Annotated in this window: 53 protein-coding genes and 1 tRNA gene (2 of these 54 running past the window's edge); 23 read left to right on the plus strand and 31 right to left on the minus strand. The window is 43.0% G+C overall.

The genetic code is table 11. The features are described from left to right. From ACVBDU_RS14135 to ACVBDU_RS14155, 5 genes are all read right to left on the minus strand, one after another. On the minus strand, positions 1-435 hold the 5' portion of the coding sequence (locus ACVBDU_RS14135; protein WP_447180383.1) for a response regulator. 252 nt of this gene lie to the left of the window's left edge; only the first 435 of its 687 coding nucleotides appear in the window; the start codon lies at positions 433-435; the stop codon falls past the left edge of the window. After that, complete coding sequence (locus tag ACVBDU_RS14140) at positions 432-1,211, minus strand: sensor histidine kinase (RefSeq protein WP_447180384.1); 780 nt, start codon at positions 1,209-1,211, stop codon at positions 432-434. Before ACVBDU_RS14140 ends, ACVBDU_RS14135 begins: the two co-directional genes overlap by 4 nt. Before the next feature lie 610 nt (positions 1,212-1,821). After that, a complete protein-coding gene (locus ACVBDU_RS14145) occupies positions 1,822-2,562 on the minus strand; it encodes a hypothetical protein (RefSeq protein WP_447180385.1) in 741 nt (246 codons plus the stop codon). 235 nt (positions 2,563-2,797) lie between these two features. Beyond that, positions 2,798-2,871: transfer RNA gene (locus tag ACVBDU_RS14150), tRNA-Ala, on the minus strand. A gap of 160 nt (positions 2,872-3,031) precedes the next feature. Further along, complete coding sequence (locus ACVBDU_RS14155) at positions 3,032-4,324, minus strand: aminopeptidase P N-terminal domain-containing protein (protein WP_447180386.1); 1,293 nt, start codon at positions 4,322-4,324, stop codon at positions 3,032-3,034. 237 nt (positions 4,325-4,561) lie between these two features. Here ACVBDU_RS14155 and ACVBDU_RS14160 point away from each other — a divergent pair, with 237 nt between their 5' ends. From ACVBDU_RS14160 to ACVBDU_RS14170, 3 genes are all read left to right on the plus strand, one after another. Continuing rightward, complete coding sequence (locus tag ACVBDU_RS14160; protein WP_447180387.1) at positions 4,562-5,224, plus strand: succinate dehydrogenase cytochrome b subunit; 663 nt, start codon at positions 4,562-4,564, stop codon at positions 5,222-5,224. Positions 5,225-5,233: 9 nt separating this feature from the next. Further along, the gene (locus tag ACVBDU_RS14165; RefSeq protein ID WP_447180388.1) at positions 5,234-7,243 is read left to right on the plus strand and encodes a fumarate reductase/succinate dehydrogenase flavoprotein subunit; all 2,010 of its coding nucleotides are present in this window, start codon (positions 5,234-5,236) and stop codon (positions 7,241-7,243) included. Positions 7,244-7,417: 174 nt separating this feature from the next. Next, positions 7,418-8,161: a succinate dehydrogenase/fumarate reductase iron-sulfur subunit gene (locus tag ACVBDU_RS14170; protein ID WP_447180389.1), complete on the plus strand. Its 744-nt coding sequence runs from the start codon at positions 7,418-7,420 to the stop codon at positions 8,159-8,161. A 184-nt stretch (positions 8,162-8,345) separates the two neighbouring features. Here ACVBDU_RS14170 and ACVBDU_RS14175 read toward each other — a convergent pair whose 3' ends face one another. The 3 genes from ACVBDU_RS14175 to bioA form a co-directional block, all read right to left on the minus strand. Further along, positions 8,346-9,506 carry a beta-ketoacyl synthase N-terminal-like domain-containing protein gene (locus ACVBDU_RS14175; protein WP_447180390.1) on the minus strand — a complete coding sequence of 387 codons (1,161 nt, stop codon included), beginning with the start codon at positions 9,504-9,506 and terminating at the stop codon, positions 8,346-8,348. 22 nt (positions 9,507-9,528) lie between these two features. Further along, positions 9,529-10,125 (minus strand): SET domain-containing protein, encoded by a 597-nt coding sequence (locus tag ACVBDU_RS14180; protein WP_447180391.1) that lies wholly within the window; start codon positions 10,123-10,125, stop codon positions 9,529-9,531. 127 nt (positions 10,126-10,252) lie between these two features. Next, positions 10,253-11,524, minus strand: a complete 1,272-nt coding sequence (gene bioA / locus ACVBDU_RS14185) for an adenosylmethionine--8-amino-7-oxononanoate transaminase (RefSeq protein ID WP_447180392.1) — start codon at positions 11,522-11,524, stop codon at positions 10,253-10,255. 60 nt (positions 11,525-11,584) lie between these two features. Here bioA and ACVBDU_RS14190 point away from each other — a divergent pair, with 60 nt between their 5' ends. After that, positions 11,585-13,081 carry an ArnT family glycosyltransferase gene (locus ACVBDU_RS14190; protein WP_447180393.1) on the plus strand — a complete coding sequence of 499 codons (1,497 nt, stop codon included), beginning with the start codon at positions 11,585-11,587 and terminating at the stop codon, positions 13,079-13,081. Here ACVBDU_RS14190 and bioD read toward each other — a convergent pair. The 3 genes from bioD to ACVBDU_RS14205 are packed head-to-tail and all read right to left on the minus strand — an operon-like array spanning position 13,078 to position 15,259. Next, a complete protein-coding gene (gene bioD / locus ACVBDU_RS14195; protein WP_447180394.1) occupies positions 13,078-13,704 on the minus strand; it encodes a dethiobiotin synthase in 627 nt (208 codons plus the stop codon). The two genes, ACVBDU_RS14190 and bioD, sit on opposite strands and share 4 nt — an antisense overlap. Further along, positions 13,701-14,111: a putative signal transducing protein gene (locus ACVBDU_RS14200; protein ID WP_447180395.1), complete on the minus strand. Its 411-nt coding sequence runs from the start codon at positions 14,109-14,111 to the stop codon at positions 13,701-13,703. The genes bioD and ACVBDU_RS14200 overlap by 4 nt, the downstream gene beginning before the upstream one ends. Beyond that, positions 14,108-15,259 carry an aminotransferase class I/II-fold pyridoxal phosphate-dependent enzyme gene (locus ACVBDU_RS14205; protein WP_447180396.1) on the minus strand — a complete coding sequence of 384 codons (1,152 nt, stop codon included), beginning with the start codon at positions 15,257-15,259 and terminating at the stop codon, positions 14,108-14,110. Before ACVBDU_RS14205 ends, ACVBDU_RS14200 begins: the two co-directional genes overlap by 4 nt. 853 nt (positions 15,260-16,112) lie before the next feature. Between ACVBDU_RS14205 and ACVBDU_RS14210 the strand changes: the two genes are divergently transcribed. The 16 genes from ACVBDU_RS14210 to ACVBDU_RS14285 all read left to right on the plus strand — a co-directional run bounded on the left by ACVBDU_RS14210 (position 16,113) and on the right by ACVBDU_RS14285 (position 34,413). After that, positions 16,113-17,174 carry a helix-turn-helix domain-containing protein gene (locus ACVBDU_RS14210; protein WP_447180397.1) on the plus strand — a complete coding sequence of 354 codons (1,062 nt, stop codon included), beginning with the start codon at positions 16,113-16,115 and terminating at the stop codon, positions 17,172-17,174. Between the two features lie 80 nt (positions 17,175-17,254). Further along, positions 17,255-18,343 (plus strand): serine hydrolase domain-containing protein, encoded by a 1,089-nt coding sequence (locus ACVBDU_RS14215; protein ID WP_447180398.1) that lies wholly within the window; start codon positions 17,255-17,257, stop codon positions 18,341-18,343. 843 nt (positions 18,344-19,186) lie between these two features. Then, the gene (locus tag ACVBDU_RS14220; protein WP_447180399.1) at positions 19,187-19,966 is read left to right on the plus strand and encodes a DUF3108 domain-containing protein; all 780 of its coding nucleotides are present in this window, start codon (positions 19,187-19,189) and stop codon (positions 19,964-19,966) included. A gap of 4 nt (positions 19,967-19,970) precedes the next feature. Then, entirely contained in the window at positions 19,971-20,939 is a 969-nt protein-coding gene (locus ACVBDU_RS14225) for a tryptophan 2,3-dioxygenase family protein (RefSeq protein WP_447180400.1), read from the plus strand. Next, entirely contained in the window at positions 20,939-22,210 is a 1,272-nt protein-coding gene (locus ACVBDU_RS14230; RefSeq protein ID WP_447180401.1) for a M23 family metallopeptidase, read from the plus strand. The genes ACVBDU_RS14225 and ACVBDU_RS14230 overlap by 1 nt, the downstream gene beginning before the upstream one ends. A gap of 107 nt (positions 22,211-22,317) precedes the next feature. Then, positions 22,318-22,626 (plus strand): GIY-YIG nuclease family protein, encoded by a 309-nt coding sequence (locus tag ACVBDU_RS14235; protein WP_447180402.1) that lies wholly within the window; start codon positions 22,318-22,320, stop codon positions 22,624-22,626. Between the two features lie 129 nt (positions 22,627-22,755). Continuing rightward, positions 22,756-24,402, plus strand: a complete 1,647-nt coding sequence (gene pgi, locus ACVBDU_RS14240) for a glucose-6-phosphate isomerase (protein WP_447180403.1) — start codon at positions 22,756-22,758, stop codon at positions 24,400-24,402. Between the two features lie 267 nt (positions 24,403-24,669). Continuing rightward, the gene (locus tag ACVBDU_RS14245) at positions 24,670-27,354 is read left to right on the plus strand and encodes a TonB-dependent receptor (RefSeq protein WP_447180404.1); all 2,685 of its coding nucleotides are present in this window, start codon (positions 24,670-24,672) and stop codon (positions 27,352-27,354) included. A gap of 101 nt (positions 27,355-27,455) precedes the next feature. Beyond that, entirely contained in the window at positions 27,456-28,511 is a 1,056-nt protein-coding gene (locus tag ACVBDU_RS14250) for a lanthionine synthetase LanC family protein (protein WP_447180405.1), read from the plus strand. Between the two features lie 19 nt (positions 28,512-28,530). Then, on the plus strand, positions 28,531-29,277 hold the full coding sequence (locus ACVBDU_RS14255) for a nucleotidyltransferase domain-containing protein (protein WP_447180406.1): 747 nt from the start codon (positions 28,531-28,533) through the stop codon (positions 29,275-29,277). Between the two features lie 59 nt (positions 29,278-29,336). Beyond that, positions 29,337-29,576, plus strand: a complete 240-nt coding sequence (locus ACVBDU_RS14260; RefSeq protein WP_447180407.1) for a class I lanthipeptide — start codon at positions 29,337-29,339, stop codon at positions 29,574-29,576. A 501-nt stretch (positions 29,577-30,077) separates the two neighbouring features. Next, positions 30,078-30,257, plus strand: coding sequence for a hypothetical protein (locus ACVBDU_RS14265; protein ID WP_447180408.1), 180 nt, complete (start codon positions 30,078-30,080; stop codon positions 30,255-30,257). 142 nt (positions 30,258-30,399) lie between these two features. Next, positions 30,400-30,570 (plus strand): hypothetical protein, encoded by a 171-nt coding sequence (locus ACVBDU_RS14270; RefSeq protein WP_447180409.1) that lies wholly within the window; start codon positions 30,400-30,402, stop codon positions 30,568-30,570. A 663-nt stretch (positions 30,571-31,233) separates the two neighbouring features. After that, positions 31,234-31,671: a hypothetical protein gene (locus ACVBDU_RS14275; protein WP_447180410.1), complete on the plus strand. Its 438-nt coding sequence runs from the start codon at positions 31,234-31,236 to the stop codon at positions 31,669-31,671. A gap of 118 nt (positions 31,672-31,789) precedes the next feature. Next, positions 31,790-32,212, plus strand: coding sequence for a Fur family transcriptional regulator (locus ACVBDU_RS14280; RefSeq protein WP_447180411.1), 423 nt, complete (start codon positions 31,790-31,792; stop codon positions 32,210-32,212). Between the two features lie 218 nt (positions 32,213-32,430). Next, entirely contained in the window at positions 32,431-34,413 is a 1,983-nt protein-coding gene (locus ACVBDU_RS14285; protein WP_447180412.1) for a heavy metal translocating P-type ATPase, read from the plus strand. Here ACVBDU_RS14285 and ACVBDU_RS14290 read toward each other — a convergent pair. After that, positions 34,401-34,751 carry an antibiotic biosynthesis monooxygenase family protein gene (locus ACVBDU_RS14290; protein ID WP_447180413.1) on the minus strand — a complete coding sequence of 117 codons (351 nt, stop codon included), beginning with the start codon at positions 34,749-34,751 and terminating at the stop codon, positions 34,401-34,403. The two genes, ACVBDU_RS14285 and ACVBDU_RS14290, sit on opposite strands and share 13 nt — an antisense overlap. Positions 34,752-35,058: 307 nt before the next feature. Continuing rightward, a complete protein-coding gene (locus tag ACVBDU_RS14295) occupies positions 35,059-36,168 on the minus strand; it encodes a cytochrome P450 (protein WP_447180414.1) in 1,110 nt (369 codons plus the stop codon). 120 nt (positions 36,169-36,288) lie between these two features. Here ACVBDU_RS14295 and ACVBDU_RS14300 point away from each other — a divergent pair, with 120 nt between their 5' ends. Next, positions 36,289-36,975, plus strand: a complete 687-nt coding sequence (locus ACVBDU_RS14300; RefSeq protein WP_447180415.1) for an ArsR/SmtB family transcription factor — start codon at positions 36,289-36,291, stop codon at positions 36,973-36,975. 9 nt (positions 36,976-36,984) lie between these two features. On the opposite strand, the gene ACVBDU_RS14305 is transcribed toward ACVBDU_RS14300, so the two are convergent. The 3 genes from ACVBDU_RS14305 to uvrC form a co-directional block, all read right to left on the minus strand. After that, on the minus strand, positions 36,985-39,228 hold the full coding sequence (locus ACVBDU_RS14305) for a patatin-like phospholipase family protein (RefSeq protein ID WP_447180416.1): 2,244 nt from the start codon (positions 39,226-39,228) through the stop codon (positions 36,985-36,987). A gap of 230 nt (positions 39,229-39,458) precedes the next feature. Next, positions 39,459-39,824, minus strand: coding sequence for a four helix bundle protein (locus tag ACVBDU_RS14310; RefSeq protein ID WP_447180417.1), 366 nt, complete (start codon positions 39,822-39,824; stop codon positions 39,459-39,461). A 258-nt stretch (positions 39,825-40,082) separates the two neighbouring features. Then, on the minus strand, positions 40,083-41,870 hold the full coding sequence (gene uvrC / locus ACVBDU_RS14315) for an excinuclease ABC subunit UvrC (protein WP_447180418.1): 1,788 nt from the start codon (positions 41,868-41,870) through the stop codon (positions 40,083-40,085). A 145-nt stretch (positions 41,871-42,015) separates the two neighbouring features. On the opposite strand from uvrC, the gene ACVBDU_RS14320 reads away from it, so the two are divergent. After that, positions 42,016-42,204 (plus strand): hypothetical protein, encoded by a 189-nt coding sequence (locus tag ACVBDU_RS14320; RefSeq protein WP_447180419.1) that lies wholly within the window; start codon positions 42,016-42,018, stop codon positions 42,202-42,204. A gap of 30 nt (positions 42,205-42,234) precedes the next feature. After that, complete coding sequence (locus ACVBDU_RS14325) at positions 42,235-42,801, plus strand: 5-formyltetrahydrofolate cyclo-ligase (RefSeq protein ID WP_447180420.1); 567 nt, start codon at positions 42,235-42,237, stop codon at positions 42,799-42,801. On the opposite strand, the gene ACVBDU_RS14330 is transcribed toward ACVBDU_RS14325, so the two are convergent. The 15 genes from ACVBDU_RS14330 to gdhA all read right to left on the minus strand — a co-directional run. Then, positions 42,786-43,430 carry a lipoprotein signal peptidase gene (locus tag ACVBDU_RS14330; RefSeq protein ID WP_447180528.1) on the minus strand — a complete coding sequence of 215 codons (645 nt, stop codon included), beginning with the start codon at positions 43,428-43,430 and terminating at the stop codon, positions 42,786-42,788. The genes ACVBDU_RS14325 and ACVBDU_RS14330 overlap by 16 nt on opposite strands. A gap of 228 nt (positions 43,431-43,658) precedes the next feature. Further along, positions 43,659-44,045, minus strand: coding sequence for a TraR/DksA family transcriptional regulator (locus ACVBDU_RS14335; RefSeq protein ID WP_447180421.1), 387 nt, complete (start codon positions 44,043-44,045; stop codon positions 43,659-43,661). A gap of 4 nt (positions 44,046-44,049) precedes the next feature. Continuing rightward, entirely contained in the window at positions 44,050-47,448 is a 3,399-nt protein-coding gene (ileS, locus tag ACVBDU_RS14340) for an isoleucine--tRNA ligase (RefSeq protein ID WP_447180422.1), read from the minus strand. Between the two features lie 166 nt (positions 47,449-47,614). Continuing rightward, positions 47,615-48,397: a hypothetical protein gene (locus ACVBDU_RS14345; protein WP_447180423.1), complete on the minus strand. Its 783-nt coding sequence runs from the start codon at positions 48,395-48,397 to the stop codon at positions 47,615-47,617. Between the two features lie 78 nt (positions 48,398-48,475). Next, on the minus strand, positions 48,476-49,195 hold the full coding sequence (recO, locus tag ACVBDU_RS14350; protein ID WP_447180424.1) for a DNA repair protein RecO: 720 nt from the start codon (positions 49,193-49,195) through the stop codon (positions 48,476-48,478). Between the two features lie 446 nt (positions 49,196-49,641). Then, positions 49,642-51,807 (minus strand): peptidase domain-containing ABC transporter, encoded by a 2,166-nt coding sequence (locus ACVBDU_RS14355; protein WP_447180425.1) that lies wholly within the window; start codon positions 51,805-51,807, stop codon positions 49,642-49,644. 418 nt (positions 51,808-52,225) lie between these two features. After that, the gene (locus ACVBDU_RS14360) at positions 52,226-52,438 is read right to left on the minus strand and encodes a hypothetical protein (protein ID WP_447180426.1); all 213 of its coding nucleotides are present in this window, start codon (positions 52,436-52,438) and stop codon (positions 52,226-52,228) included. Positions 52,439-52,723: 285 nt separating this feature from the next. Then, positions 52,724-52,918 (minus strand): hypothetical protein, encoded by a 195-nt coding sequence (locus ACVBDU_RS14365; protein WP_447180427.1) that lies wholly within the window; start codon positions 52,916-52,918, stop codon positions 52,724-52,726. A 224-nt stretch (positions 52,919-53,142) separates the two neighbouring features. Beyond that, a complete protein-coding gene (locus ACVBDU_RS14370; RefSeq protein WP_447180428.1) occupies positions 53,143-53,337 on the minus strand; it encodes a bacteriocin in 195 nt (64 codons plus the stop codon). Positions 53,338-53,452: 115 nt separating this feature from the next. Continuing rightward, positions 53,453-53,647 (minus strand): hypothetical protein, encoded by a 195-nt coding sequence (locus tag ACVBDU_RS14375; RefSeq protein ID WP_447180429.1) that lies wholly within the window; start codon positions 53,645-53,647, stop codon positions 53,453-53,455. Positions 53,648-53,838: 191 nt separating this feature from the next. Continuing rightward, the gene (locus ACVBDU_RS14380; protein WP_447176011.1) at positions 53,839-54,033 is read right to left on the minus strand and encodes a hypothetical protein; all 195 of its coding nucleotides are present in this window, start codon (positions 54,031-54,033) and stop codon (positions 53,839-53,841) included. 270 nt (positions 54,034-54,303) lie between these two features. Next, positions 54,304-54,510, minus strand: coding sequence for a hypothetical protein (locus tag ACVBDU_RS14385; RefSeq protein WP_447180430.1), 207 nt, complete (start codon positions 54,508-54,510; stop codon positions 54,304-54,306). A gap of 93 nt (positions 54,511-54,603) precedes the next feature. Further along, on the minus strand, positions 54,604-54,936 hold the full coding sequence (locus ACVBDU_RS14390) for an HTH domain-containing protein (RefSeq protein WP_447180431.1): 333 nt from the start codon (positions 54,934-54,936) through the stop codon (positions 54,604-54,606). A gap of 57 nt (positions 54,937-54,993) precedes the next feature. Further along, positions 54,994-56,151 carry an HlyD family secretion protein gene (locus tag ACVBDU_RS14395; RefSeq protein WP_447180432.1) on the minus strand — a complete coding sequence of 386 codons (1,158 nt, stop codon included), beginning with the start codon at positions 56,149-56,151 and terminating at the stop codon, positions 54,994-54,996. Positions 56,152-56,490: 339 nt separating this feature from the next. Further along, positions 56,491-57,671, minus strand: the 3' portion of a protein-coding gene (gene gdhA, locus ACVBDU_RS14400) for an NADP-specific glutamate dehydrogenase (RefSeq protein ID WP_447180433.1). 163 nt of this gene lie beyond the right edge of the window; 1,181 of the gene's 1,344 nt are visible here — the last part of the coding sequence; the start codon falls outside the window, past its right edge; the stop codon is at positions 56,491-56,493.

Raw genomic sequence — 57,671 nt, forward strand, 5'->3', positions numbered from 1 at the left:
TTTGACATAATCCACAAGCATCCGGTGATCTTTCTGGCTAAAAAAAACACCGGTTCTGTGAACGGCAATTATGGCTTCAAGAAGCTGGTCCCTGTCGGAGGATTTTGGTATAAAGGCAGAAACCCCCAGTTTGATCATGTGTCCGAACATCGTATTCCTATAGTGCGAAGAAAGAACTATAATTTTTAAATCGGGATATTTCTGTTTTAATATTTTTACCAGGTCAAACCCGTTCATGGGCTTCATCTGAATATCAATAAGCGCTATTTCCGGGAAATTCTCAGGAGAAATCTCTGATAATTCTGTCAAAAATTTACCTCCTTCATCTGCCGTCATAACGATAGATATTTCCTTCAGGCCCGATAATAACAGGTTTAATCCTTCCAGAAACAAAGATTCATCGTCCACAAGGGCAATTTTAATCGGCGTATTCATGGTTTAGGAATTACAATAATTAACCGGCATCCGTTATTTTCTCTGCTTTTCCATTTATAAAAGGCGTTCAGGGCTTTTATTCGTAATGCTATATTCCTGAGGCCCATTCCTTTTCCCGGGGAATCCACTTTAAAACCTGTTCCGTTATCGGAAAGGACAACACATAATTGGTTTGCCGAATCTCTGAGATGGATCAGCATTTGCGTAGCTTTCGAATGTTTTATAACATTACTTGTGAACTCCTGAATTATCCTGCAAAGTTGTAATTCAAATGCAACATCTTTTTTGGTGTATTCATGCTTCAGTACGAATTGAACAGGCAAAGAAAATTTTATATTGGCTATCAGTTCTTCTATAGTAAGTACAAGCCCGAATCGTTCCAGATTTACCGGATATAAAGAATGAGAAATATTTCTTGTGATGTCTATCAATTGATGTATCTGATGACCGATAATTCCTTTGGAACGCTCACTATTCCAGGTATCGGGATTATTAAGCCATACAGATAATACGTTCAACCTATTACTGACATCGTCATGCAGCAATATTGCAATACGTTCTCTTTCACTTTCCTGGGCTTTGACCTGTTGTCTTAAAATATTCTTTTGATGTTTGATTTCCTGTTCGTGCTGTAAATTTTTCTCATTGATTATTTTTTGAATAAAGGCTCTGTACATCAGTAATGAAAAAGCAATGATCATGATTAAAACAATGATCATAATGACCAGGTAGCTGGTATTTACGCTTATTTCTTTAGCTGCCAAAAGGTATAACATGATGCACCATATAGAATTGATGATAGCACATTGTTCATTCCCCAAACAATAGATGCGTTTTGTGAATTCAGGTCCGTCAGTTGATATAACAATAAAAACAGGAATAACGAAACGGTATAATACAGGAACAGCCCCCCGTAAATAATCAAAAAGCTATTTTCTTTTTTAAATTCCTTTAATCCCCTGATCAAAGAATAGGCGGCAAAACATGCTATGAATAAATGTGAAAATACTTTTCCATAACCTTCTCCTGCTTTTTGGGAATGATACCATAAAAATGCTGCCTCAATAAAGATAAGAAGAGCGATTAATCCGATGGAAACGTACCATTTATACGAAAGTTTTTGTCCTGAAATAAACATACTCATCAGTAAAAAAAATTCACCTCCTACGTAAAACGGATATATGAAACCAGTGTTTCGTATATAGGTCAGGATCAATATTTTTGTCAGCAACTCTATGCAAACAATAAAACCTAAATAATACAAATACCTCCTGCCTGTTTTATGCAGCGCATAATATCCGGAGCACCCGATTACAAATGAAATGATTAACAGGCAATTAGACAGAATGAGGGTGCCATAATAAAAATCCATTCTACTGTATTCGATTAACTGAAGACATCTGCATCAGGTTCTTCTCTGCAAAATGGAGGGCAGGGTTGCGACCAATCCATAGTATTACTGGTCATTTCAGTTTCGTACATATCCGCCATGGAACTCATGGATTGGGTTTGCACGGAGGTATTATTTACAGAGACGAAAATCAAAACGGGTATCAGCCTGTTATATATACTTGAATCCTTAAACGCAAAAAGACATATAACTTTATTATAATCATTGTCTCCGTTAATTAAATCGACAAACGGAATGGTGAATGTATTGAATATCCTTTTTCCTTTATAATCGGTACATTCGTGATAAAACCAATCCAGACAACTATTTTTCCAAAGTTCAACTTCTTTAAGAGAGACACCTTCGGGAATGGTAGGTTCGTTATAAACAGATGATTCTATCTCATTGTATACGGATTTAATTTCAAGATCTTTAGACAGCGTGGTTCTTTTAACCGATACGGTTTCTTTTTTTTCCGAGAGGACCAGTTCCTTATCCAGGGGCTTCAAAGGAATTGCCAGATAAGAGGGAAGAGGGACTTCCTTTCCGTCTTTATCCAGTGGTACAACGATTAAAACAAATTGTTTGTCATGTATTCCGGCATACGTGTAAAAATGCTTGTTTTTATTATGTTCGGTTACCCAGTCACAGGCTGTACGGTTAAAGTGGAATACTGAGGTCGGACTAATTAAATGTTCTATTTCAGAATAATTGGTTTTTGTGCTTTTCCAAGCCATAACAGCTTGTTTGCATTCGTTTTTTTTTAAAAGTGGGTTCATTCTTGTTGTATTGGATTTGGGGTTATAATACTATTTGTCCATATACATCAAAAATACACTTTTTTTTCGAAGCATTCTTCAATCCGGGAAGAAAGCCTGGCTAAAACTATCTTAATCTTTTGTTTTTTAAAAAATACCGTGCCTGAAATAAAAAAGCACTTACAAAACAATTGTAAGTGCTTGATTTACTTAGTGGAGAAGATGGGACTCGAACCCACGACCTTTTGACTGCCAGTCAAACGCTCTAGCCAGCTGAGCTACATCCCCATAATGTCATCGGTTCGGGCAAAATAACCGCCTTTCCCGTTTCAGGGGGCAATATTACGCATTTTTTTTATTACACCGCAAAAAAATAATCTCTTTTTCATTTCGCAAAAAAGGCTGGCATCACAGCCAGCCTTGTCGTCATCTACAGGTATAAAGCCTGTTATTTATTCATATAATCCTCTATTTCCTCTACTTCCAAAGGGATATCTTTCATCAGGTTTATCGGGTCACCGTGCTCCTGTATTACCATATCATCCTCCAGGCGGATTCCCATTTTTTCCCCCGGTATGTAAATTCCCGGCTCCACCGTAAATACCATATTCGCGGTCATCGGTGTTTTCAACGCGCCGTAATCGTGCGTATCCAGTCCCATGTGGTGCGATGTTCCGTGCATAAAATATTTTTTATATGCAGGCCAGTCCGGGTTTTCGTTTTGCACATCGGCTTTGTCCAGTAATCCCAGGCCCAGTAATTCGGAAGTCATTATCTTTCCTACTTCTTTGTGATATTCGGCCCACATCGTTCCCGGGACCAGCATTTTCGTAGCTTCTTTTTTCACCCGTAACACGGCGTTATACACCTCTTTCTGCCTGTCGGTAAAACGTCCGTTCACAGGAATGGTACGGGTCATATCACTGGAATAGTTGGCGTATTCCGCTCCGACATCCATGAGCAGCATGTCCCCGTCCTTACACTGCTGGTTGTTCTCTATATAATGCAGCACGCAGGCACTGAACCCGGAACCTACTATGGGCGTATATGCAAATCCCCTGGAACGGTTTCGTAAAAACTCGTGCATGTACTCCGCCTCAATCTCGTATTCCCACACCCCTGGTTTTACAAACCCCAGTACACGTTTAAAACCCTTTTCGGTAATGGTACAGGCCTGTTGAATCAAAGCTATTTCCTGCGGCTCTTTTACTCCCCTTATATTCTGGAGTATCGGGTTGCTTTTTTCCCATTTGTGCGCCGGGAACTTTTCTTTACACCATTTTATAAAACGATCTTCCCTCGTCTGTGTCTCCACAGCCTGTCGATAGTGTTCGTTCGTATTGAAATACACCGTTTCGGCTTCGGTCATAATACCAAAAAATACCTTGTCAAACTCTTCAAGCCAGTACACCGTCTTTATACCGCTCACCTCATAGGCTTTTTCTTTGTCCAGTTTTGCACCTTCCCATATGGCTATATGCTCATTCGTTTCCCGCACAAAGAGTATCTCTCTGTGCTTTACATCGGTCGCGTCCGGAAAGAGCACCAGTATGCTTTCTTCCTGGTCCACGCCGCTCAGGTAAAAAATATCCCTTGCCTGTTGAAAGGGCATCGTACTGTCCGCCCCCACAGGATATACATCATTACTATTGAAAACCGCTATACTTCCGGGCTTCATTTTTGCGGTAAACTTAGCTCGGTTTTTCACAAACAGGTTCCTGTCTATAGGGTCGTATTTCATAATGGAATAACTTTTTTGAAGATTGTATTGTCCGGCACTATCGCCGCAAAACAAAAGTATAAATTTGCCCAGGAACTCCACATTTTATTCTCTTAAAGTTTAAAATGTAACACTTCGGGTTACAAAACCCAAACACCTTCTTTATATTCATTCTAAATTCTCGTGAAAACAAGACCCAAAGTTTTGCCAAAATCTTCTTCCGCAGTATTTTTGTCAGGTTAAAAAACTACTAAACCGATGAGTGGAATTATAAAATCTTCCATTGCCAGAAAAGTATCCATGGGTCTTTCTGCGCTTTTTCTATTAATTTTCCTTTTACAACACTTTCTCATTAACTTCAGTTCGGTTCTCAGTGCTGATATGTTTAATGAGCTCTCCCACTTCATGGGAACCAACCCCCTGATTCAATTTGTGATGCAGCCCGTTCTTATTTTCGGTGTTGTATTTCACTTTGTTATGGGTTTCATCCTCGAAATACGGAACAAAAGCGCGAGAGATGTGAAATACGTACAATACCAAGGCAGCGCCAATTCTTCCTGGATGTCCAGGAACATGATATACAGCGGCATTGTGATCCTCGCTTTCCTCGGGCTTCACTTTTACGATTTCTGGTTTCCGGAAATAGTACACAAATATGTTCATGCCCTTCCGGAAGACCCGCACAGGTATTTCGGGGAACTCGTGGTGAAATTCCACGATCCGATAAGAGTAGCACTGTATTGCCTGGCTTTTGTTTTCCTGGCACTACACCTTTTACACGGGTTCAGTTCTTCTTTCCAATCTGTTGGATTTAACAACAAATACACCCCCGCTGTCAAAAAAATTGGAAAAGCTTATGCAATACTTATTCCTCTGGGATTTATATTCATAGCGCTTTTTCACTATTTCAATTCACTATAATTCGCAATTATGGCTACTTTAGATTCCAAAACACCACAAGGCTCTTTAGCAGATAAGTGGACCAATTATAAAAACAATATCCGGCTGGTAAACCCTGCCAACAAACGCAAGATAGATGTTATTATCGTAGGTACGGGCCTTGCCGGCGGATCGGCAGCGGCAACCCTGGCCGAATTGGGATATAATGTAAAGGCATTTTGCTACCAGGACTCTCCACGCCGGGCACACTCTATCGCCGCCCAGGGTGGTATTAACGCCGCCAAGAATTACCAGGGTGACGGGGATTCCGTATACCGGTTATTTTACGATACTATAAAAGGAGGCGACTACCGTTCGCGCGAAGCCAACGTATATCGTCTTGCGGAAGTTTCCGCAAATATCATAGACCAATGTGTGGCCCAGGGCGTTCCTTTTGCGCGTGACTATGGCGGACTCCTGGACAACCGTTCTTTCGGTGGCGTTCTCGTGTCCCGTACTTTTTACGCGAAAGGACAGACAGGTCAGCAATTATTACTGGGAGCATACTCTGCCATGAACCGGCAGATCGCCAAAGGTAAGATCACCATGTACAACCGTCACGAAATGCTCGACGTAGTTGTTGTAGACGGTAAAGCAAGGGGTATCATAGCCCGAAACCTCATCACCGGGGAGATCGAAAGACATTCGGCACATGCGGTTGTCATTGCTTCGGGAGGGTACGGAAACGTATTTTTCCTCTCTACCAATGCCATGGGCTCTAATGCCACCGCAGCCTGGAAAATACACAAACGGGGGGCTTACTTTGCCAATCCCTGCTACACGCAGATACACCCTACCTGCATACCCGTTCACGGAGACCAGCAGTCCAAACTGACCCTGATGTCCGAATCGCTTCGTAACGACGGGCGTATATGGGTGCCTAAAAAGCTGGAAGATGCCAAAGCGGTACGCGAAGGAAAACTCAAACCCACCGATATCGCCGAAGAAGACAGGGATTACTACCTGGAAAGACGTTATCCTTCTTTCGGTAATCTCGTTCCGAGGGACGTTGCTTCCAGGGCTGCCAAAGAACGTTGCGATGCCGGCTTCGGAATAATAAACAACAGCACCAACGAAGGAGTGTTCCTGGATTTCTCTTCCGCTATAGAACGATACGGAAAAGAACAGGCGCACATACAAGGTATCCACAATCCTTCCAAAGAAAAGATCCTCCAGCTCGGTGAGGAAGTAGTAGCTTCCAAATACGGAAACCTCTTTGATATGTACCAACAGATCACTGATGATAATCCGTACAAAACACCGATGAAGATATACCCTGCCGTACACTATACCATGGGAGGTATATGGGTAGATTATAACCTGATGACTACCGTACCGGGACTTTACGCCATAGGAGAAGCCAATTTCTCCGATCACGGGGCAAACCGCCTGGGGGCCTCTGCGCTTATGCAGGGACTTGCCGACGGATACTTCGTGTTACCATACACTATAGGAGATTACCTCGCCGATGATATCCGTACCGGTCCGATCCCTACGGATACCCCGGAATTTGATGCGGCAGAAAAGAATGTCACTGACAGTATCGAACAACTTATCCATAACAACGGTAAACACTCCGTAGATTATTTCCATAAAAAGCTGGGACTTATTATGTGGAACAAAGTGGGAATGGCCAGGAATGCCAAAGGACTTTCCGAAGCTATCCACGAAATCGCCGAGCTCCGGGAACAATTCTGGAAAGAAGTAAAAGTGCCGGGAACGGCAAACGAATTCAACCAGGAGCTGGAAAAAGCAGGCCGTGTCGCAGATTTCCTCGAACTCGGAGAATTATTTGCAAGGGATGCCCTGGAAAGAAACGAATCATGTGGCGGACACTACAGGGAAGAATATCAAACCGAAGAAGGAGAAGCCAGGAGAGATGACGAAAACTATACTTATGCAGCCGCATGGGAATATACGGGAAAACCGTCCGAAGCCATCCTTCACAAAGAAGACCTCAAGTTCGATAACGTGGAACTAAAGACCCGTTCCTACAAGTAGAGACGCCATGCATGGCGTCTCCACAATAAAGGAGATATAGTGTCTCCGAAACAAAGGAGACATCGGGTCTCCGAAATAAAAAGACACACAGTAGTGTACCTCAAACCGGGAACCTTAAGGTTCCGAAACGAGACCACTGGTCTCAACACAGTATAACGCATAACGAAATAACAAATGAATCTCACACTAAAAATATGGCGCCAGAAAAACGCGGATGCGAAAGGCGGCATGGACACATACAAAGTAGAGAACATTTCACCGGATAGCTCTTTCCTGGAAATGCTGGATATTCTCAATGACCAGTTGATAAATGAAGGAAAAGAGCCCGTAGCTTTCGACCATGACTGTCGCGAGGGTATTTGTGGTATGTGCTCTCTGCAGATCAACGGACAACCTCATGGTCCCGGCAGAGGGATTACTACCTGCCAGTTGCACATGCGTAAATTCAAGGACGGAGACACCATTTACATAGAACCTTTCCGCGCGAAAGCTTTCCCGGTGATCAAGGACCTGGTTGTAGACCGGACTTCTTTTGACAGGATACAACACGCCGGAGGGTATATTTCCGTCAATACCTCCGGAAACACCCAGGATGCCAATGCCATTCCGGTAGAAAAGCACAATGCCGATAAAGCCTTTGATGCGGCAACCTGTATAGGATGCGGCGCCTGTGTGGCTGCCTGTAAAAACGCCAGCGCCATGCTCTTTACCTCGGCGAAAGTATCGCAGTTCGCTTTACTCCCCCAGGGACGCGTAGAAGCAACGGAACGCGTGCTGAACATGGTAAAACAAATGGACCTCGAAGGCTTTGGAAACTGCTCCAACACCGGAGCGTGCGAAATAGAATGCCCTAAAGGTATTTCCCTCGAAAATATTGCCAGAATGAACCGGGAATACCTTAAAGCAAGCGTAAAATAAAAAGGATAAAATTTCTTTATATACTTCGGGACAGGTTTTTTCACCTGTCCCCTTTTTTTGTCCGGGGCAAACGCATTATATAGGAGAGGTAATTGGCAATCCGTAAGTGGTAACTGCAACCTGGAACTTGTAACTTGGAATTTTAAACGTTGCCACTATACGTTTACCCTGTTTTTTGTCGCGGTTATTTGTCCGCAAGAAGTACACTTACCGCATTACCTCCGAAACCTACGGCATTCACCATCACCCTGCGTATCTTTTCCGGCGCTTTCTGTGCCATCCCAAACGGCACGGCGATAAACTCCGATTTCCGCATCATTAACACACCGAGCTCCAGGCTGAGCATTCCCGAAGCACCGAAACTGTGCCCCACCTTCCATTTATTTGTGGTTAATGCAGGCATATCCTCCCCGAATACCTTGCGGATAGCGTTGTATTCCGATGAATCCCCTTTTATAGTGCCCGGTGCATGCATGACGATAACATCCACTTCTTCCGGAGCCACCTGTCCCAGGGCCATACGCATGGATTGTTGAAAACAGTCCGCATCTGTGGAGATCGACGTATTATGCCGGAGCACTTCCGTGGCATACCCTACGCCCTCTATCAAAGCCAGGGCATTTTCTTTTCTGCCGTCTTCCAGGCAGGCCACTGCAGCACCTTCTCCCAACACCATGGTATTGACATTTTTATCCATATCCAGGGCACGGCACGGATATCCGTCCAACGCTTCCCTGGCGTAAACCTTCAGGGCTTTCATCTGGGCAATAGTAAACGGCGTTAACGGCGCTTCACTCCCCCCGGTAAGAAATTTATCCGCCATCCCGCTGCGTATCCAGGCAACGCCGTTTAACAGGGCATGTAGAGCCGTAGAACAAGTGATGGAATGGGATATTTGCGGGCCGTTGGTCTGCAGATCGTGCCCTACCCAGGAAGAGATATTCCCCAATGTAGTCGTAGGAGAGGCAAGTGTACCAGCCTTACCCCGTTCCAAAAAATCCTTGTGATATTCTTCAAACAAACCTGTAGCCCCCCGGGAAGATCCTATATTGATGCCAAATTCAGCACCTTTCCCCCAACCGGCCTGCTTTACCGCCTTCCTCGAAGCACAAAGCGCATAAAGGACAGAATTATCCAGGTTCTTATATTTTATATCCGCGTTCCGCACTTTTGCAACCTCTTGCGTTGCCCTTTGCGAAAGCGCGGATATAAATGCTTTATCAAACCCGAAATCTCTTTCTGCAATAAGGTGATCCGGTTTCAGGTAACTCTCCCATACGGAAGCAGGGTCCGTACCCAGAGAAGAAATAGAAGATATTGCCGTTATGGATATTGGTCTTTGCAAAACTTTTTGCCTGCAAAGGTAATCAATTATCCTCCCCTTCCCGGAAGTAACAGGACAATATGGATTCCAACGCTTCTTCTCCTTTATTTATATCCTGTATCTTTTGCAGGATGCCTTCCGGTAGTATTTCGCGCAGCGGCTGTTCCACGTTCATAATGTGGGCAAAAGCTTCGGCAATTGACCTGTCCCACTTCTTGTGATATTTCAGAAGGTCGTCCGGATAAACTATACGTCTCCTGGTACCTTCGTGAACGGCGCGAAAGGGACGGGATATGTTCAGGTAACCGTAATCATCGGTCAATTGCTCTCCCGGATAAATATCCCTTATGGCAATCTCAAAGTCATAAGGGGTGGTAAGGCAGTTACTTCGAAAACTGTGATTAACATACTTCGCATGGTCCCAGCAAAGCACATGGTCTCCCCTGTTGTTCCGGAAGGTGTAAATATCGAGAATGTTCTTGTAAAAATCGCTCATGGCATCGATCTGAGCGGAAGAGAGCACAATGTCCAGCTTATCCTGGACCCAGGTAATTGTTCCCTTGGGGATCAATTTTGTAGCCACAACGCCGTAACCCATTTCGTCCGAAATGAATTGCAGCTCGGTATGCGGGTGAATCATCTATAATATACATATCATACTACGAATGTATATTATTTTTCGATTCGATGTACCGGTGTACCTGAAATTTTTATATCCTTCTTTTAGTCCCCGATCCTGCCTTTAACATACACTATCCGGCACGCCCTCACAATACCTCATCCAGGGCACGCTCTATGGTCTCGTATATCTTTTCCAGCTGTTCATCCGTAACAATATACGGGGCAAGAATGTAGATGGTGCTTCCCAACGGACGCAAAAAGACACCGTTATCCATAAAAAAGCGAAACAGCCTGTCCCGGAGATTACCATAACGCTCCATTTGCACACGGAGGTCCATGGCATAAATAACGCCGAGCTGCCTGGTGGATGCTACTTTGGGATGTTCGCGTATCTTTTCGTCAAATTTCCGGTGCGCGCCGATTACCCTTTTTATATTTTGTTGCATTTCTTCCGACCGGAGGAGTTCCATACCGGCAAGAGCAACAGAACAGGCCACTGGATTTGCAGAATAGGTATGGCCGTGAAAGAGCCCTTTGGAAATATCATCGCTGTAAAAAGCATCATACACAGCCTGTGTACAACTTGTAATAGCCATTGGCAGCATTCCTGCCGTAAGGGCCTTGGACATGCTCATCACATCGGGCAGGTTCTCCATATATTCGGAAGCAAAATTTCTGCCGGTCTTGCCGAAACCTGTCATCACCTCATCAGCTATGGTAATCACATCGTTTTCCTTACAAATAGCGATCAGGTTGTTCAGTCCATCCGCATCGTGCATTTTCATGGCTGCCGCTCCCTGTACCAACGGTTCGTATATAAAGCCGGCCACATTTCCTTTGCCGACGATTTCTTTTAATCTATCCGCCACTTCCGTATTGTTCTCTCCATCCGGTACGGGAATACGCTCTACGGTAAGGAAAAAATCCTCGAACGGACCATTATAGACGGATAAGCCGGAAACAGACATCGCCCCGAACGTATCGCCGTGAAATCCTTCTTCGAAAGCCACCAGGACATTTTTCTTTTTCCCGCGGTTAAAATGATACTGTAATGCCATCTTTATAGCTACATCGGATGCGGTGGAACCGTTATCGGAAAAAAACAGTTTTTGCTGATTATCGGGCAATATATCCATCAGTGCTTCCGACAGTTCCACGGCCGCACCGTGTGTAAAACCGCTGAATACCACGTGGTCGAGCCGCTGCATCTGTTCATGGGCCTTCCGGACAATATAATCGTTACAGTGGCCATACATACAGGTATACCAGGAAGCAATACCGTCTATGTATTCCCGGCCTTCTTCATCGTACAAAACGGCTTCTTTGGCCCGGGTTATTGCTATCGCCTCCGGATGTAATTTATGCTGTGTCAGGGGGTGCCAAAGGTGTTTTTTATCGCGTTCTGAAATATTTGTCATGAAGAGTCGTTATTTATATTACCTTGCAAAGATCAGAATTGTAGCTAAACCTGACTAACATTGAACCTATTAAAACACGGGATTAACATAAATTATTCCCCGTTAAAACTGTATCAGATCTTCCTGATTTTCCTGGGAGTAGCTTTGTTTATTCGTTTTCCCTTTTTTTTCCGGGATTATATAGACCGGGACGAGAGCACTTTTATTCTGATGGGGCAAGCCTGGACGGATGGGCACCTGCCTTATACCCACCTCTGGGACCTGAAGCCCCCGGCTGCATTTCTCTTCTTCGCTGTAATTATTAAGATCTTCGGAAAAAGTTTTATTGCCATACGCCTTGCAGGCACAATAGCTATAGCCATCTCTTCACTTTACCTATTTAAGATCGGCGACCGCCTGTCCGGGAGAAAAGTGGGGTTCTGGTGCGGCATGCTGTATATCTTTTTATCCAGCCTGTTCGGAAATCTGCAGGGGGTGATGACAGAGCACCTTTCTATGCTATTTTCCATTCCCGGGTTCTGGTTCCTTATCAAAGCCACAAAAAACAGGCATATTTTCCTGGCCGGTTTTCTGTTCGGTATTGCAGCCATGATAAAACTCAACCTGGCCTATCCCATATTGTTTACGGGGCTTGGGCTTATGTTTTTCGAATTCCGGTCCAAAAGCATCTACGCCGCCATAAAAAGCGGTTTTATATACGGGGCGGGTGTTGCCATTCCCGTATTGCTTACGGTTATACCCTACTATGCCGATGGCCTTTCCCTCATATGGTGGGAATCCGTTATACTGGCGCCGCTGCATTACGACACTCCGGATCCCACGAATAATATTAAAGCCTTCACCGACCTGTTGCCTTTTATCGGTATTGCCGCACTCCTGATCTTTGTCAACCACAGAAAAAAATGTTTCCCGAAATTATGCCGGAACTATACCTATATTTTGCTTGCACTTGCGGGAACAATGATCTCTTTTATACAATCGGGCGAAATGAACGGTCATTACCTCATTCAGCTTTATCCCTTTTTAATCCTGCCCCTGGCAGTGATTATAAGCCACATCCATTGGTTCGGGAAAATAGCTTATACCCCGTTTGCTGCCGCCATAGTACTACTTATACAGTTCGAACCCATTAAGGAGTATTGTTTTCTGGGAGACCGTGTCCTTGACGGAAAATCTCTTTACAACGGTGAGGGTATAGAAGTTCCGGAATATCTCCGGGCCAACATAGGAGATGTACAGTCTATCTTTTTCCTCGAAAACCATATAGGTTACTGGCTTGTTGACGAACAGCCCCCCACCAAATCCGTTACCCATCCCTCTAACCTCGACCGCGAACAGCTATACCAGTTTTACGACAATCCGAGAAAAAACAGTGTGGAAGAACTGCAGTATATATGCTCGGTCATCAACCCGCAGATCATTGTAACGGAAAGAGGAAAAATACCTTTTATGAAAGACAATACTCCGGATAATATTTACTTTAAAAATATCCTGGCCAAAAATTACCGGTTTTTAAAGAGAATAGGAGAAGCCGAGATATACCAGCGAATACCCTAAAGTGCACGCAATACGGGAGAAAACAGTTCCGCATATTTTTTTACCACTGCCTTGTCAAAAAACACCTCTTCGGATATTCTTCCCAGGATACGTACTTTTCCCATCTCTTCTATAATACTTTCCGTAGACGGATTTTCATCACCACTGATGATTATCCCTCCTATCTGCTTTCCTCTTTGCTTCAAGGCCTCTATGGTCAGAAGTGTGTGATTTATACTCCCCAGATAGTTACGCGACACGATCAGCACCTTATAATCCGGCTTTATCAGATCCGCAATAGTTTCCGTATTGTTCAGTGGCACCAGCAAACCTCCCGCCCCTTCTATGACCAGGTCTCCGGTAACTTCCGGTTCTGTTACTTTGGCAGCTTCTATACGGACCTCATCAATCTCCGCCGCCGCATGGGGGCTCATAGGTGTTTTTAACGCATAACTATTGGGATGTATTTTGGTTTTCGGATTGGATATAAGCCTTCCTATCTTATGGGAATCCGAATCGTGGAGATCACCGGACTGTACAGGCTTCCAGTAATCGGCTTCCAGGGCTTCCGTAACTATTGCAGAAACAATGGTTTTTCCAACTTCCGTGGAAATGCCGGTGATAAAGAATTTCGAATAGGTCATACATTAAATTTTTTCTTACACACTTCACAGCGGTATTCATATTTTACGTAAAAAGGAAGAGCGCCGAACAAAAAGCCAAACAGGAAAGATATAAAGGATTTAAAATCGGTAACATTAGTAAAATACTCTACTTTATCACTGTTGCAATTAGGACACTGAATAGTATTGCCTTCATCATCCAGGGAATATTTACGGATCATTTTTAATATCCGCAAGGCTTTGTCCCTGTCTTCCCCGCGTACTTTTAATTTCACTCCCCCGATAGCATTACTGATGAGAGGATCTACATCGATGGTGTGATGGTCCGCCATAACAACTTCTACACCTTCGGCTTCCAGCCTGCCTTTGATTACCAGTGCCTCTGACGAGTATTGAAATGTGGCTACGGTTATAAACGTATCTCTCATAGCACAAAAGTAGCCAACAACTTCAACACCTCCGAAATTTCCTCTTTCGTATTATAGTTGTGCAAACAAAAACGCAGCCGTTCCTGCCCGGCGGGAACTGTCGGAGAAAGGATAGCCCTGACGTCAAAACCTTTTTCAACCAGATGTAAAGCAATGTTTTTAACCTTTTCATTTCCGGGGATAACACAACAATGTATTGCAGAATCGCTGGGGACAAAAAAAGTATCCACCCCCAGGTCGTGCAGTACGGATTTGAAAAAGGATATATTTTCACGGAGGGCTTCTCCCGGATATGAGCCGGATAACACACCATAGGCAGCCTGGATAGTAGCCACGGAATGCGCAGGCAATGCCGTAGTGTAAATCAGGCTTCGGGCAAAATTCACCAGGTAACTCTTTAGTTTGGCAGACCCCAGAACAGCCGCTCCGTGACATCCCATAGCTTTACCGAAAGTAACTATCCTTGCAAAAACACGGTCTTCCAGGCCGAGTTCCTGTACCAGTCCTTCACCCTTATCACCAAAAACACCTATCGCATGCGCCTCATCTACTACAAGATATACGGAATATCTCCCGGCCAGGTCGGCCATAGCACGAAGATCGGGCGAATCTCCGTCCATAGAGAACACCGATTCCGTAACTACGTAAATATGCCCTTCCCTTTTACCGCTATTATCCCGGACCCTTAACAACTTTTTCTCCAGGTCTTCCACATCATTATGCCGGAATTTGTATGCATCGGCAAGCCCTGTTTGTATTCCGTCCCGGATACTGGCATGTATCCATTCGTCATAAAACACCACATCTCCCCTTTGCGGGACACTGGAAAAAAACCCCGTATTGGCATCATAGCCCGAATTAAAAACCAATGCCGCTTCCGAACGATGAAAGCCGGCCATCATTTTTTCGGTTTCCGGGTAAAGATCGTGATTCCCGGTCAATAATCGCGATCCCGTAGCCCCGTTCCGAACATCACCTCTCCTGTTCAGGATACGGCCGGCTTCCTGAAAAACCGTCTTCGATGCCGACAAGCCCAGGTAATCATTGGAAGAAAAATCTACCGCGGCAATGGGCCCGGGAAGCTTTCGCAAGGCATTTTTTTCTTCCCTGCTTTGCAGTTTCCTCTCTAATTTCTTCGGAAATTCCATAAGAACCAAAGGTAAAAAAAACCGGCAAGCCCCGGACGGTAAATTATATATTCAAAAACCGGCAAAAAAACACATGGTTTATAGTGTTTTTAACCGGGTTTATTTTATTTTTGTAGAGTAACACCCTCTCCCGGAAATGAGGAACGAGCACAAAACGGGACCGAACGGGAAGTCACTACAACGTTTTCGTAACTCAAGCTTACGTAAACCCAGCATTGACAGGGCATAACAACCTATCAACAACAATCGGTTTTCTTTGCAAACTAGCTAAAGTTCCTTAACAAAAAATATTGTTTTCCCCCGCTTTGCGTTAAAGTTTCTTAAAAGCATTTCCAAATGCAGATTTCTGCCATATCTTTGTATCATCAAAAGGGGTGGTGCCCTTTTGTAACTTTAAGTAAAGTTTTCATAATTTAAAGTTTTGGTTGGTTAATTAAGAGGCCCGGAATTTCCGGGCCTCTTGTTTTTGTGTATGGTTGAAAGTTTGTTAGTTGGTAGTTTTGGAGTTGCCGGGTTACTTCGAGTTTAGGAAACACACAACTTCTACTCCGGAAAACATCCGTGAATTCGTGGCTAAAAAACAACCGACAAATACAATTTCTTTCGCATTCCAACGAAATAACGGATCAGGCCCAAAACTTAGGGACAGGCAAAAATACGGGGCAATCCATATGAAAAATGGTCCTCGTGTATTTACTGGTAAAAACCCCGTAATCTTTCTATCTTAGCAAGACGTCAGAAGGACCCTCCGGAGAATAATGACTCTGTGCTGTTTTGTGTATTACACACGCTTTAGAATATGGATATAAACTTCACCATCTTCCTTTCAATTAAATTAGGTATAGCTGTTTTCTTGACATTCCTTACAGTAGTAATGACCGAGAAGTATAATAAAACGGCAAACAAATGGCTAGCTGCTTTTGTATTCGGGCTTTGCCTTCTTTCTCTCTCCGATCTGATCCGGCAATCCGAAGCCTCTCTCCCGGGAATCAAAAAAATAATCTCAGTTGATTTGATTATTTTTATGCTACCGCCTGCCCTGTATCTGGCCATCATTAGTTTTATTCAACCGACTAAAAAATTTAAGCTGAAAGATTCCATGTTTTTTTTGCCCTTTATGATCGATTTGCTGACTAAACTCCGGTTTATCGTATTTCATCAATCCGGGGATTTAACGCCTCAGTATCTGGACAAAGCATATTTCTCATCAGGTTGGTACAAAACCCTTTTTTTAATCTTTTCCTGCTGTTTTCTGGCAGCTTCTATTTTCGGTTTAAGGCGTCATCAAAAAAGAATTAAAGAATTAAGCTCCAACGTTCAACGGATCGATCTCAAATGGCTTTATTACCTCTTGTCGGCCATGCCCCTTCTTTTGCTGACATCCTACATTTTTAATTTCAGCAATATGGACTGGCTGATAAATTTAGCCGACTTAGTTCAGGTCGGAGTGCTGTTCTATATGGGATATCATATAATACTGCAAAAAGAAATATTTCCCTATACCATTGCCGAATTAAGCAACATCGAAAAAATAATCGGAACAAAGAATACGTCTGCTCCCTCCCAGTTAACAGAAGCACAGGTAAAAGAAAAGATATTGACATTTTTACAGTACCATAAACCCTACCTGGAGAATGATCTTACACTAACAAAATTAGCTGCCCGATTAGGATTTAAAAGTCATTATCTCTCCTATTTCCTCAACAATCATTTAAACAAGAATTTCTATTCTCTCATAAATGAATTCAGAGTTGAGGAAAGCAAGAACATTCTCAGAGACACAAGTAAATCACATCTCAACATGCTCGGTGTAGCCTTCGAATCCGGATTTAACTCCAAAACAGCTTTTAACACTACTTTCCGGAAGATGACGGGTATAACTCCTTCAGAATTCAGGAAAAATCATAAGAACTAAGGTGTTCGCCTGGATAGATCGGAACATTTTTAGCCGGGCACTGAAATACCTTGCGCCTTCAATTCTAAAAACTCTTAAGGATGAAAAGCAAGTTATTTTTTTTCGTATTCAGTGTATTTCTCATTTCTTGTACGGATGATCCGTCCATTCCTGACGACAATGCCCGGTTATCCCGGCAGCTGTCGCGCTTGTTCGAAGCTGAGGAGGCCGATGGTTTTTACGGAAGTGTATACATTCAAAAAGAAGGTACCGTATTGTTAGAAAGGGGGTTCGGAATACAAAATCAGGACCCGGATATTCTAAATAAGACCCATACCATTTTTGATATAGGCTCTTTGACCAAACAATTTACGGCGTCTGCGATCTTAAAACTTGAAATGGATGGCTTTTTGCATATAGAAAATACGCTCAAGGATTATTTCCCGGAAGTGCCTGATGATAAAAAAGATATTACTATTCATCAATTGCTTACCCATACCGCAGGTTTTCGGGAAGGGATCGGGGATGATTACGATATCATAGATGCAGATGATTTTATTGACCTGGCCTTTGCCAGTCCCTTGATCAATAATCCAGGAACTATTTATGCCTATTCTAATGTAGGTTATAGTATTTTGGGAATTATTATTGAAAAAGTATCCCACTACACTTATGAAAATTACCTGAGAGAACAATTATGGATACCGGCCGGGATGAAAGAAACGGGTTATATATTACCGGATTTTAAGAACGATCGGATGGCTATGGGCTTTATGGGTAATGAGCCCGTCGGATTTCCAAATACTCCCGGCCTTTGGGCAGATGACGGACCCGGATGGCACCTCAGGGCTAATGGTGGTGTTTTATCTTCTGTCCCGGATATGCAAAAATGGGATAAAGCCTTAAATGGAGAAACAGTTTTAAGCCTTGAAGCAAAGGAAAAATTGTTCTTTCCTTATGTTGCGGAAGATCCGGAGGGGAGTTCTTTTTACGGTTATGGATGGACAGTTTCCGAAGCACCCACAAAAAACCCGGTGTACTGGCATGATGGCGGCAATGATGTGTTTTATGCTATTATGTTCAGGATGCCCGAAGACAAACTGACCGTTATCTTAATGTCCAACAGAGCATCTTCTTTTGATGAAGCTGTCATTGAAGAAGTGATGGAACTGATCTATAATTCATTTTAAATTACATTTATTTGCTCGCACGCATATAAGAAAACTCCGGGCTGATCCTTAACAGAGGACGTTATCTTCTGTAGGAGATTAATCCAACATATATTTGACAATCTTAGATACTTAAGAGCGTGTTTTAAACTGATTTCCATCGGCTAAAATCCTCATTTTAGCTTCAATCAAACCAGTTTAAACATGCTCTAAAAGAAATAACACCCGACTTTCTCCATTTATCAAATTCTTCAACTCCTGTAAAAATGGTTCGAAAATTGTTCTGCCAAGCGACTTCAAAGGATTTCTCCGGGAAATCCCTTTTTGTTGAAATCCAAAAACAACTCCATCCCATTTCCGCAAAACCACAAAAAACATCCGTGCATCCGTGGCCAAAAAATCCACTCACCGACTATGAACTCCCAAACTCCACAACTAAAAAACAAGATTCCGCCCCACTTCTGCCATACTACCAAAAAAACATCCGTGAATTCGTGGCTAAAAAATCCACTCACCAACTATGAACTCCCAAACTCCACAACTAAAAAACAAGATTCCGCCCCACTTCCGCCATACTACCAAAAAAACATCCGTGAATTCGTGGCTAAAAAATCCACTCACCAACTATGAACTCCCAAACTCCACAACTAAAAAACAAGATTCCGCCCCACTCCCGCCATACTACCAAAAAAACATCCGTGAATTCGTGGCTAAAAAAGTTCCCTCCCATCCACTCTCAAATGCTAAAATTCCAAAACTTTTGTTCCCTATCCGCAATTTTTTCAATTCCATCCTGTTTTATAAACAACTCCTTTCGGCTGGGTAACCACAATTTATTATTTTTACAATATATTTTTAGCAGTGATGAAAAAAATTGTCTTAACCTCTATACTTTTTTGCTTTTTTGCAAACCTCCATGCCCAAAACGGAAATGCCTTTACTTCCGGAGAATGGCTTCAGTTTCGTGTGCACTACGGTATTTTCAATGCCAGTTACGCCACCATGGAACTCAAAGAAACCAGTCTTAACGGAAAACCAGTCTTTCACGTTGTCGGTCAAGGCCGGACTACGGGACTGGCAAGGCTATTTTTCAGAGTAGATGATAATTACGAAAGTTATTTTGATAAAAAAGACGGCAGGCCATACAAGTTTATCCGGCAAATAGACGAAGGCGGTTACACCAAGAACATGGAGATCAACTTCGACTATAGCAGTAACCAGGCCGTGGTTGACAATAAAAAACATAAAAAGACTACGACAATAGACATACACCGGGATATTCAGGACCTTCTCTCTGCCATATACTACCTCCGGAACCATTACAAAACCGAAAATCTCACCGAAGGCGACGAAACAGAACTGGATTTGTTATTTGATGACGATAAGACCTTTAAATTTAAGCTTAAGTTCTTGGGAAAAGAGGTATTAAAGACTAAATTTGGCAAAATTTCCTGTACAAAGTTCCGACCTTATGTACAGGCAGGAAGGGTCTTTAAAGAAAAGGGTAGTTTAACCTTGTGGGTTTCGGACGACGAAAACAAACTCCCCATGCGGATAAAGGCAGATTTGCGGGTAGGTTCCATAAAAGCGGACCTCGAAGCCTTCCGGGGGTTAAAACACCAGTTCAAAGTAGTAGTAGATTAATAAAATGGACATAAAACCGGAGATTGCCGAAAGAATACATCAGTTAGAAGACAAATACCGGAATTCCGGCCAGAACCTGGGCGCCTACCTTGACGGCCTGCTGCACCAACGCTACCTGACCTATTGGGATTATATCCAACTGGACACCCTGCTCAGCCTTCAGATACCACGAACCCACTTCCCCGATGAAGAGATCTTCATCATGTACCACCAGATCACCGAACTGTATTTCAAACTTATCATCCACGAACAAAAACAGATCATAGACGATAAGCTACAGAACGCAGCATTTTTTACACAAAAAATAGGACGGATAAATCGCTACTTCAAAGCGCTTATCACCTCCTTCGAAGTAATGATCAACGGTATGGAGCGCGAGCAGTTTCTGCAATATCGCATGTCCCTTTTACCCGCAAGCGGATTCCAGTCCGCGCAGTACCGGATGATAGAAATTTATGCCACCCCACTGGAAAACCTGGTCCATCATTCCGTAAGAAGCAACTTTTCTTCCAAAACATCGCTTGATACGCTTTATGAAAACATTTATTGGAAAAAAGGCGCTACGGATAATACTACCGGAGAAAAAACACTTACACTGAAACAATTCGAATACCGCTACACCCCGAGGTTTATGCGTATTGCCAATGAAGTAAAGAACGCCACCATATACCACAAATACCTGCAACTACCTGAAAAAGAGAAGGAAAACCCCGATCTTATAGAAGCTATGAAAGCCCTGGACACCAATGCCAATGTAAACTGGCCGCTCATGCACCTGGGGTCCGCTTACCGGTATCTGAAGAAGGATAACAGCACTATAGATGCCTCGGGCGGAACAAATTGGAAAGATTATTTACCTCCAAGTTTTCAAAAAGTCATCTTTTTTCCTGAAATTTGGAACGAAGAGGAAAAAAAGGAATGGGGAAAAGAATGGGTAGAACACATGTTTAATCCGGAAAACACAAAAAATTAATGTTCAAAAAGGTACTTTTAGTTGCGCTGGCCATTACCGTCGTGGCATGCAAAAAAGAAAAAGAAGAGGGGAATGCTGGAGAAACAGCGAAGAGGGAAGTGATCAAACCTATTGAAATAAAGGAGTTCGGTTTCAATCTCCACAATTACGTAGTTCGCCGGGATACCGTTAAGTCGGGCGACAGCTTCGGGGAAATACTCGCCAAAAACAATTTAGACTATGCCAAAGTCTACAAAATAGCAGAAATAGCCAAAGATACCTTCGACGTTGTTCGCGGCCTGCGCGTGGGAAAACCCTATACCCTGCTCTGCAGCAAAGATTCCCTACAGACTCCGGAATGCTTTATCTACCAGCCCAACAGCGTAGATTATGTAGTGATCCGGTTTGCAGACTCCATCCAGGCTTATAAAGAGAAAAAACCGGTAACTACCATAGAACGGGAGGCTTCCGGGGTTATAACCAGTTCCCTTTCCGAAGCCATTATGGCAAAAAATATGGATTACCAGGTGGTTTACGACCTCTCCAATATCTATGCCTGGACGGTGGATTTCTTCCGTCTGCAACGGGGAGACCGCTTTAAGGTTATCTACGAAGAAAAATATATTGACGATACCATATACGCGGGAATAGGAAATATTAAAGCAGCGTATTTCGAACACAACAACAAACCTTTTTATTCCTTTAAATTCCAGACGGATTCCGTAAACGGAATAAGTGATTTTTACGATGAAGAAGCGAACACCCTGCGCCGGGCTTTCCTGAAAGCTCCGCTGGAATACAGCAGGATATCTTCCCGCTACACCGCACGGCGCTTCCACCCTGTTCAGAAACGATGGAAAGCGCACCTGGGAACCGATTATGCGGCGCCACACGGCACCCCTATCAAAGCAACGGCAAATGGTACCGTAACCAAATCCGGGTACACCTCCGGGAACGGAAATTATGTAAAAATACGTCACAACAGCACCTACGAAACCCAATACCTCCACATGTCCAAACGCGCCGCTAAGGTAGGACAGCATGTAATGCAGGGACAGGTTATCGGTTACGTAGGAAGCACCGGACTGGCTACCGGCCCGCATGTCTGCTATCGCTTCTGGAAAAACGGACAGCAGGTAGACCCCTACAAACAGGACCTCCCGTCTGCCGAACCTATCAGAGAAGAACTCAAAGAAGGATACCTGGCATACATAAAACCCCTGCAATTGCGACTGGACAGCATACTGTTCGACGACGAGCAGGAGGAATTCATTACTTCTGCGGAGGAGTGATGAGAATAAAGACCCGGAGAGTAAAGGACTTTTCTTCTATTCAGGAGATTCCTCCTGCCGTCGGAATGACACTATTGATTTGATCTAATAAATAGAATTCATCGTTGGTGAAACCTATACGAAGTCATAATTACTATGTATACATTCTGACAAACAGAAAAAGAACGGTTCTTTATATCGGAGTCACCAATAATCTAAAAAAACGGCTTTATTACCACAGAAATCCGGATACTAATAGTAAAGCCTTTACAGCAAGATACAGATGTTTTTATTTGATCTATTGGGAACATTTCGGATCTATTATCAAAGCTATAAAAAGAGAAAAGGAGTTGAAAGGATGGCGGAGGGAGAAAAAAGAAAACCTAATTAATACATTCAATCCTGAATGGAAGTTCTTAAATGACAAAATTGATTAAAATATCACCGCAAAAATACTCCCCCCGTCATTCTGAGCGAAGCGAAGAACCTCCACACTAGCCGAAAAGTATTTTTCGGCAATATGGCTTTAATGAAAGTAAAATAACTAATAACAACACATATAAATAATGCCACTACAAAAAACAAACCCCACACAAACCGAAGCATGGAAAAAACTTGCGAATCACTTCCGGAAGGTCGGGAATGCGGAAATGAAAGGTTATTTTAACGAAGACCCGGAAAGAGCTTCCGGATTTACCGTGCAATGGAATGATTTTTATGTGGATTACTCCAAGAACCGGATCACGGAAGAGACCATGGACCTGCTTTTTTCCCTTGCGGAAGAAGTACAATTAAAAGACGCCGTGCAAAAATATTTTTCCGGCGACCTCATCAATGAAACCGAACAAAGAGCAGTGCTCCACACCGCCCTTCGTGCCGGGAAAGATCAGGAGATCACCGTAGATGGCGTGAATGTGATCCCCGAAGTTTTTGCGGTCAAAGAGAAGATCAAAACCTTTTCGGAAAGTATTATTTCCGGGGAGAAAAAAGGATATACCGGCAAAGCGTTTACCGATGTGGTAAATATTGGCATCGGGGGTTCCGATCTCGGTCCGGCTATGGTTACCGAATCATTGAAATTCTACAAAAATCACCTCAACGTACATTTTGTAAGTAATGTAGACGGGGACCACGTATATGAAACCCTCAAAAACCTGGACCCGGAAACCACACTCTTTGTCATTGTTTCCAAAACGTTCACTACCCAGGAAACACTGAGCAATGCTACCACGATTAAAAACTGGTTTTTAAAACATGCCGGACAGGAAGATGTAGCCAAACATTTTGTCGCGGTTTCCACCAACCTGCTCAAAATTGCCGAATTCGGCATAGCCGATGAAAATGTATTCCCGATGTGGGATTGGGTCGGAGGGCGTTTTTCCCTTTGGAGCGCCGTAGGTTTATCCATTGCCCTAGCCGTAGGTTATGACAATTTCGATAAGTTACTGAAGGGAGCACAGGCTATGGACGACCACTTTAAAACCGCAGACCTTAAAGATAATATTCCCGTAATACTGGCCCTTATAGGCACCTGGTATAACAATTTTTTCGATGCGGAAAGCGAAGCCATCATACCTTACACCCAATACCTGAGCCGTTTTTCTGCTTACCTGCAGCAAGGTATTATGGAAAGTAATGGCAAAAGTGTGGACAGAGCAGGTAACCGGGTAGATTACCAGACGGGTACCATTATCTGGGGAGAACCGGGCACCAACTCACAGCACGCATTCTTCCAGCTTATCCACCAGGGCACCAAACTTATTCCCGCGGACTTTATCGGTTTTGTACATTCCCTGCACGGGGACAAAGACCATCACGATAAGCTTATGGCCAACTTCTTTGCACAAACCGAGGCCCTGCTCCAGGGTAAAACGGAAGAAGACGTTATGGCCGAACTCAAAGCCAGAAATACCGGTGAAGAAGAAATAAGCAAATTACTCCCATTTAAAGTATTCGAAGGGAACAAACCTACCAATACCATCCTCGTAGACAAACTAACCCCGGAAAGTCTGGGCGCGCTTATCGCTATGTACGAGCATAAAATATTCGTACAGGGTGTTATCTGGAATATTTTCAGTTATGACCAATGGGGTGTGGAATTGGGCAAGCAGCTTGCAAACAATATATTAAAGGACATCCAAAGTCCGGAAATAGCCAGGCACGATAGTTCCACTACAAATTTACTGGAGTATTTCAAGAAAAAAGCTCAGTAACGAAATAGTCTTCATAAACAACACAAACCCCGGATTATCCACGGATAGCCGGGGTTTCGTACTTCATGCGAAATCCTTTTTCCCAAATTAATGTTAATAAATACGTGTAAAAATTAAATAGCTGAAAACCAAGAGGACAGGTTTTATGGCTATTTTTGTTTTAAAAAGTTAAAGGATCGCATTGTTAAAACATTTAACATTTACTTAATGTTGGATAATTTTATAAATGTCAATTTTGCACAGCTAAATCAAATTTAATTAACACAGATGAAGACAATTTACAATGGGTTTTTCACAGTGGTTTTTGCCCTGATTGCAACTACCGCTTTTGCGCAGGGTGTTATTACGGGTACCGTAATTGACACCGAACTGAACGAACCGCTACCCGGGGCCAATGTTGTCGTAAAAGGCACGACCACCGGAGTATCCACAGATTTTGACGGAAAATTCCGGATCGAAGTACCGCAGAGCAGCGGTACGCTGGTCGTTTCTTACATTGGTTTTGTGAAGAAAGAGGTTAGGTTTACTTCTACGGGGGATATCGGGAACATTTCCCTGCAGGCAGATGCTGAAGAACTGGAAGGTGTTGTTGTTGTAGGTAGTGGGGTAATTGACCTGGCAATTGGAAGACAAACTCCTGTTGCTGTTAGTACTATTACAGCAAAAGGAATAAAGAAAACGGGGGGAAATGAAGAATTTCCTACCCTATTGAGGAAAATGCCTTCCGTTTATGCCAACACACAAGGAGGTGGTTATGGTGATTCAGAAGTAAGGGTAAGAGGATTTGACCAAAGTAATACCGCTGTTTTGATAAACGGGCAACCAGTAAATGGAATGGAAGATGGCAACATGTACTGGAGTAACTGGCAAGGTGTAAAAGACATTGCTACCGCAGTTCAGGTACAGAGAGGTTTGGGGGCTTCAAAACTTGCTATTTCTTCTGTTGGAGGTACTGTCAATATTGTTACTCAAAGTTATAATGACGAAGAAGGCGGTTATGTTTCACAGGAATTGGGGAACGGTAATTACACTAAATCAACAGCTTATTATGCTACGGGAGCTAACGATAAAGGGTGGTCTTCAACTTATATGCTTTCTTACTGGCATGGTGATGGTTATTTCTTCAAAGAAACCGAAGGTGAAGGACTTACCTATTTCTTTTCCGTAGGCTATAAACCTTCTGATAAACACGCATTCAACTTTCTTATTACTGGCGCACCCCAAAAACACGATCAAGCCTATCAAAACAGTATTGGAGATGCTCTAAGATATGGTAAAGACTATAACAGTAACTGGGGCTACAGAAATGGGAACCCATACAATGAAAGGGTTAATTTTTATCATAAACCAGTTATTAACTTTAACTGGGATTGGAATATAAGCGATCGTTCCACGCTTTCAACAGTAGCCTATGCTTCTATCGGTAGTGGCGGTGGGACAGGCCCGATGGGATTCTATGCAAACAAAACTAATGAAGAGGGATTAATTAATTTTGATGATATTATTGCCCATAATGAGTCTCTTCCAACAACAAATATTGGTGGCGAGAACCAAATTATTGGAGATCATCCGGATCTTGATGAAGACTTAGGCAATGGGTATATAACCAGAGCTTCTATGAATAATCACTATTGGGTAGGTACTGTATCCAATTTTAATCATAAGATAAATGATAATTTTGAGTTTAATGTAGGAGTTGATTACCGTTTTTATCATGGTGATCACTATCGCCAAGTTGTAGATTTTATGGGTCTCGATGGATGGTATGAAGGAGGTAATGCTTCTATTCCTCAAGGTCAAATCGTGTATAAAAGACAAAAAATAAGCTTATTCGGCCCAACCTTAAACAAAGTTCGAAATGATCAACAAATAGATTACAGTAACTCAGAAGATATTGCATACGTTGGTGGATTTGGTCAGTTTGAATACAAAACCGATAAGTTTTCCGCTTTTATACAAGGTTCTATATCTAGTCAATCGCACGTTCGATACGATTATTTCGCATACAGTATATTGGAAGGTCAGGAATCTGAAAAAGTGACTAACAGTGGTTACAATATTAAAGGAGGACTTAATTACAATATAAATGATCAGCATAATGTATTCTTTAATGCCGGTCATTATTCAAGACAACCTTTCCATGACAATATATTTTTAACATTTACTAATGAAATAAATCCTTTAACCGACAACGAAAAGATTACTAGTTTTGAAATCGGTTATGGTTTTAGAAATTCCAATCTTAATGTAAATCTCAATGGTTATTATACGAAATGGGGAAATAGGACACGAACAGAATCTCTACGTCTTGATCTGAATGAAGACAATATTGATGAAGACTATTTTGCTAATTTTACTGGATTGGAGCAAACACATATAGGACTTGAACTTGACTTCCTCTACAGGCCTATTAATGCTGTATCCATTACTGGATTTGCTTCTGTTGGTAACTGGAAGTTCACGGATAATCCCACACAAAATGTGTTTTTACAGGACGATCTTTCCATTGTTCCCGAATTGTCCGACACTGAGTCTTATATCAATGACAAAAAAGTAGGAAGGGCTCCACAAACTTCTTTCAATCTTGGTGTTCAATATAATATTCTGGAAAATCTGTCAGTAGATGCAGATTGGTTCTATTATGGCGATCTATATGCAGACTATGATCCTCTTTCATTTACAGATCCCGACACAGATAACGACATACTTAAATTACCTACCTATGATATTTTTAGACTAGGCGCCTCCTACACCTTACCTTTAGAAGGAAGAAAGTCCATTGATTTTAGAGCCAACGTAGATAATCTCTTTAATGAAGTATATCTGGCAAGTATGGATACAAACAGATCTGTTGAGGAAGGATCTCAAGTTTATAAAGGAATTAATACTTCTAACAGAGCAACCTTTGGTTTGGACAGGCAATGGAATATCAGCGTAAGGTTTAATTTCTAATATACTATCCATCCCACCATATTAATAAAACCCCACCTCCCGGTGGGGTTTTTTGCTTTTTTAAACAAGAAATAATCCCTATTTTTAGCCAAACAACTTCTATGAGTTCTAATCTCCGCATAATCACAGAAGCCCTCATAAACACCAATCCGGACAAAAAAGACATCTCCCTCGCCACCGGAAACTCCGGCAGAATACTATTTCTGGCCACCTATTATATACAAACCCGGGATGAAACCTGCCAAGAAAAGATAGAGGAACTCCTGGAAGAAAATTTTGAGACATTAAACAGAGAACCTGCCTCTACATCATTCCACAATGGTTTAGCCGGCTATGGCTGGTTATTGCAACACCTGGCAGAAAACCATTTACTCGATCCTGATGACCTTATAGATATATTAGCACAATTTGATGATGTTATCACGGGGGAAATCCATCAAAAAATCAGTACTTTAAAAGATCTCACCACCTTTAACACGGAAATTTTTCAAACATGCCATTATCTTTTTCAAAGATTGAAAAAATCCGGGAACATAAAATCACTTTTGACAGAAGTAGTAAACAATTTGGAAAACATGATCTCCGCTTTTCTTAAGACTGAACATCTCTCCTTTCAATGGCCTACAATTCCGGAAATCATTCTATTCCTCAGCAAGTGTATACGTGCCGGTATTCAAAAAAAGAAAAGCAAAGAACTTATAGAACTATTGCTGAATAACATCTCACTTTCCGTCCCGGAATTTATAGATAAGAACACCTTTTTCCCTGCAAAAAACACCGGGAACAACCGTATCATAAGCCTGGACCTGAACATGGCCTGTGCTCTCTGGGAAGCGGGAAAAACATGTGATAATACCCATTGGACAAGGCTTGCATACATTATACTTAAATATAATGCTTATAATAAAGATAAAAATCACAATTTTTTTTATAAAAAAGGGATTGCGGAAGACAACTGGGCTATAGCCTACCTATATCAATATTTTTATAAAAAAACCGGTTTTAAACTCTTTGAAAAAAACAGTAGTTTCTGGTTAGAAACCAAACTCCTTCCCACCATAAACTCCAAATACAGTACATTAGGCATGCAAAACGGGCTGTCGGGCATTGGGTTAGCACTAATGCCTGTAGAAGAAAAACTAATCGGAATACTCTAACAGTAAAACAACAATACCTATGGACCCCGAAATCTTACAATATATTTTATCTGAGTGGAGCACGGATAAAGAATGTCTGGGTATTTTACTGTGCGGTAGCTACGCATATGGTATGCAAACCGAATACTCGGATATTGATCTCCGAATAATCTATAACAACTATAGCATCAAGGCAGGAAAAGCAGGAGTTAAAACTTTTAGAGGAAAAACCCTTTTTTTCAGGGAGGACACAGAGCACGTTTTTTATAGTACTATGCATTCCGGTATACGCTACACCAATCGGTTTCAGGCAAGAAACTTTGCGTTAGGCAGAATACTTTATGAAAAAGACACCACTTTGCAATACCTGAAAAAAGAAGCCCAGTTTCTGATGCAAAAAAAATTCCCAGATATTAATGTGGACAGGCTTCAATATTTATTATACCATATCTGGTATAATTGCGACAAGGTGCTTTTCTTACCTGAAAATGACCCTTTTTTTCAAATAAATTATTATAGTTCTCTTTTCGAAATTTTTAAAAACTATTCTGAAATAATCCGAACCGAAATAATATCCGAACATAAACTTTCTTCATTTCTGTTTTCTTCCAAATTCCGTAAAAACTATTGTATAGAAAATTTTCCGGATAAGGAATTTATAAATTTATGGATAAAGGCTCTCAACACTATAGATAAGAACTACTATAAAACTATTTATAATTACATCGTTAAGCAATACCCAGAAACAAATCTTCAAAACTTTAGAATATCTATGATTAACAATTAAATAACCTTCAAATAAAATATATTTCTTATCTTGTAGGAACAATCTTAAATAATCTTATCATGAAGAAAAAAATCAAAAAACTATCACTAAACAAAAAGACTATATCAAGTCTAAATCTTCGAGTACAAAATCAAATCATGGGTGGTGCTATTACGGAAGGATGTCCTAATACACATCAAATGTCCTGTGACGATTGCCCCACAGATAAATCTGCTTGCTCAGAATGTGATCCCGGAGGTGGTGGAAATGGCCCTACTGATTATGTATGTCCAACTGGGCTTTATGTATGTGGCACCTAAATTAAAATCAACATTCACATATTTCGTAAACTTAGAATTTAATTTTTAATTCACCGTGTTCCAGCCAGTTTATAATTGGCTGGAATTTGCCTAGTATAAGTAAATTCATGCGCTTTGTGAAGATCCTAAAACTTCGCAACCTAAACCTTCAATTAAAGAAAAAACGAAAAATACCTCTCTGAGGTATATCCCGACTTTTCACCCACCTTGCTTCATTTATTATCGTAAAGACCTGGTAAATCAAAAAGGCTGCAGGTTAGTTATAAAAAACATGGTTTAACGCTACGAAACATAGTATTGGCCGCCCCTCGGAGAGGGGCTTGACGTATTAGCCTTTCATGGATAAAAGGTTGCGAAGTCAGAGACATTCGCCGAACCCCGATCCGAATAGTCGTTCGAAGAAATCTTAAAAGATGCGAAAAAAGACTGACCACTGGAAAGGAAACCATCAGCGATAACAACGGAATCCATAATAAGCAAAGCCTTTCAGCATCTATATCCATGGCAAAACCAAACCTGTTGCCCCCGATTAATGCCCGGAAAACGGCCATTAAAGCAATCCCTTTGACACCGGAAGTAGTTGGTTTAGCGGCTAAAGGGAATGGTTTAGCCGCTAAACAGGTTGCTTTTGATGTCATACCCAACTGCTTTGACGGTAAACCGGACTACGTTAACCGCTAACCAGGTTACTTCTGATGTCATACCCAACTACTTCAGCGGCGAACCGGGTTACGTTGACCGCTAACGGGTTTGCTTCCGATGTCATACCCAACTACTTTGACGGTAAACCGGGTTACGTTGACCGCTAATGGGTTTGCTTCCGATGTCATACCCAACTGCTTTGACGGTAAACCGGGTTACGTTAACCGCTAACCGGGTTGCTTCTGATGTCATACCCAACTACTTTGACGGTAAACCGGGTTACGTTGACCGCTCAAGGGAATGGGTTTACCGTGCCATGAACCCCTTTAACGGTAAAAGGGAAAGGGAATGAATGCGTAAGCAATTAGGTTAGCGGTCAACCTGGTTGCTTATGAATGCGTACGTAAACACAAAAGCGGCGAACTTAATCAAGTCCGCCGCTAACCGGGTTACTTTAGCGGCTAACCCAACCCGGTTCCGTGTATACGCATTCCCTTAAATGGCCCTATTCGGGCTTGCCGGGGAATAAAACCCCCAGTAGTTTCCGCCACCGGAAATGCTTCCGGATGACCCGGGTAAGGACGATAAATGCCAGGATCCCTATGACGATTAACCGCCAGATGGCGCCGATGGTCCCGGTACGTTCTAAGGCCTTGACCTTGTACTGCTCTACCTCCCGGATATGGCTGCTATCGCACAGGCTGTGCTTTTCCTGTAAGGTATTGCAGGTAATGCCTGTTCAACCATGCATCGTAAACAGTTACGTCCCTCGTAGATCTTCATCTTTTCGATCTTCTCCCCCTGAAGCCCGGACCGGGGCCCACAGGCATGATAGCCACCCATATTGACCCGACACATAATTCCTCGTTACCCGGACAGGTTTTTCAATAAAAAAATGCAAAAAGAGAAAAGCTACCGAACCCCGAATCTACGTTAAAAGACCGCACTTCACGGATATCAAACTATCCACTCTCCCCAAAATTCACTACTTTTGGTAAAACTTAAAAACTAAAACATGGGGATCATTCAAACCTTACATTCGTACTGGGCTTACCTTACCCTGATCATGCTCATTATTGCTGTTATTAACGCTATTGTCGGTTATTTCAGCAGTAAACCTTTTATCATCGGGAAGGACCTTCGTATCAGTCTTTTTGCCCTTATATTTACGCACATCCAATTGCTGCTGGGCATTGTCCTTTACTTTGTTTCCGATCGTTTCTCCCTCTGGTCCGAACTGGGGGCAGGCGGTGTCATGAAAAATGACCTGGCCAGGTTATTGCTCGTGGAACACCCTTTTACCAATATACTCGCCATTATAATGATAACCATAGGCTGGTCCAAGCACAAAAAAGTGGAAAGTGCCAAGGGAAAATTCGGTAAAATAGCCTTTTTCTATACCATAGGCCTTATTCTCCTGCTGAGCAGAATTCCCTGGTCGCAGTGGATGTAAATAATGATAGCCGAAGTGTGTCGATAATGAAATAGTGGTCTTAGAAAGATAATCCTCTCCCCCTCCAGGGGGAGATGTCGCAGGCAGAGGGGGTGTCCCCAGGCAAAAACCAAATACTATGCTAAACACATTGATATCCTGCATAGAAGACAAAGGCGTACGGGCCACCCCGGTGCGGATACTTACCCTGGAACAGTTCTGCAAGGATTCCAATGCCAAAAGCCTTACGGAGTTACAGATACTTCTCGACACCGTAGACAAAGCCACCATATACCGCACCCTGAAAACTTTTGAGAAACACGGCATCCTCCACGCCATAGATACGAACGGGGATGCCGTAAAATACGCGTTGTGCAGCCCGTTTTGCCTTGCGAAAGAACACACGCATACCCATCCTCATTTTGTATGTGAAAAATGCGGTGCTACCCACTGCCTTAACAAAACCAAAGTATCTCTGAACAACTTTCCTTCCGATCACACTTTCGAGAGCATGGCGGTTATCCTGAAAGGACTTTGTCCCTCCTGTAAACCTTCGCACTAAATTCCTTATCCGGACTACACGACTTCAACTCCGGGTCATATGTTCCGGGCACCAGGTGAAAAACCGTAAAATATTCCAACACAAGCGTCGGAGCATTTCAAATATCACTTAATGTCCGAACTTTGCAACCCGGTTACACAAGATTACCCGTAATTTTATCCCATAACATTCAATACGTGCCGGGACCAAAGACATTTCCGGCATATAAACACAATTTTATGGAGTCACACACGCACAATAGCGGATGCAATCATGATCACAACCACGGCGGTATCTTCGGTAAGAATACCGAACTGGTCTTTTCCCTGCTCTGCGGCGCCCTTTTGCTTACAGGTTTTCTTCTTAATAAACTTACCGGTTTGCGCGGGTATGAACTATACCTGTATATCCCGGCATATTTCTTCGGAGGGTTCTACGCGACTAAAGAAGCCTTTGAAAAGATACGCAAAAGAGAATTCGAAATAGATTTTCTGATGCTCGTAGCAGCCATAGGTGCGGCCATCCTGGACAAATGGGCGGAAGGAGCATTGTTGTTATTCCTTTTCAGTCTCGGCCATTCGCTGGAACACTACGCTATGAACAAGGCCAGGAATTCCATTAAGGCCCTGGGTAATCTCAGCCCTAAAACCGCCCTGGTAAAAAGAAACGGAAAGAACGAGGAAATCCCCGTGGAAGATCTCAACATCGGGGATATCATACTCGTCAAACCCAACAGCAAGATCTCGGCAGACGGTGTTATTATAAAAGGAAAAAGCAGTGTGGACCAGTCTCCCATTACCGGCGAAAGTATCCCGGTGGACAAAATTCCCGTGGAAAATGCGGAAGGACTATCCGATTTCAGCGCCGTGCCGGACGGGAGCAAAGCTTTTACGGGTACTATCAACGGCAACAGTGCTCTGGAAGTCAGAGTCCTTAAACTGTCCAAAGACTCCACCCTTTCCAGGCTTGTGGCCCTCGTTAGCCAGGCCGAAGCCAAGCAGTCCCCTACCCAGCAGTTCACCAAAAAATTCGAGAGGATATTTGTTCCGTCTATTATACTACTGGTTTTAGCCTTGTGTTTTGCCTGCCTGGTCATAGACGAACCTTTTTCAGCCAGTTTTTACCGTGCCATGACCGTTTTGGTAGCAGCCAGTCCCTGCGCCCTCGCTATTTCCACACCAAGCGCTGTTTTAAGCGGCGTTGCCCGTGCGGCGCAGGCGGGAGTGCTGATCAAAGGAGGAAAAGCTTTGGAGAACCTGGGCAGCCTTTCGGCAATAGCATTCGATAAAACCGGGACCCTGACAAAAGGAGAGCCGAGACTTACCAATGCTATTCCTTTTGACGGAATTTCCGAAGAAGCATTCCTGAACTGTGTCCTTGCGGTAGAGCGCCAAAGCGACCATCCGCTGGCTAAAGCCATTACCAAAGATATTTCCGGAATGTTGCAAAACTCCCGGACAAACAAAGAAGCAACAGATATCGAAGCGCTCCAGGGAAGGGGAATTAAGGCCACCTACGAAGGTGAAACCGTGTATATCGGTAACCCTGCTCTTTTTGAGGAAGACCTGAAAGATATCCTGCCCGATACGGTAAAAAGCAAGGTTTCGGACTTTCAGCAGCAAGGGCACACTACCATGCTGGCCAAAAAAGGTAATACCTTTCTCGGAGTACTGACTTTAATGGATACACCCAGGGAATCTGCCAAAACCACCTTACAGGCATTGAAAGATATAGGAATTCGCCGTATGGTAATGCTTACCGGTGACAATCAGAAAGTGGCCGACGCCATTGCAGAACAAACCGGGCTTACGGATGCTTATGGCGACCTGCTGCCCGAAGATAAGGTAGAAGCCATACGAAAACTAAGAGAAAAAGAAACACAGATCGCCATGGTCGGGGACGGTGTCAACGATGCACCCGCAATGGCCAACAGTACCGTTGGTATTGCCATGGGAGCCGCAGGATCGGACGTTGCCCTGGAAACGGCAGACATTGCGCTTATGGATGACAAACTGGAAAAACTCCCCTTTGTCATAGGACTCAGCAGGAAATCCAGGCAAATCATTCGGCAGAACCTGTTTATCAGCCTGGGAATCGTATTATTCCTGATCCCCTCCGCCATTATCGGCTTTACCGGGATAGGCCCTACGGTAGCTATACACGAAGGTTCTACCCTGATCGTTGTCATCAACGCCCTCCGGTTACTCGCCTACAAGCGTTGATGTAACTTTTTGCTGTCTTCGGGTGCCTGATTGCGTGAAAACATGCCGTAATCCCGGCTTACCTCAGCCACCCGGAGCCTGTAATCCCGGAAAACATAAGCTCTTCCCTTCTTTTGGGCTCCTCTATGCATTTCTAACGTACGCCACGACTTGACCGACTTCTCATCTTCCCAGAAGGAAAGGGAAAGTAGTTTTTCCGGCTGTGTCAGGCTCTGAAACCGCTCCACGGAAATAAATCCGGGAGCCTTCTCCAGTTCTTCCCGTAACCCGGCTGCTATATCCAGGTAATCCTGTTTATTCTCCGGCGATAATTCCACTTCAAAAATTACGGCAATCATTCTGTTCTTTTTTAAGGTTAACAAAACTAAACCCTTATCAGACTTGAAGTCCATGGGTTTTGATAAGCAATCATCCTGCCCGTCCGGCGGGGAATTTGCGCTTTAGTTATTGGTTATTAAGTTATTGGTTATTAAGTTATTGAGTTATTTAGGCGATACCCATAAACTGAATAACTCAGTAACCTAATAACCCGACTGGTCTTTTATGAAAAAATCACAATGGACTGATCTTTAACTAAAATAAAAATCTGACCCTTAATTCGCATTAATAACTTCAACTATTTTTGAGACCAATCAAACAATCCCTCTATTCCGAAAGTTTCAATATCACCCGCTCCGGAATCCTGGCATGGTACAACGGAGCATAGGTTATATCTTCCGACAATTCCATAGTTTTAAAACGGGAAGTCATATAGTCCAGCATGTCCGTTGCCAGGCTTATGGAAAAGTGATCGGCAGGACAAAAATGGATACCAGAACTAAATGCCAGGTAATCTCCGTTATTTTCCCGGCCGGGATCAAAAGTTTCCGCACGCACGAATACCGCGGTATCCCGGTTCGCCGATGCCAGCACTAACAAAAGTTCATCGCCTTCTCTAAGATGATATCCGCCAATTTCCATATCTGCCGACAATATTCTCCTGGTATGATGAAAAACAGGCATATACCGCAGTGTCTCTATCACCAGTTTTCGAAAATGGTCCTTGCTGTCCTTTTCGGGAATATCTTTCCGGCAGAGGAATTGTATAAGTACATGGTTCAAAAGCCCCCACATGGCGTCATAGCATTGTATACAAAGCCCTATCAGGTTAGAAACATATACGTCGGTATCTGCCATTCCCGGATTCCTGTTCCGCAGGTGTTTTTCAATGGACGGATACAGCCTTTGGGAAACGGTATTCCATTGTTCTACATCTTCACGTGTCATGGCAGTTGTCATATATTTTTTAATTATTGTGATGTTTGACAGTATAAAGTCTATATCCCTCTTCCCGAATCGCAAGCTTTTTAACAATACGGTTATCGGCAATACTTTCGCCACTGTCTCTGTCCAGTTCACGCTTTCGTTATGGATACCGGCCAGCAATCCGTCCATAATTCCTTTTACATCCACAGGTTCCGTTAGCCTGACAAGATGCATTACCGCTTCTTTCCTGTTTTGGTGTTGCGGGGGATTGCTCCTCCTGGCCAGGTTCTCCCGGATAATCCGGGTATACCTGTTGCACGCTCTTTCCGCACCGGAATGCGATAATGGTATTTTTGCCCTGCTGTTTTGCAGGACATAAAGGCAATCTTTATAGCCGTATATAGCCCATACTCCGTTTATTTCATCGCGATACACGGGGGTTTTACTTCGCATCTTTTCATACATCGAAAAAGGGTCTTCCTCTTCGGATTGTAAAAAACAGGTGTTCATTTCTTTTTTTAGTTTTGAAATTATTCCGGGTACAAGATTACACCATTCCGTCCCGGGATATTTCACCCGGAAATGAAATGTAAAATATTCTTCTGCCGTAGCTTTGTATAAAAACAGGAAATGACCTTTGAAGATCGCTATAAAAAAATAACTTCCCTGTTGGGAGAACCGGTACGGGCCGTGATGCTTTGGCATTTACTGGACGGCAGGGCCTATACTGCGGGAGAACTGGCTGTTTGTGCGGACACCACACCACAGTCGGCCAGCAATCACCTCCAGAAGCTCTTATCGGCGGAACTCCTGGCGGTGGAAAAACAGGGAAGGCACCGGTATTACAGGCTCGCCACACCCGAGGTGGCTTATGTTATAGAGTCTATAGCCAACCTGGTACCTCCTGAAGAGCCAAAAGACCGCAAGGAGCAGCCTGCGGTCTCCGGGCCCAAATACGCAAGGACCTGTTATGACCACCTCGCGGGAAAGGCAGGGGTAATGATAACGGAAGCTATGATAACTAACGGTATACTGGTTTTGGAAAATGACATTTTTACCGTCTCCGATATCGGGAAAACATGGTTTTACGGATTGGATATCGATGTGGACAGCCTTCGTTTAAAGAAGCGTTCTTTCGCAAGGCCGTGCCTGGACTGGAGTGAACGGAAACATCATCTTGCCGGAGCTTTAGGCGCGGCTTTCCTGGACCGGATGATCTCCTCGCAATGGATACGGAAAAAACAAAATTCCAGGGAAGTTATCATCTCCTCCTCCGGACGGCAAAAATTACATGAATTACTAAAGATAAACCTGTAATCCTTTTTATCAGAACCAGAACCCGAGATTAAAAAACCAGATGCCCTTGCCTCTCTCCGGAGACCAGGAGTACTTCAGTTCTAAGGGGCCTACAAAGGTTTCCAAGCCATAGCCCACAGCGTACCCTGTATAGGTCGGAGCCTGAAACCAGTCACCGCGTTCAAAAATGTCGTCCCCGGAATTGGCAAAATTGGCCGTAAAGTTCAAATGGTTTTTACGCATAAATTCGTAATCGAGCGTAGCAGTGGCCTTCACATAACTGTTCCCCCCGAAGCTGATAAAATCATACCCCAGGAAAGGAGTAAAATTATTGATCAGGTTATTCCCGTAGCCTCCCAGTATATATTCCAGGGATTCCACCCCGGTCTCCCCCAAGGTAGAGCCCGCTTCTGTTGAAAGGTTCAATGCTATATTACGGAAAAAAACAGGAGTGGCCATCCCGGCTTTGGCCTTAAGCATGGAAAACTCCGTAAATGTATTGTTGTAATCGGAAGACGCAAAGTAAAAATGATAATCCGCATCAAAATACAATCCCTTTTTGGGAAAATGACGGTTGTCATACGTATCCAGTTTCATAAAACCGTATACACTGTAATGATCGCTGTCCTCAAACGTAGCCTTTCTGCTGTCTCCCTGCGATATGGTTTCCGATTCTATTCGCAATCGCTTGTGTTCCACCCCGGCACCTACGGAAAATTCTTCCCGGAAAACGGTCTGCAGGTAGATCTGGTTGGTGAGATCCGACAATTTGGCCCCTATCCGGTTCAGGCCGTCAACAACAGGAGGTTGCTGTTCGGATTCTTCCAGAAAATCCACACTGATATCCGTGGTAAATCTGTTGTATGACGATTTTACACCGAAACTCCAGTAAAACCCCTTGTCCAGATAATACTCCAGGTTATACCGGAGATTATCTCCCAATACAACATCCAGGGACAATACGTCATCGTCCAGGAGAAATTGCTTTTTGGTAATGTTTAACAATACCGCACTTTTGTATAAACCATCGTAATGCAGTCCGAAACGCAGGAGCATCGTCCTTTTATTTTCCTGGAGTCTCATAAGCATATTATACTTATCTTCTTCCTCCTTATCTTTCATAAACCTGTAGCGTATACTCTCAAAGTTGTTGGTTGCCGACAAATTTGCCAGTCCCTGGTCCAGTTTTAAAAAAGAAACTTTTCCCGATGTGGTAAAACGCAGTTTCCCCTTGATATATGCCCTGGAATACTTGTCATTCCCTTCCAGGGTTAAACCGCTTATATCAATGCTGTCCACTTCTTTTACATAATGTTCGGCCCTTGGTCCGGATGTCTGCCGGGCTGCAAGTTCCCGGAGTTCCTGCATCTTCTCCCTTGCTGCCGTCTCCCCCTTAGCGATAATGGCTTGTCCCCGGTCAAAGGACACTACAGAAAAACCTTTTATCTCCGGTTTTATATAAACATCCGTTTCCCCCGACTTTATCTTCATATCGTTCACGGTACGGTAGTTATTGATCTGCATCAGAATATCGGTCGCCGCACTGAGTTCATCCCTCTCCGCCAGTGCGTCCTGCACATCAATCCCTATAATTTTCTCCGCACCGAGGGCTTTTACCCCGTTAATAGGGTAATTATTGACTACTCCCCCGTCTATGAGCACATTTCCTTCTATTTCCACCGGATTAAACAGGGAAGGGAACGATCCGCTGGCCAGGATGGCCTCCGGCAGATATCCTTTGTTCAACACTATAGGTTCTCCCGTTTCCACATTGGTTGCGATACAAAAAAACGGAATGGGAAGTTTACTGAAATCTTCGACATCGTTTACGGGATAAAGAAGTTTTACCAACAGGTTGTATATATTCTGGCCCCGTGACAAGGCCCTGGGAAAAGATATTTTGAAATTGTCAAAAGGAAGTGTCAGTGCATAGCGCTCGGAGTTTTCCTTTTCATAAAAGGTACGGGCGGATCGCGGCACATTATCCTGTATAAGTTCGTTGAAATCCACTACCTGAAAAATAGAATCGAGTTGTTTTGCCGAATACCCCGAGGCATATAAAGCACCTATTATTGCCCCCATGCTGGTACCCCCGATATAATCAATACGCACCCCGGCCTCCTCGATGACCTTAAGGGCACCTATATGTGCAAGTCCCTTGGCACCTCCCCCGCTCAGAACCAGTCCCACTTTTACGTCTTCCGAATCCGTGTCCTGCGTATAACCGGACCAGGCGGTCATACATAACAGAAAGAGGAGTACATGCTTTTTCATTCTTGTATATTTTTAAACCTAAACCCTTTTTTTAATGATGAATGATGAATTTCGAATAATGAACACCAAAAGTAACGGCATCATTGGCTATTCTGAGATCCGTCACTTCCTTTACCTCATTCCAATATCGAATCCCGAATGATAAATTACCAACCCCAAAGTTAAAAACCATTTCTTTATTCCGCATTCCGCGATTCGATATCCATTCCAATTGAATAAACGGAATTTTCTTATTTGTTACCTTTTTCTGATGTTTTAATACTTGTGACAAATATGGCCACCAATTCGTTATTTTCTCCTAAAAGTATATTTAACATCTCTATATCAGCAATTAATTTTGCTCCTTTCTGTATTTTTAAATTTATTAGTGACTCCCTCAGTTCTTTAAGACAAACTTTCATTTTATGTAAAAAATCTCTCTTAGATTCAGCACTTTGGGCCTCTCCATAATTTAATGCTACAGATGTGGTGGATCGAATTAATTGCCTTGACAGATGCTGTAATGCAAACCCGCCCTCAAGCTTTCCACATGCCAGAATAATATCTACTGAAAACCGGATTAATCTTTCTTCCAGGTCGTACTTATACCTTTCCATGTAACAAAGATTTAAAAATTGAATAATGAATATGTTAAACTAAAAAACCTTTTAAAACATCACTTCATCGTTCATTATTCATCATTCTACAGTTCTACATTCCGCTCTTTCTTAAATAACGAATTTCCAATACTGAACCGGCAACCCCGAAGTTAAAACCCCCTTTTAAAATATTACTCCATCATTCGCCATTCCCCGGTTCTGTTACTTCGATCTTCATCTCATAATATACGCAAAAAACCTCATCACAGATATCCTTCAATGAAAATAATCATAAACCTTCTTTGCTTTCACCTGCCCGATCACTTTTGATATATCGTTCAGTTCCGCCTCTTTTATCCGTTTCACCGAACGGAATTCTTTCAGTAATTCTTCGGCTGTTTTATGCCCCACTCCTTCAATGTTCGTAAGCTCGCTCTCTATTGCGGCATTGCTTCTTTTATTTCTGTGGAACGTTATACCGAAACGGTGTGCTTCATTCCGGAGATGCTGTATCACCTTAAGGGTTTCCGATTTTTTATCCAGGTAAAGCGGTATGGAGTCTCCAGGGTAATATATTTCCTCGAGCCGTTTGGCAATACCCACTATGGCAATTTTACCCCGGAGTCCCAGAACTTCGAGACTTTTTAATGCGGAAGACAGCTGTCCCTTCCCTCCGTCTATAACGATAAGTTGCGGCAGGGATTGTCCTTCTTCCAAAAGTCTTTTATACCTTCGGAATACCACTTCTTCCATAGAAGCGAAATCATCCGGCCCCTCCACGGTTTTGATATTAAAATGCCGGTAGTCCTTTTTACTGGGCTTACCATCTTTGAAAACGACACAGGCTGCAACGGGGTTGGTTCCCTGTATATTGGAATTGTCAAAACACTCAATATGCCTCGGTTCCTGTTTTAAACGAAGGTCTCGTTTCATCTGTTCCATAATGCGGTTTACATGCCTGTCCGGGTCGGTGATCTTTACCTGTTTAAACCGCTCCTGCCTGTAAAACCGGGCATTTCTTTCAGACAATTCCATCAGTCTTTTTTTGTCTCCGAGTTTGGGTATAGTGACTTTGACCTGATCTGAAGTTTTTACGGCAAACGGAACATAAATTTCACCGGACCTCGAATGAAAACGCTGTCGCAATTCCGTAATGGCAAGTTCCAGTAATTCTTTATCCGACTCTTCCAGTTTCTTTTTCATTTCTATGGTATGCGCCCGGATAATAGAACCGTAAGATAACTGTAAAAAATTGACATAGCCATAACTATCGTCCGAAACTATGGAAAACACATCCACATTACTGATTTTCGGGTTCACTATGGTCGATTTGGCCTGGTAATTTTCCAGCACCTCTATTTTCTCCTTAATCTTCTGGGCTTCCTCAAACTGCATTTCATCTGCACAGGACTTCATCCGGGCTCTAAAACTTTGCAGGGAATCTTTAAAATTACCTTTGAGTATCTCTCTAATGGCCCTGATCTGCGCATCGTATTCGCCGATGGATTGCAGGCCTTCACAGGGACCTTTACAATTCCCGAGGTGATATTCCAGGCATACCTTGTATTTTCCGGCATTTATTTTATCTGCGGAAAGGTCGTAATTACATGTACGCAACGGATACAGCCCCTTGATAAGCTCCAACAGGGTCCGGATGGTTTTCATACTGGTATACGGGCCAAAATACTCGGAACCGTCCTTTATGATCCTTCGCGTAGTAAAAATCCGGGGGAAACGTTCTTTTTTGATGCAGATCCACGGATAGGACTTATCGTCCTTCAGCAAAACATTGTATCTCGGCTGATATTTCTTGATGAGATTGTTTTCCAGGAGCAGGGCATCGGTCTCCGTCGGAACGACAATATGCTTAATATCCGCAATTTTCTTAACAAGTACTCTTGTTTTGCCGTATTCGTGATTTTTGTGAAAGTAGGAAGAAACCCTTTTTTTCAGTTTTATGGCCTTTCCTACATATAATATCTTTCCGTCCTTGTCATAAAACTGATACACCCCGGGACTGTCCGGAAGTGTCTGGAGTAGTATTTCTACAGAAGTAGTGCTCATATAGCGAAATTAGTAATTTTATACGTTACTTTTTGTGGATCCGCTCACCTACTTTACCCTGTTTTCTTTCCCGGAAAAAAAGATGGCATGATTTTTAAGGTATATTTGTATATACTAAAAATGTTTATCTCTAAAATAAAGAATTATGAAAAACTTAAAATTCATATTCGTACTTTTCCTCATGGCTGCATTTATTACTTCCTGTAGTGTACACAGGGTACATACCAATGCCAAAGGAGACATTCCTCCCGGACAAATGAAAAAGATAACCGGTGAAAAAAGCGCCAAGAAATACGCACCGGGACAACAAAAAAAGCAACAGAACTACCGTTAACCGGTAAATTTTAGTACATCAAAAAGTTTCATGGACAAAAAGGAACTAAGAATAAAATACAAAGGCCTGCGCAGGCAGATGACGGATGCAGCCGCCGAAGATAAAAGCCTGGGTATAGCCAATAAAATATTATCCTTACCTATCTGGAAAGGCACATATTATCACATTTTTCTTCCTATCGAAAAACACCGGGAAATAGACACTTCTTTTATACTGAGTATTCTCCAGGGAAAAGATAAGGAGATCGTATTGCCTAAAAGTAATTTCGAAGACGGCTCTATGATCCACTACCTGCTTACGGACAATACGGTAATAAAAAAGAACGTATATGATATTCCCGAACCTGTAGACGGGCTGGAAGTGCCTCCCGGAAAAATAGACGTGGTATTTGTACCGCTTCTCGCTTTTGACACCAAAGGCAACCGTGTAGGCTATGGCAAAGGGTTTTACGACCGTTTTTTATCCTCATGCCGGAAAGATACTATAAAGATAGGCCTGTCCTTTTTTGAGGCGGAAGAACACATTACGGAACTCCTGGAAAGCGATATAAAACTGGATTATTGTGTCACCCCGGAGACCATCTATACGTTTTCCTGAGCGGGCTCTTCCTCTTTTTTGGGAAATGCCTGTTTATGGAATACCAAAAGGGCCACAACACCTATAAAAATGGCCGAATCCGCGAGGTTAAATACCGGTTCGAAGAAACGGAAAGTCTTTCCTCCCAGGAAAGGGACCCAATCGGGCCAGGTAGTATCAATCATCGGAAAATAAAGCATGTCTACCACCTTGCCGTGAAAAAGTTTACCATAAGGTTCGGCCGCAAAAAGGGTAGCCACCTGGTTATGGCTCTCGTTGAAAACCAAACCGTAAAAGACAGAGTCCACAATATTACCGAGTGCACCTGCAAAAATAAGGGCTATGGAAATTATTAAAATCCGGGGGCTGTTTTTCTTCACCGCATCGTACAGCCAGTAACCGATACCACAAATGGCAAACAGGCGAAATACGGTAAGCGCTATCTTTCCAACCTCATCCGAGATAAACGGAATGATATCACTCAGTTTTGTGCCCCAGGCCGCTCCTTCATTTTCAATAAACAATATCTTGAACCAACTGAAAACGGTTACCGATTCTCCCAGGATAAAATGGGTTTTGATATAAATCTTGCTGATCTGATCAATAAGGACGACCAGGAAGATTATTAGTGCAGCTTTTTTTAAAGACATGATACCTTTTGCAAATATGTCCGCCACGAGCGGATTTTATATGTCATTTTTCTTTTTCTCCTTCACTCAAAGGCCAAAAATACAAATATTTCCCTTTCGGCAACTATGTCCTTTGTTTAAAAGAAAACCCGCCGGACACGTAAAATCGGCAGGTTTTTGTATTGTATATCGTCATAAAAACAATCCGGACACCCGTTAAGGCATACCTTACGCATTCCCGGAAGCTTCTTAACTCTTTTGCATGTTTTTAGCCTCAATACTCAATGTAGCATGGGGTACGAGCTTCAAACGCTCTTTACTGATAAGTTTACCGGTTACACGACAAATACCATAGGTCTTGTTCTCTATACGAACCAGTGCGTTTTTGAGGTCCCTGATAAACTTCTCCTGGCGGATAGCAAGCTGCGTATTGGCCTCTTTGCTCATGGTTTCGGAACCTTCTTCGAAAGCTTTGAATGTAGGAGAGGTATCGTCCGTACCATTGTTACCGTCATTCATATATGCACTTCTAATCAGGTCCAGGTCCTTTTTGGCTTTGTCAATTTTTCCTTCTATCAATATCCTGAACTCATCCAGTTCTTTATCGGAATATCTTACCTTTACATCTGTACTCATAGCGTTAATGTTTTTGAATAAACAATTTGGTATTCACATCATCAAAAGCAACTTCCGTACCGTTTTCCATATGTTCTTCAAAATCGAGTTCTGCCGTTAGGGTTTCTGTCTTGATATAATCCAAATTACTCGTTACAGCCTGTTCTACAAAACCATCTTTCTGAAGCTTCACATCTATTTTGTCCGTTACATCAAACCCGGAGTCTTTTCGAAGGTTCTGTATCCTGTTCACCAGTTCTCTTGCTACTCCTTCCCTTCGAAGGTCCTCGGTAATGGTAACATCCAGAGCTACGGTAAGCCCTTCCGATACTGCTACTAACCATCCTTCTATATCCTGTGAAGAAATCTCCACTTCATCGCTAACTAAAGTAATGCTTTTTCCGTTAATTTCCACCTCAATAAGGCCATTTTGCTCGATTTTTTTAATATCTTCCTGCGTAAACTCCTGTATTTTACTGGAAACCAACCTCATATCCTTACCAAATCGCGGTCCTAATTTCTTAAAATTAGGTTTCACCTGTTTTACCAGCACTCCGGAAGCATCATCCAGCAGCTCTATCTCCTTGACATTCACTTCCGATTTTATAAGATCGGCCACGGCAAGAATCTCTTCCCTGCTTTGTTCGTCCAGCACCGGGATCATTATTTTCTGCAACGGCTGGCGTACCCGGATACTTTCCTTTTTACGCAGTGACAGTACCAGGGAAGATATGGTTTGTGCCTTCTCCATTTTGTGTTCCAGCGATTTGTCGACACATTTCCCTTCATACACCGGAAAATCGGCCAGGTGCACGCTTTCCGTATTCCCTTTTCCGGTCACTGCCGTGAGGTCCCTGTAAAGCCTGTCCATATAGAAAGGCGCTATGGGAGCCCCGAGCCTGGCAATCACTTCCAGGCAGGTATATAACGTCTGGTATGCCGAAATCTTATCTTTGCCGTAATCCCCTTTCCAGAAACGTCTCCTGCTCAGGCGTACGAACCAGTTGCTCAGGTATTCCTGTGTAAAGTCCGAAATGGCCCTCGCTGCCCTGGTAGGTTCATAATCGGCATAAAAACTGTCTACCTTAAGGATAAGTGTGTTCAGTTCCGATAGAATCCAACGGTCTATTTCCGGACGTTCTTCCAATGGTATATCGGCTTCCGAATAAGTAAAATTATCTATGTTGGCATAGAGACCGAAGAAAGAATAGGTATTGTACAGGGTTCCGAAAAACTTACGTCGTACCTCCGCTATCCCTTCCAGGTCAAATTTCAGGTTATCCCACGGGTTGGCATTACTGATCATATACCAGCGGGTAGCATCCGGACCGTATTCTTTAAGTGTCACAAAGGGGTCCGCGGCATTGCCGAGGCGTTTGGACATTTTTTGCCCGTTCTTATCCAGTACCAGTCCGTTGGAAACTACATTCTTATAGGCCACGGAATCGAAAACCATAGTCCCTATGGCGTGCAGGGTATAGAACCATCCCCTGGTCTGGTCTACTCCTTCTGCTATATAATCGGCCGGGAAAGCTTCTCCACTATCTATTTTTTCTTTATTTTCAAACGGGTAATGCCATTGGGCGTATGGCATGGAACCGCTGTCGAACCAAACATCGATCAGGTCAGATTCGCGCTTCATGGGTTTTCCGGAAGGCGATACCAGGACAATACGGTCTACTACATTTTTGTGCAGGTCTATCTTCTCATAGTTCTCCTCGCTCATATCTCCGGCAACAAAGCCGGCAAATATGTCTTTCTCCATAACCCCGGCCGTAACCGCTTTGGCTATTTCGGTTTTCAATTCTTCTACGGAGCCTATGACGATCTCTTCCTTACCGTCTTCTGTCCGCCATATGGGCAGCGGTATTCCCCAGAAACGGGAACGGGAAAGATTCCAGTCGTTGGCATTCTGCAGCCAGTTACCAAAACGTCCTTCACCGGTAGCCTTGGGTTTCCAGTTTATGGTAGTGTTCAGGTCGTACATCCGTTCTTTTACCTCGGTCACCTTTATAAACCAGGAATCCAGCGGGTAATACAATACGGGCTTGTCCGTCCTCCAGCAATGCGGATAACTGTGCACGTATTTTTCCACTTTAAAAGCCTTGTTCTCTTCTTTCAGCTTTATGGCTATCTCCACGTCCACGGATTTCTCCGGCGCCTTGTCATCATCGTAATATTCGTTTTTCACGTATTTACCTCCTACTTCCGGCAATTCCTTGCGGAAACGTCCCTGGAGGTCTACAAGCGGAACAGGATTGTTATTATCGTCCAGTACCAGCATAGGCGGTACTTCCGGGGAAGCTTCTTTCGCTACCCTGGCATCATCCGCACCGAAAGTAGGCGCGGTATGTACGATACCCGTACCGTCTTCGGTGGTTACAAAGTCTCCCGGAATCACCCGGAAAGCATTCTCCGGATGCTGATATGGCAACGCATACGGCAACAACTGTTCGTACTTTATACCTACGAGGTCCGTTCCTTTGCATTCGGTCTGTACACGAAACGGTATTTTTTTCTTATCGGAGGTATAGGTGTCAAAATCCTCCTCGCTTTCCGTCTCGTAATACTTACCGGAAAATATGCTTCCTACCAGGTTTTTGGCCAAAACTACATGTATGGGCTCAAAAGTATATTGGTTAAATGTTTTCACCAGCACATATTCGATCTTCGCCCCTACGGTAAGCGCGGTGTTGGACGGTAATGTCCATGGGGTTGTCGTCCAGGCCAGCAAATGGACATCACCATATCCGCGAAGAACTTCGGGCAGCGTATCCTGTTTTGCCCTGAACTGGGCTACAACCGTAGTGTCCGTAACATCCCGGTAACATCCGGGCTGGTTGAGTTCGTGAGAGCTCAGCCCCGTTCCCGCCTTGGGGGAGTAAGGCTGTATCGTATAGCCTTTGTAGATCAGGCCCTTGTCGTATATTTGCTTGAGCAACCACCATACGCTTTCCATGTATTTGGATTTATAGGTGATGTACGGATTATCCATATCCACCCAATAACCCATTTTGCGGGTGAGGTCGTTCCAGATACCGGTATACCGCATAACCGCTTGCTTACAGGCCTGGTTATATTCTTCTACCGATATCTTTTTGCCGATGTCCTCTTTGGTTATTCCGAGTTCTTTTTCCACGCCAAGTTCTACCGGAAGTCCGTGTGTATCCCACCCGGCCTTACGCTTTACCTGGTAACCTTTCTGGGTCTTATAGCGACAAAAAATGTCCTTGATAGCACGTGCCATCACGTGGTGTATTCCCGGTAGCCCATTGGCTGAGGGCGGCCCTTCGTAAAACACGAAAGGTTTACATCCTTCCCGTAATGTTATACTCTTTTCAAAAACACTGTTTTCCTCCCAATAGTTCAGGATTTCTTCTGCCAGTCCGGACAGTTCAAGACCTTTATACTCGGTAAATTTCATTATTTGTTCTCCTTATCTCTTTTAAGATTGCGAAATTAATCATTTTCAACGAATTGTAAAGGTGGTAAGCCTGGAAAATCGGCGGGTTCGTTGCGAAAGCAGGTCATGGCAAACTTCCATGCTCCGGAACCCCGGCTATTTAAGCCGATTATGTATTTATTCTTTTTCAGTCGTCAAAACCGGGACGATGAAATTCCCGTACGTCAGGGAATTCTTTCAGGATACCTTTCTTTATTTTTTCCAGCAAGACCAGGAGATGTAATATCTCGTCTTCGTGTTGTTCAAAACGCGACAAAAGTACCGTCCAGGCAAAAGCGGATCTTTCCGTGCCTATAAGCGCCACTTTTGCCGAACCGTTAGCATCGTTCTGAACGGGATCGTCATCTTCATCGGGAAACTTTACATATTGCAGGGCACGCATGATCTTTATATGGACCTGAAAGCTGTACCAGTGAATTACCTCAACGGCTTCGGAAACTTCGAGCAGTGATTCTTTCGCTTTCCCTTCTGTAAGCCCCAACCTGGCATTTTTTAGAAATTCATCCTTTACGCCTTCCAGTTGTTTTTCATTTTTCCTCAGCCATTTTTCGCTTTCTTCCGCATACTTTTTACCCTGTACGGACAGATCGTGTTTCATGGCCTCTCCTCTTTTCTTTCTTCCGGCTTCCTCGGTACTTTCCTGTTCTATCCCGCTGAGATCTATCCCTTTTTCACCGGCCATTTCCTTCATCATTTCCACAGCGAGTTTCAGATTGGTATGAATTCCCTGCCAGAATTTTTCGTTTCCCGCATGCTTCTCCCCGTCCGCCAGTCCTTTTTCCATATTGTAAACACGGCATCTGGACGCCAGGTGACAACGTTCGCACCAGCGATCGCAATAATTATATACTCCCGGGATAAAACGTCCGTCATTATCCGCAAACAATTTCTTCAATGCTTCTTTATCCATAACTATATTTTTTCATACTGCCCCGGGTTCCGGGACGTTGATTTGCCTTTTTAATACTCCCCATCCGCAAAAACAGGTTTAACGGAACACTTCGTGTAAAACCTGCAAGGACTTCGGCTTCCGGAAACCGGTAAGATGCAGCTCGTAGTAGGTTATAAGAGCATTTAAAATATTCCGGCGGATATCTTTTGTGAGTCTGATCTGGCCTGTTCCTTCAAAATCGGTTCCTAAAAATTTGCGGAAGTGCCCCAGGGTATCCCCGTCAATAACAGGACCATACCCTGCATGGGAGACAAAGACACCTTCGGGAAGGTCAAAATAAGGGAGATGTTCTGAGGACGCGTCCGGGTAAAAACCGAGATACCTGGTTAGTTTCAGAAGGAATAATATATGAAAGTTCGCTGTTTTTTCCTGTCTATCCAACCAAAGGAGGGCTTCTTCTATGTACCGGTACAGAGCGGCATTTTCTTCTTCTTCCTGTATGCAGTTGCCAAGCACTTCTGCCAGGAAAAGTACCACGGTATTCTTGGTCATGTCCGCATAAAGGGTTTGATAATGATGCTCTACCCGGGCTTCTTTGATGTGTTCCAGGTTGCCCTTACCTTTGTGGCTTGCGGTAATTTCTAATTGGTTAAGCGGAAAAAAAAGAGCTTTTTGCAATTTTCCCTTACGGGAGGAAAATATTCCTCGCAAAAGATAAGACTGCACACCACAGCATTCGGTAAAACACTTTACAATAAGGCTGGTATCTCCATATTTTATAGCCGATAGCACTATGGCTTTGGTGGTTATTACCATACACGCAATAATTATTCCCCGGGTTCACTACAAACCTAAGGAAATTTTGCAAGTATCCGGATACCGGAAAACCAGTATATCCGGGCAAACGCATTATATGAGAGCAGCGGTAAGGGTGTCGCAGTTCAGGTTTGAGGAGTCCCGGTAACTATCGGGATGGAGTTGGAGGTATTATTTCTTTGTTACAAGTTGCAGGTTGCAGGTTGCAGGTCCCTGAGCCCTTCGATAAACTCAGGATACCCGCCGGACAGGCAGGAACTAAGGGCGAAGGGCAGGTTACAGGTTTACAGTTTAACTTACAGATTAGAGATTGGAGGTGAAATATAAATACCAGCGACCGGAGAACCAGAACCTGGAACCTGCAACTTGTAACCTGGAATTTTAAACGTTGCTACTATAGTTTTTTTAATGCGTTTGGCCCGGAACCAGTATATGGTATAGTTACTTTATACCGGAAATTCCGGTATTTGCTGCTGCCATAATTTATAATAATGCCCCTTACTGTGATACAACTCCTTGTGGCTTCCTTCTTCTATAACTTCTCCTTTGTCCAGCACCACAATTTTATCGGCATGTACCACGGTACTCAGCCGGTGGGCTATAACTACAATGGTCTTATTTTTCTCCCGCAGATTGGCAATGGTTTTTAGCACAAAGCTTTCCGAAGTACTGTCCAGCGAAGAGGTAGCTTCATCCAGCACCAGTATTTCCGGCTGTTTGTACAGTGCCCTGGCTATGGCAATACGCTGTTTTTGCCCCCCGGAAAGGGTGGCGCCGTTTTCCCCGAGATAGGTCGCAAACCCGTTGGGCAGATTCTCTATAAACGGGAGTATACCTATGCTCTTACATATTTCCATGATCCTTTCCATATTGGGCTGGAATTCTCCAACGGCAATATTTTCTACCACATTTCCTCCGAAAAGATCTATTTTCTGTGGCACTACTCCTACCAGGTCTCTCAGACTGGAGTTTTCAATGTATTTTAAATCGTATTCCCCTATGATGATCTTCCCTTTCTGGATGGGGTAAATGTTTTGCAGAAGGGAAATAAGGGTCGATTTTCCGGAACCGCTCTCCCCGATTACCGCAGTGATCTTACCTTTGGGTATATCCAGGGAAAAATCCTTGAAGACTTCTACCCGGGTACCATACCTGAAAAACACATTGCGGAAGGCTATATCTCCCATGTTTTCGCGGGTAAGTTTTATTTTATCTTCCTGCTCTTCGCGTTCCAGGTCCATAATCTCAAACAGACGGTCTGCCGCGATCCAGGCATTTTGTATTTGCTTGTTTGCTCCTACCAACTGGGACACCGGACCTGTAAAGTAACCGATAATAGCATAAAAGGACAGTAATTCTCCCGGGGTTATTTCACGGTCTATGACAAAATAAGAACCACTCCACAACAGGATAATGGTAAATAATTGGGAAATAAAGGTAGAGGAGGTAGAAGAGAAAACGGTATTTAAAGCCGACTTATAGCCGATATTTAACAGGTTAATAAAACGGGCTTCCGTCTTAATATTTGCAAAAGATTCCAGCCCGAAACGTTTGATGGTCCCCACGGAGTTCAACGATTCTACCAACTGGCTTTCCAGGTCTGCTGCACGTTCCATCACTTTTCTTTCCGCTTTTTTATTGAGCCGGTTGGTCACCACATAAATACCAATATAGAACGGTATGATAGCCAGCATAATAAGTGCCAGTTTCCAATAGTAAAAAAACATCAATGCAAAAGAAAAAATAAGGATAAGTACATTTACGGTAAGACTGAGTGCCACTCCATTGATGAAGGTTCGTATTTTAACGGCATCGTTAATACGGGAAATAATCTCTCCTACCCGCATGGTATCAAAAAATTGCTGCGGTAATTTCAGCAGGTGCTTATAATAACCGAGTATGAGCCGGGCATCTATTTGCTGTCCTGTTTTTATGAGAAAGGTGTCTTTGAATATCCCTACAATTATCTGCAATACCAGCAGTATAAGCATCACAATACTCAAGAGGTTGAGAAGTTTGGTATTGCCCCCCGTAAGCACATAATCCGTGATCTTCCCCAGATAAATAGAAGTGGAAAATCCGAGCAGGGTAACAATAAGCGCCCCGAAAAAGGCCTGCAGAAGGACAAATTTATGAGGACGCAGCAAAAACCAGAACCGTCTCAGAGAAGAAACTTTTTCATTGCCGGTGGAAAAACTTTCATCCGGCATTAAGATCACCAGGACGCCTGTCCATTCTTCCTCAAATTCCTTATGGGTTTTCTTGTGTATCTTTCCGTCTCCCGGATCCATAACCACGACATGTGTCTTGGTTACTTCGTACACCACCACATAATGATGTAACACCTCCCGGACAATAACATGAGCTATTGCGGGCTTCGGAATCTTAAAAAGGCTGTTAATGTCTCCCCGCACTCCTTTGGCCTCAAAGCCCAGTTTCTGGGCTGCTTCAATAAGACCGAGTACGTTAGTTCCTTTTTTATCCGTACTGGCGTATTGCCGTATACGGGCAATGGGTATCTGTAAATTATAATGAGCTGATATAGACGCCAGACAGGTAGCGCCACAATCGGTAATGTCGTGTTGTTTTATTATGGTTTTCTTTTTTGTCATAGTGATAATTCGGGTTTGAGCGCGCAAAGTAACTCTGAGAACTGCAAAAAACATGCAGAGAATATTTTTTAATCCTGTTAAGTGGTTTAAGGGTTAGCAGAATTAAGGGGAAATGTTGCGGAGAGAACCGGGATTTTGGTCCGGACTACGGATATTTTTGGTTACAGGTCTTAAAATTCAAGGTCCCGGTTTTCGTTCATTCCGCACAAAGACGGCAAGGTTCCTTAGTTTTATTAGCCGCGAATTCAATGATGTGGTTTGGCAGTATGGCGGAAGTGAGTCAAAACCTTCTTTTTTAGTTGGTAGCTCCCGAAAACGAATAAAAAAAACCTGCAAGCATCTCGCTATCCATAAAAAAAGCCATTCCCGGTGAAGGGAACAGCTTAAACTTTTTAACTGAAATATATTACCTATATCTCTATGCTTCCGCAGAGGCAGAAATAGAAATGCTTCCCAGCAAACCAAACAGCAGAGAAACAGCTCCGCCTACAGTTCCGGTAACGAAGCCTATTACGCCGGAAAGCGCACCGCTTAGACTTCCTATACCTATGCTGATAGTCAATCCGCCGTTTGTTTTGTTCATTTCAGTAGCGTTCAGTTCCTGAACTCCGTAGTTTTCGAGATTTTTCATACTAGAATCTAAGTTAAGTTAATAAAACAATTATAAGGTGTACAATTTCGCAATAGTTGTGGTTGGATCCCGGCTGATCAAAAGCAACCGGAATAATATCGTGAAACACTTACTAAAGTGTATAAATCCTTATTTAATCAAGGCTAAGGTAGCTTTATTCACTGCACAAACCTTGCAGTTTTTAAGCTTACTCTCTATACGGGAATTTTTCTTACACAGGCGCAAAAAAAAACTGCTTTACCTGTTCGGAAAAGCAGTCTTATAAACGTTCAAAGGTCGGGAATACTATAATCCTCCGATAATTCCGGCTACATATTGTGCAACGGCCACTGCAGCATCCTGCACAGCGTCAACTACAATATTAACCACACCAAGGGCCAACCCAAGCGCTTGTCCAAGACTAAGGGTTATACCTCCGTTGATTTCATTCATTTCTGCAGCGTTCAGCTCCTGAACTCCGTAGTTTTCCAGATTTTTCATAATTTGTTAAGTTAAGTTATACAATAAGATTCAATATCACTTTCATACTGCTTTTATACAGCAAAAAAATGACGGGAAATAAAAACTAATGTGCCAAAGCTTAGTGCTAAGTTAGTTTTATTCCCTGTACAAACCTTGCAGTTTTGTATGTTTTTAACTACAAAAACAAAAAAGAGGATGATCAAAATCACCCTCTTTCTTTGTGTTCTCTGTAAATTCCGGGATTAGATACCTCCGAGAAGACCTCCTAAAAGACCACTTACCAGGTTCACAACAGTACCTACAACACCGGTTACAGTTCCGATAATTCCTGTTACCAGGTCAATAACCCCTCCAAGGTCTCCTAAGAGCCCACCGTTTACTTCTTTTAATTCGTTAGTGTTCATTTCCTGAACTCCGTAGTTTTCCAGATTTTTCATGATAAAGTATTAATTAATTACACATTGATTTTGATTATTTAATTGTCTTTTACAAAAGGTAAAAGATTAAAAAATACACACTTAAACAGAACATACTACCTGCCGTTACGCTTATTTATGACGTAATACCCTGCAAAAAGTTGTTCACATATTCTTCCACGGCCTGTACCGCGGCATTCATATATCCTAAGACAATATTGAGGATGCCGTTGAGTAGTGATATGGCATCACCGAGATTTATGCCCCCGTTAATTTTGTACAGTTCGGAACTTTCCAGTTCCTGAACTCCGAATTTGTCCAGATCCTTCATAACAATTCAATTAGGTTTAATAAGGTTTGGGTGGGGTGCAAAATGTTAAAAGGGGAGTTTGGATACCGCTAAATTAGTCTTATTCACTGCATAAACCTTGCAGTTTAATGTTTTTTTTCTATTTCCCTGCATTAAAAAGCCGGGTGTTTTCTTACAACATCCGGCCTTTACATTTTCAATGAATGTACGGTTTACAGTCCACCCAACAGACCTCCTAAAAGACCTGTTACAGTGCTAACTACAGTTCCTACAACACCAACAACAGTGTTAATAACACCTGTTACAAGATTAAGAACCCCGTCAAGACCTCCGATCAGTCCACCGTTGATTTCGTTCATTTCAGTAGCGTTCAGTTCCTGAACTCCGTAGTTGTCTAAATTTTTCATGATTTTTGATTTAAATTAAGTTATGCGAATTAATTACTTGATTATGTTCCGGTATTCTATTGTGTATCCAATTTAAAACCCGGGCTCGAACGCCTTCTGATTTACCTTGCTAAGGTACCTTTGTTCGCTGCACAAACCTTGCAGTTTTTCTTTTAATTCCACTGGAAATAAAAAACCGTATCCAAGAGAATTTCGAGGTTTACCGGGGTTGAATCCCTGTTCCCTGTATTTTCTCTTTAATACGGCTTTCCTGTATCTCTGAATAGACCTTTACAGATCTGTTACTCCGGAGATAATACCTAAGGTAAGTTCTACGATGCTTCCTACTACGGAAACAATTCCCCCTACTACTCCGGTAACAGTCCCCAGAACTCCGGTAACAAGACCTAAAACAGCTCCAAGATCAAGTCCTCCGTTAATTTCCTGCAATTCAGCCGTGTTCAGCTCCTGAACACCATAGTTGTTTAAATTTTTCATGACATTAATACATTAAGTTACACAATGATTTAGGATATAATGTTTAAGAAAACATTACAAAACAAAAGTTTTTGGCACATTTGTTTCACAACACTAAGATAGTATCGATCCCTGCAGAAAGCTTGCAGTTTGAATTTTATTTGTCAAAAAATAACTTCCCCCGAAAATTTCGGTAAGTTCATTGTCTTTCAGCACAGTAACAGAAACCGTAACCTGAAGATCAAAATCATCTTCATAGAAATACGTTTTGTGTACCCTGCTATAGGACACAGGAGCTTCTATATCTTTTAATTGCTCTATAAGCTGGTACACCTTGCGCTCACTTATCTGCATAAGTCTAGCCAGCTGAGGTGGTGAACCCGTTGCTTCTTTTACAATAAGCTGATGTAGTTGTTGCAATCGTTCCAGATTCTTCAAATTGTTCATTACCTAAAGGGGTTTTAGATGGTTAATTCCACTCTAAACGTATAAAGCATTATTTTTTTAGTCCTGATTTACTCTGGACGGATTCAGCCAATCGTCTACCTTATCGTAAAGCAGATCGAACAAGGATCTCTCGGTAAGTTTAAAATTAGCTGTCAGGGTCATTCCTTTTTTGAGGTTTCCTTTAAAGCCGTTTTTCAGTTGCAGGTAATTCTCATTAACACTACATCTTACTTTAAATGCGGCAGATTCCTCGTCAATAGTTTCTATATCGTTACCTATGCTCACTATCTGCCCGGAAGCAAAGCCCCACTGGTTGTAATTAAAGGCATCTATCTGATATGTTATGGACTGCGCTTCCTTTACCAGACCGATATCCGTAGGTGCTACATAACATTCTATAAGCAATTTGGTGTCCGGAGATATCTCCCCGATCTTCACCCCTGAATTTATATATCCGCCGACATCCAGTCCCGCTACATTCAACAGGGTACCGGAAACAGGGGCTGTTAATACATGGTTTTCGTTATTGGAATTGTACTGGTTAAAATCCGACCCAAGTTCTTTCAGTGTGTTACTCAGGGACGCATGTTCGGATTGCCATTGATAACGCTGTTGTGTCTTGTAGTTGTCCAGGTCATTCATGGCCATATCGTATTCCAGCTTCTTGGCTTCGTATTCGGAATTGGAAATAACTTTACGCGCGTGAAGTTTTTCATGCCTTTCGAAATCCTTCCGCGTTGTCTCCAGGCGTATTTTCAACTCTTTTATCTTCTGGTTATACTCCATATAACTGGCTTTGTACTTCGCGGAAGAAAGCTGGGACGCTGATACGGATCTGTTACCGGCAAGCAGGGACAGATCGTGCACAAAGGCTCTGTTTTCACCTATTTGCTGCCGGTACAGTGAAAGTTTGTCACTAACCTGTTCGTTATTCAGTACAAGTAAAGTATCGCCTGCCTCCACCCTCTGGTTATTTACCATGTTTTTGTAAGCCACCTTACCGGAATTGATCAGCGTAAGCACCGTACGCTCATCTTCAGGCTTAATAATACCCCTGGAAGTTGTATATACATCCACGTAAATAAAAGGAAGAGACAAAAGAAATCCCATGATAGCCAAAAGAACGACAGCATATATTATCTTACTGCGGTTCCGGAGTTTAAAATGATGAGCCTCTACAGTACTATCTATTATTTCTTTGGGGAAAATTTCCATAAGCACATTGAGATTTTGAAGCATAAAAATAGGTAAATTATCGATAACACGCCCAAATTTCGCGATAAATTACTGTAAAAACATCGCAAAGCGAGAATTAAATGACATAAAAAATACCTGAAAAACAACAATATAAGAAGCGTTTTCCATAAAAAAAATAGCTCCTTTACCTCATTCCCACACTCCCACACTCCCACACTCCCACACTCCCACACTCTCACATTCTCACACGATCCGTTTGCCCTGACTTTCTTAGTGACGAAAGGACAAAAAAAGAGGTTGCCTTTTAAAGACAACCTCCTGAAATCGATGAATTCATCATCAAAAATGTTAAAAACACTATACCACACCCTGTGCCAGCATAGCATCTGCTACTTTCACAAACCCGGCAATATTGGCCCCTTTAACATAATCCGTATACCCGTCTTCCTGCTTACCGTATTGTATACAGGAATTGTGTATATCCAGCATAATCTTTTTCAGCCTTTCGTCTACTTCCTCACGGGTCCAGCCTACTCTTAGGGCATTCTGTGACATTTCCAGCCCTGAAGTAGCTACCCCTCCGGCGTTGGAAGCTTTTCCGGGAGCAAAAAGCATCTTCTTCTTATGGAAAACTTCCACGGCACCCGGGGTCGATGGCATATTCGCGCCTTCGGCAACACAGAAACAACCGTTCTCTACCAGTATTTCCGCATCTTTATCACTAAGCTCGTTTTGTGTGGCGCACGGCAGTGCAATGTCGCATTTTTCTCCCCACGGAGTCTTCCCTGCCACATATCTCGCTTTGGGATATTTGCTTATATACTCCATGATCCTTCCGCGCTTAACATTCTTCAGCTCCATTACATAGGCGAGTTTTTCTTCGTCTATACCATCGGCATCGTAAATATACCCTGACGAATCGGAGAGGGTAAGTACGGTAGCTCCGAGTACAATGGCTTTTTCTGCCGCGTATTGAGCCACATTTCCGGAACCGGATATAACCACCTTTTTACCTTTAAAGCTTTCTCCCCTGGTCTTCAGCATACTTTCTGCAAAGTAAACCGTTCCGTACCCCGTAGCTTCGGGGCGGATGAGGGAGCCACCCCAGGAAAGGCCTTTCCCGGTAAGTACTCCCGTAAATTCGTTTTTAATTTTTTTATACTGACCAAACATAAAGCCTATTTCTCTTGCCCCTACGCCTATATCTCCTGCAGGAACATCGGTATTAGGCCCAATATGACGGAAAAGCTCCGCCATAAACGCGTGGCAAAAACGCATGATCTCGTTGTCTGACTTTCCTTTGGGATCGAAATCGGCACCTCCTTTACCCCCACCCATAGGCAGCGTAGTGAGACTGTTTTTGAACACCTGCTCAAAGGCCAGGAATTTCAAAATACTAAGGTTTACCGAAGGGTGAAAACGGAGCCCCCCTTTATACGGACCTATGGCAGAATTCATTTCTATACGGTACCCGCGGTTTACCCGGATCTCCCCCTTGTCATCTACCCAGGGGACGCGAAACATGATAACCCTTTCCG

Source organism: Sinomicrobium endophyticum (assembly GCF_052983315.1).

Bases quoted from the DNA above. Each gene is read 5' to 3' on its own strand.
- ACVBDU_RS14140 (WP_447180384.1), bottom strand. From the start codon at position 1,211: ATGTTATACCTTTTGGCAGCTAAAGAAATAAGCGTAAATACCAGCTAC.
- ACVBDU_RS14145 (WP_447180385.1), bottom strand. From the start codon at position 2,562: ATGGCTTGGAAAAGCACAAAAACCAATTATTCTGAAATAGAACATTTA.
- ACVBDU_RS14155 (WP_447180386.1), bottom strand. From the start codon at position 4,324: ATGAAATACGACCCTATAGACAGGAACCTGTTTGTGAAAAACCGAGCT.
- ACVBDU_RS14160 (WP_447180387.1), top strand. From the start codon at position 4,562: ATGAGTGGAATTATAAAATCTTCCATTGCCAGAAAAGTATCCATGGGT.
- ACVBDU_RS14165 (WP_447180388.1), top strand. From the start codon at position 5,234: ATGGCTACTTTAGATTCCAAAACACCACAAGGCTCTTTAGCAGATAAG.
- ACVBDU_RS14170 (WP_447180389.1), top strand. From the start codon at position 7,418: ATGAATCTCACACTAAAAATATGGCGCCAGAAAAACGCGGATGCGAAA.
- ACVBDU_RS14180 (WP_447180391.1), bottom strand. From the start codon at position 10,125: ATGATTCACCCGCATACCGAGCTGCAATTCATTTCGGACGAAATGGGT.
- bioA (WP_447180392.1), bottom strand. From the start codon at position 11,524: ATGACAAATATTTCAGAACGCGATAAAAAACACCTTTGGCACCCCCTG.
- bioD (WP_447180394.1), bottom strand. From the start codon at position 13,704: ATGACCTATTCGAAATTCTTTATCACCGGCATTTCCACGGAAGTTGGA.
- ACVBDU_RS14200 (WP_447180395.1), bottom strand. From the start codon at position 14,111: ATGAGAGATACGTTTATAACCGTAGCCACATTTCAATACTCGTCAGAG.
- ACVBDU_RS14205 (WP_447180396.1), bottom strand. From the start codon at position 15,259: ATGGAATTTCCGAAGAAATTAGAGAGGAAACTGCAAAGCAGGGAAGAA.
- ACVBDU_RS14215 (WP_447180398.1), top strand. From the start codon at position 17,255: ATGAAAAGCAAGTTATTTTTTTTCGTATTCAGTGTATTTCTCATTTCT.
- ACVBDU_RS14220 (WP_447180399.1), top strand. From the start codon at position 19,187: ATGAAAAAAATTGTCTTAACCTCTATACTTTTTTGCTTTTTTGCAAAC.
- ACVBDU_RS14225 (WP_447180400.1), top strand. From the start codon at position 19,971: ATGGACATAAAACCGGAGATTGCCGAAAGAATACATCAGTTAGAAGAC.
- ACVBDU_RS14230 (WP_447180401.1), top strand. From the start codon at position 20,939: ATGTTCAAAAAGGTACTTTTAGTTGCGCTGGCCATTACCGTCGTGGCA.
- pgi (WP_447180403.1), top strand. From the start codon at position 22,756: ATGCCACTACAAAAAACAAACCCCACACAAACCGAAGCATGGAAAAAA.
- ACVBDU_RS14245 (WP_447180404.1), top strand. From the start codon at position 24,670: ATGAAGACAATTTACAATGGGTTTTTCACAGTGGTTTTTGCCCTGATT.
- ACVBDU_RS14250 (WP_447180405.1), top strand. From the start codon at position 27,456: ATGAGTTCTAATCTCCGCATAATCACAGAAGCCCTCATAAACACCAAT.
- ACVBDU_RS14255 (WP_447180406.1), top strand. From the start codon at position 28,531: ATGGACCCCGAAATCTTACAATATATTTTATCTGAGTGGAGCACGGAT.
- ACVBDU_RS14260 (WP_447180407.1), top strand. From the start codon at position 29,337: ATGAAGAAAAAAATCAAAAAACTATCACTAAACAAAAAGACTATATCA.
- ACVBDU_RS14265 (WP_447180408.1), top strand. From the start codon at position 30,078: ATGGCAAAACCAAACCTGTTGCCCCCGATTAATGCCCGGAAAACGGCC.
- ACVBDU_RS14270 (WP_447180409.1), top strand. From the start codon at position 30,400: ATGTCATACCCAACTGCTTTGACGGTAAACCGGGTTACGTTAACCGCT.
- ACVBDU_RS14275 (WP_447180410.1), top strand. From the start codon at position 31,234: ATGGGGATCATTCAAACCTTACATTCGTACTGGGCTTACCTTACCCTG.
- ACVBDU_RS14280 (WP_447180411.1), top strand. From the start codon at position 31,790: ATGCTAAACACATTGATATCCTGCATAGAAGACAAAGGCGTACGGGCC.
- ACVBDU_RS14285 (WP_447180412.1), top strand. From the start codon at position 32,431: ATGGAGTCACACACGCACAATAGCGGATGCAATCATGATCACAACCAC.
- ACVBDU_RS14290 (WP_447180413.1), bottom strand. From the start codon at position 34,751: ATGATTGCCGTAATTTTTGAAGTGGAATTATCGCCGGAGAATAAACAG.
- ACVBDU_RS14295 (WP_447180414.1), bottom strand. From the start codon at position 36,168: ATGAACACCTGTTTTTTACAATCCGAAGAGGAAGACCCTTTTTCGATG.
- ACVBDU_RS14300 (WP_447180415.1), top strand. From the start codon at position 36,289: ATGACCTTTGAAGATCGCTATAAAAAAATAACTTCCCTGTTGGGAGAA.
- ACVBDU_RS14305 (WP_447180416.1), bottom strand. From the start codon at position 39,228: ATGAAAAAGCATGTACTCCTCTTTCTGTTATGTATGACCGCCTGGTCC.
- ACVBDU_RS14310 (WP_447180417.1), bottom strand. From the start codon at position 39,824: ATGGAAAGGTATAAGTACGACCTGGAAGAAAGATTAATCCGGTTTTCA.
- uvrC (WP_447180418.1), bottom strand. From the start codon at position 41,870: ATGAGCACTACTTCTGTAGAAATACTACTCCAGACACTTCCGGACAGT.
- ACVBDU_RS14320 (WP_447180419.1), top strand. From the start codon at position 42,016: ATGAAAAACTTAAAATTCATATTCGTACTTTTCCTCATGGCTGCATTT.
- ACVBDU_RS14325 (WP_447180420.1), top strand. From the start codon at position 42,235: ATGGACAAAAAGGAACTAAGAATAAAATACAAAGGCCTGCGCAGGCAG.
- ACVBDU_RS14330 (WP_447180528.1), bottom strand. From the start codon at position 43,430: ATGTCTTTAAAAAAAGCTGCACTAATAATCTTCCTGGTCGTCCTTATT.
- ACVBDU_RS14335 (WP_447180421.1), bottom strand. From the start codon at position 44,045: ATGAGTACAGATGTAAAGGTAAGATATTCCGATAAAGAACTGGATGAG.
- ileS (WP_447180422.1), bottom strand. From the start codon at position 47,448: ATGAAATTTACCGAGTATAAAGGTCTTGAACTGTCCGGACTGGCAGAA.
- ACVBDU_RS14345 (WP_447180423.1), bottom strand. From the start codon at position 48,397: ATGGATAAAGAAGCATTGAAGAAATTGTTTGCGGATAATGACGGACGT.
- recO (WP_447180424.1), bottom strand. From the start codon at position 49,195: ATGGTAATAACCACCAAAGCCATAGTGCTATCGGCTATAAAATATGGA.
- ACVBDU_RS14355 (WP_447180425.1), bottom strand. From the start codon at position 51,807: ATGACAAAAAAGAAAACCATAATAAAACAACACGACATTACCGATTGT.
- ACVBDU_RS14360 (WP_447180426.1), bottom strand. From the start codon at position 52,438: ATGAAAAATCTCGAAAACTACGGAGTTCAGGAACTGAACGCTACTGAA.
- ACVBDU_RS14365 (WP_447180427.1), bottom strand. From the start codon at position 52,918: ATGAAAAATCTGGAAAACTACGGAGTTCAGGAGCTGAACGCTGCAGAA.
- ACVBDU_RS14370 (WP_447180428.1), bottom strand. From the start codon at position 53,337: ATGAAAAATCTGGAAAACTACGGAGTTCAGGAAATGAACACTAACGAA.
- ACVBDU_RS14375 (WP_447180429.1), bottom strand. From the start codon at position 53,647: ATGAAGGATCTGGACAAATTCGGAGTTCAGGAACTGGAAAGTTCCGAA.
- ACVBDU_RS14380 (WP_447176011.1), bottom strand. From the start codon at position 54,033: ATGAAAAATTTAGACAACTACGGAGTTCAGGAACTGAACGCTACTGAA.
- ACVBDU_RS14385 (WP_447180430.1), bottom strand. From the start codon at position 54,510: ATGAAAAATTTAAACAACTATGGTGTTCAGGAGCTGAACACGGCTGAA.
- ACVBDU_RS14390 (WP_447180431.1), bottom strand. From the start codon at position 54,936: ATGAACAATTTGAAGAATCTGGAACGATTGCAACAACTACATCAGCTT.
- ACVBDU_RS14395 (WP_447180432.1), bottom strand. From the start codon at position 56,151: ATGGAAATTTTCCCCAAAGAAATAATAGATAGTACTGTAGAGGCTCAT.